This window comes from Klebsiella sp. CN_Kp066, from assembly GCF_040065135.1.
GTDB classification, from domain to species: domain Bacteria; phylum Pseudomonadota; class Gammaproteobacteria; order Enterobacterales; family Enterobacteriaceae; genus Klebsiella; species Klebsiella oxytoca.
Genome location: NZ_JBEAIU010000038.1, coordinates 1 through 57671, shown reverse-complemented (window position 1 = coordinate 57671; position 57671 = coordinate 1). Strand labels below are relative to the sequence as shown.

Here is a 57671-nt window from a genome sequence, read left to right as displayed (position 1 = left end):
GTCAGGGCCGCGGCGGGCGCACCCATCTGGTTAGCCCGGCCATGGCAGCCGCGGCGGCCGTTACCGGTCATTTCGCCGATATCCGTAGCTTGAAATAAGGAAACCCTCATGGCAGAGAAATTTATCCAACATACCGGCCTGGTGGTTCCGCTGGATGCCGCGAACGTCGATACTGATGCAATCATTCCAAAACAGTTTCTGCAGAAAGTCACGCGTACCGGTTTTGGCGCCCATCTGTTTAACGACTGGCGCTTCCTGGACGATAAAGGCGAACAGCCTAACCCGGAATTCGTGCTGAACTTTCCGGAGTATAAAGGCGCCTCTATCCTGCTGGCGCGAGAAAACTTCGGCTGCGGCTCCTCCCGCGAGCATGCGCCGTGGGCGCTGACCGATTACGGTTTTAAAGTCGTCATCGCGCCCAGCTTCGCCGATATCTTCTATGGCAACAGCTTTAACAATCAGCTGCTGCCGGTCACGCTGAGCGAAGAACAGGTTGATGAGCTCTTTAAGCTGGTCCAGTCTCAGCCCGGCATTAAGTTTGAAGTCGATCTGCAAGCCGAGGTCGTGAAAGCTGGCGATAAATCCTGGAGCTTTAAAATTGACGCTTTCCGCCGCCACTGCATGCTTAACGGCCTGGACAGCATCGGTCTGACCCTGCAGCACGAAGAGGCCATCTCGGCCTATGAGAAAAAACTGCCGGCTTTTATGAATTAAGGCGAACCGCCATTGCTATCTCAGCCCGGACGAACATCCGGGCTTTTTTCTGCCGATGAAAATGAGATCTAGCGCACATATATAATATCCAGACTGATTTGATAGATAGAAAAATTTGCCGATAAAAAAATAAATCATTATCAATTGGGCATCTATTCAATCATTCACCTACTTTTTTTGTGTCATTCCACAAGTACAAGTAAAAATTCGATTGAAATATTTAAGATAAAAACATGAATATGTGAATCGAATGTTAATCCCATAGAGTCCCCCTATAGCTCCACGCAAAAAAAAGCATTATTTTTCTATTGGACGCCTCGTTATCTTTCCCCACAGAGAAATATTAACTTTGGACCGGCCAGGATCGCCCAATAGCGGCCATCAGGCATCCAGTGGAGAGAGCATATGAGCCACTACCCCCATCTTTTTTCCCCGTTGACCATTAACGGGATGACAATAAAAAACCGCATCATTATGCCGCCAATGGGGACCAACCTGGCGAGCCTGAACGGTGAAGTCACTCAGGAACAGATTGACTACTATGAGCTACGCGCGCGGGGCGGCACAGGACTCATCACTATCGAGAATATTTGTATCGATTTTCCATTCGCTTCTAATGGCACAACCCAGCTGCGTATCGATAACGATCAGTATATTCCGCGCCTGTTCAAATTAACCGAAACCTTACATAAACACGGCGCCTGCGTCGGTATTCAATTAAACCACGCTGGCGCATCGGCCTATGCATATCGCCTGAACGGCGAAATGCCGCTTTCCTCTTCCAGCACGCCGTCCAAAAAGAACGGTAATATTCCCCGTCCGATGACGCACGACGAGATATATCATGCCGTCGATAAGTTTGGTGATGCTGCGGAGCGCGTTCGCCGCGCTGGTTTCGACTGTGTGGAAATTCACGCCGGCCACTCTTATTTAATTAGTCAGTTTTTATCACCGCTGTTTAATAAGCGTACCGATGAATTTGGCGGCAGCGTAGAGAATCGCGCCAGAATATTAACCTTAATCGTCGATAAGGTACGCGCCTGCGTTGGTCCGCGTTTCCCGGTCAGCCTGCGTATTAGCGCCGATGACTTCCTGGAGGGCGGGAATACGCTCGAAGATTCCTTGCGGATCCTCGAATTGTGCCAGGAGAAAGTCGATATTATCAACGTCTCCGCCGCGCAAAACGACAACCTGAATTTCCAGATTGACCAGATGTCTCTGGAAGATGGCTGGAAGCGCTATCTCTCCCGTGCGGTACGCGACAAATTCCACAAGCCAACGGTAATTGCCGGCAATATCCGTACCCCGAAAGTCGCTGAAGATATTATCGCCAGCGGCGATGCTGACCTGATAGCCATTGGCCGCGGACTGATCGCCGAGCCGGAGTGGGTACAAAAAGTGCAGAGCGGTAACGAGCGTTTGATGCGGAAATGCATCTCCTGCAACATCGGCTGCGCGGATCACCGCATCGCCCGCTCCCGCCCTCTGCGCTGCTCGATTAACCCGGATATTATCCACGGCGATGCCTATAAACAGCAGCGCGTTATCCGCGATACCAACGTCGTGGTTATCGGCGCGGGTACGGCGGGAATGGAAGCGGCCTGCACCGCGGCGGAAGTCGGCTGCCATACCTGGCTGCTGGAAGAGAAGCACAGCATCGGCGGACTGGCCAGCGAGATCTCCCTGCTGCCGGAGAAAAAGCGTATCGCCGATTTTCCGCAGTTTATGAAAAACCGTATCGCCTCGCTCGATAACCTGATGCTGCAGGTCGGCAAGCGCGCCACCGTGGCATCCGTTTCCGCTCTTCGCCCGGATTTAATCGTCAACGCAACCGGTTCAGTTCCTCTGCTGCCGCCAATTGAAGGACTGCGCGAGAACATCGATGTCGAAGGCGGAAACGTCTTCTCCATCACCAACATGATTCATCATCTGGACCAGTTTGCCGATGCTACAGGTAAACGCATCGCTGTCGTCGGCGCAGGCGCCGTAGGTCTGGATGTTATTGAATACTTCTCCGCGCGCGGCGCCAGCGCCGTGCTTATCGAGATGCAGGACGCGCCGGGACGCGACCTGGACATCATTACTAAAAATGCCATGTTGACCATGCTCGATGAACATCACGTGGAACAGCACATGCGTACGCAGCTGGTTGCCGTCACCCCAACGCATTTCACCGTTAAAAATGCGGATGGCACCTTTGACATTCCTTTTGATTACGGCTTCGTCTGCCTGGGAATGCGCGCCAATACCGCCGGTCTCACTGAGATTGAACAATGGGCCAGAGCCAATAACGTAAAAATAATGAACATCGGCGACAGCCTGATGGCCCGGCGAATCATTGATGGCGTGCGCGAAGGGCGCAACGTGCTGGACACCCTCGAAGATATGGGCGCTCTCGGCAACCGCGAATCGACAAAAATTCCATTTCTAACATATTGAGGACTTTATCATGGCAGAACGTATTACTGGACACACCGAGCTGATTGGCCTGATTGCGACCCCGATTCGTCACAGCATGTCGCCGACTATGCATAACGAAGCCTTTGCCCATCTGGGACTGGACTACGTTTATCTGGCGTTCGAAGTAGGTAATGAAGAGCTGAAAGATGTCGTACAGGGTTTTCGTGCATTAAAACTGCGCGGCTGTAACGTCTCCATGCCGAACAAAACGGAGATTTGCCAGTATCTGGACAAACTCTCGCCGGCGGCAGAACTGGTTGGCGCGGTGAATACCGTGGTGAACGACAATGGCGTCCTGACCGGCCATATCACCGATGGCACCGGATATATGCGCGCGCTCAAAGAAGAAGGCATTGATATCATCGGCAAAAAGATGACCGTTCTGGGCGCTGGCGGTGCGGCAACCGCGCTCTGCGTTCAGGCCGCGCTTGATGGCGTCAAAGCGATCTCCATCTTCAACCGCAAAGATAAATTCTTCGCCAACGCAGAACAGACCGTTGCCAAAATCCGTAATAACACCAACTGCGAGATCCACCTGTTCGATCTGGACGATCATGACAAACTGCGCGCGGAAATCGACAGCAGCGTCATTCTGACCAACGCCACCGGCGTGGGGATGAAACCGTTTGAAGGCCAGATGCTGCTGCCTGACGACAGCTTCCTGCGCCCGGACCTGATCGTTTCTGACGTGGTCTACAACCCGCGCAAAACTTATCTGCTGGAAGTGGCTGAGAAAAAAGGCTGCCGCACCATCAACGGTCTGGGGATGATGCTCTGGCAAGGCGCGCGCGCTTTTGAAATCTGGACAGGCAAAGAAATGCCGGTTGAACACGTCAAAAATATCCTGTTCTAAGGATGGGCGCGATGAAAAATCAATATGTCCCAACGGCAGCTGGGCTATATCTTAACTATCTGATCCACGGTATGGGGGTTTTGTTAATTACCCTCAATATGGCGAATCTGCAGGAACAATGGGGAACCGACGCTGCCGGCGTCTCCATCGTTATCTCGTCGCTCGGGATCGGTAAGCTCGCCACGATCGTGACAGGATTCCTGTCCGACCGTTTTGGTCGTAAACCCTTTATCTATCTCGGCATAGCCAGTTATGTGGTGTTCTTCCTCGGTATTCTGCTGACGAAAAACATCTATCTGGCCTACTGCTGCGGCATTATGGCGGGCCTGGCGAACAGCTTCCTCGACTCCGGTACCTATCCGGCGCTGATGGAGTCTTTCCCTAACTCCGCCAGCCGGGCTAATGTGTTGATCAAAGCCTTTGTCTCTGCCGGGCAGTTCCTGCTGCCGTTCATTATCGGTGCGCTGATATGGGCGAATATGTGGTACGGGTGGTCGTTTATCATCGCTGCAGCATTAATGATCCTGAGCGCGGTCTACCTGATAAAAATGCCTTTCCCGGATCATCGGGCGAAAAAGGAAACCGCAGAGAAATCAGTGACTGCCGCCGCCGCTCCGCAGGCGGACGCCGGCAAACTGGATATGGTCATCTTTACCCTGTACGGTTATATCGGTATGGCGACTTTTTATCTGGTAAGCCAGTGGTTAGCGCAGTACGGCGAGTTCGTTGCAGGCATACCTCACGAGTCGGCTATTAAACTCTTGAGCGTCTATACTGCCGGTTCACTGACCTGCGTATTTGTCACTGCGGCATTTGTTAAAGAGGTATTCAGCTCAGCCGTCGCTATGATCATCTACACTTTCCTGTCGATGATTTCACTGCTGATCGTTTGCCTGTTCCCGACGCCAATGATTGTGACCGGCTTTGCCTTTATCATCGGCTTTGCCGCCGCAGGCGGCGTGCTGCAGATAGGCGCGACCATCATGGCCATGAGCTTTCCGAACGGGAAAGGCAAAGCCACCGGGATCTTTTATACCGCAGGAAGTCTGGCCAGCTTTACGATCCCGCTAATTACGGCAAAACTGTCGAAGATTGGTATCGCCAGCATTATGTGGTTCGATCTTCTGATCGCTATCGTCGGCTTTGTGATCGCCCTGTACATCGGTTATCGTCAGCTTCAGGTTCGCGCCGCTGCAAAAACATCCCGCGTTGCAGCAACCGCCTGATGGTCAATGACAAAAAGAATAATGGATACCAACATGACTAAAGCAGTAACAGTAAAAAACATCACCTTCCAGGAAGGGGAAACCTTAATCTGCGTACCGCTGATCGGCAAAACGCTTGCCGAGCTGCAGACTAACGCACGCGCGCTGGCTACCGCCGGAGCCGATATTATCGAATGGCGCGTCGATCACTTCACCCAGGTCAGAGAAACTGAGCAGGTTCTGCTGGCGCTGGGCGAAATTCGCCAGCTGCTGAAAGAGATTCCTCTGCTGTTTACCTTCCGCAGCAAAAAAGAGGGTGGCGAAACGGAAATCAGCGACGAAGCCTATTTTGAGCTGAATCGCCAGGCGGCCGTTAGCGGTCTGACCGACGTGATTGATATCGAGCTGTTCAACGACGAAGCGCAAATTCGCTCGCTGGTGAGCGATGCCCACGCTGCGGGCGTTAAAGTTATCATGAGCAATCACGATTTTCATAAAACGCCAGCTCAGGAAGATATCATCTACCGTCTGCGTCGCATGCAGGATCTTGGTGCTGACCTGCCGAAGATCGCGGTTATGCCACAGTCGCCGCAAGATGTTCTGACCCTGCTTTCGGCAACGCTGACGATGAAAGAGAAGTATGCCACTCGCCCATTAATCACGATGTCGATGGGTAAATCCGGCGGCGTGAGCCGGGTAACCGGCCGTTTGTTCGGTTCAGCAATGACCTTTGGCACCGTCGGTCAGGCTTCTGCGCCAGGGCAAATCGCCATTACCCAGCTGCGTGAGCTGATGGATATTCTTTCCTGATGAAACCATCGCCCGGAGGTCACCCTCCGGGCATCTTGTTATCTGATTTTTTGGCTGTCATTAATAATGACATCTTTAAATGACTGAATGGCCGGGGAAAGTACCCGCTCCTTCATGGTCGCCAGATAGATATAACGCGGAGGAATGGCATTTTTGATCGTCAGGATATGCACGTTGTAATACGACAGCGCGGAAATTCTCGGCATAATCGCAATACCGTAATCAATACTAACCAGCCCCGCCATCGCCGTATCCTCATCAACGTAGCAGGCAATATCCGGAACTAGTTTTTGCTGCATAAACACGTTATCAATAAAAGGTCGCAGACCGCTATTTTCTGAAAAATAGATATAGGGGTAGTGGATCGTCTCCACCAGGTCGACTTCATTTTCATAAAGCCTGGCCAGAGGATGATCTTTTGCCGTCACTACGACCAGTTCTTGTTGAATAATAGGAATAAAGTCAATATCCGGTTCATCCGCAATATAGGAACAAATAGCCAGATCGCTTTTTCCGGCTTTCAGTTCCTGGAGAAGGGTTAACGAGGTTCCCTGAGTAAAAGAAAATGTCACATTGTGACGAGATGGTGACAGCGAATATTTGTTAATTAACTGCGGAACAACATATTCGCCCATGGTATAAATAAATGCAATGCGAATATTTTCTTTGTTCTCAGCGCTATTTTTTTGCAACGTCATACGGCCATTTTCTAACGAGGCCAGCGCATCTTCCACGTAGGGCAGAAAGCGCCTACCATTCTGCGTAATCTTGACATTGCGCCCTTTCCTGGCAAATAGCGCCACTCCCAGCTCTTTCTCCAGTTCAGATATGGCATGGCTGAGGGACGGTTGGGTGATAAAAAGGCTGGAGGCAGCTTCAGTGTAATGCTCAGTTTCTGCCAGTCGCTTAAAATAATAAAGTTGCTTTAGGTTCATTATTTTTGCTCGTATAATATAAAAATAAAACTAATGCGCTTAATATACCATACAAGCTATCTATGATGAGCCGGAAAGGAGAAATATCGGAGTCATATCAAATATTGTTTTACCATTTCGTTCCAGGGGTAACAAGGCATGACCAATCATCGATAGAGTCAATACTTAAGCAGAGTATTTCTGCATGCATAAATACATGCAAAAATATTTTAAACTTTAAAGGAACTCTCTATGAGGACACTCAATGCTCAGGAACGGCCGATTTTGCCGTCGGCCACGCAAAAGCGAACTAAAACACGAATTGTAATTTTAATGTTACTATCGATCGGGACGATGATAAATTATCTCGATCGTACTATTTTAGGTATTGTTGCACCTAAGTTAACGAGCGAAATCCATATCGACCCGGCGATGATGGGTATCGTTTTTTCCGCTTTCGCCTGGACCTACGCGCTGGCGCAAATTCCCGGGGGAATGTTTTTAGATCGCTTCGGTAATAAATTAACTTACGCGCTTTCTATATTCTTCTGGTCAACCTTTACCCTATTACAAAGCTTTTCCGTAGGCTTAAAATCATTGCTGCTGCTGCGATTAGGTTTAGGCATCAGTGAAGCCCCCTGCTTTCCGGTGAATAGTCGGGTCGTGAGTAAATGGTTTCCCCAGCATGAACGCGCTCGGGCAACGGCGACTTACACCGTCGGTGAATATATTGGACTTGCCGCATTCTCTCCGCTACTTTTTTTAATTCTGGAGCATCATGGCTGGAGAACGCTATTTTTCCTGACCGGCGGCCTGGGCATTGCATTCACTTTTGTGTGGTGGAAATTTTATCATGAACCGCATCAGTCAAAGACTGCAAATAAAGCAGAGCTGGAATATATCGGCGTAGAAAATACGGCTAGCGCCGATGAAAATATCCCGTTTAACTGGCCCGATGCCAAACGCCTGCTGTGCTGCCGACAGATTATCGGCGCCAGCCTGGGGCAGTTTGCCGGTAACACCACGCTGGTTTTCTTCCTGACCTGGTTTCCCACTTATCTGGCTAACGAACGCCATTTACCGTGGCTTCACGTGGGTTTCTTCGCCTCCTGGCCGTTCCTGGCCGCGGCTATCGGTATCTTTTTCGGCGGTTGGGTATCCGATAAAATCTTAAAGAAAACCCGTTCCGTAAATATTAGCAGAAAGCTACCCATTATTTCCGGGCTGCTGCTTTCGAGCTGCATCATCATTGCTAACTGGGTCGAGAGTAACACCGCTGTTATTATTATTATGTCGATCGCTTTTTTTGGTCAGGGCATGGTTGGACTCGGCTGGACGCTTATTTCAGACATAGCGCCTAAAAACATGGGCGGACTCACCGGGGGGATCTTCAACTTCTGTGCAAATATGGCGTCAATTATTACCCCGTTAATTATCGGGGTCATCATATCCATGACCGGTAATTTTTTCTACGCGTTGATTTATATCGGATTAACCGCGCTGATTGGCGTTATCGCTTATATTTTTATTATCGGCGATATAAAAAGGATCGTGTTGAAATAACCCGCCGGGACGCTGCCCCGGTAGCCAGCCGGGGCGGTAACGACAATCAGATATCTTTCACCCGGCTGGTCATAAATAGCGTCACCAGCGAGATAGCGGCAATTGTCCAGTAGACGCTGGCGTGCCCATAGCTTTGCGACAGTGCGCCCTGAATCACCCCGGCCAGAATCACCCCGGTAGAGATACTGTTGGTAAACAGCGTCGTCGCGGCGCCCGCCCGTCCGGGCATCAAATCCTGAAACCACAGCATGCCAATGCCGGCAACAATGCCGATAAACACGGCATTAAACAGCTGTAACACCAGCAGCGCCACGCGGTCGTGAAACAGAATCAGACCGATATAAAACAGCACGCCCGCCGCCACCGCAGTCACCATCATCTTGCGTTTCCCCCAGCGCTTAACGTAATAGCCCGCCAGGATCATCGCCGGGATCTCCAGCCCGGCGGCGGTGCCCATCAGAATCCCCGCGAGGCTATCGGGAAGGCCAAGATCGCTACTGATCCACAAAGGCATATCAATGATATACATGGTGTTGCAGGTCCACATCAGCGTCGAGGCAATAAACAGCATGCGTACGTTTTTATCGTGCCATCCTCCGGCCTGTACCAGAACTTCAGCGCCTTCCGAGGGTTGTTCAACGCGGGCGACCGAGGGCAGCTTGAAGGCAATCAGCGCCAGGCTAATAACAAAGATCCCGGCAGCAATCGAAAACATGGTGGTGAAGCCGTAGTTCAGCGCCAGCATAAAGGCCAGCGGCGGGCCAATAACCCATGCCAGCGAGAGCTGCGCACGCATTATCGAACTGAACATCACCACTTCACGCGCCGAGCTATCAGCATATTCCCGCGCGAGGGCAAAAAGCTGCGGCATCGCGGCATTCGCCACGGAGGCCAGCATAACCCCGCAGGTAATCAGCGTCAGATAGTGGCGATTAAAAGCAAACAGCAGCGCGTTTCCCACCGCCATCAGGCAGCAAAACATAATCAGCCGTCGGCGATCGCCCCGACTATCGGAGCGCTTAGCCAGCGCCAGGCTGACCAGTATGCCGGCAATGGCGTTAACCGTATAGAATAGCCCTACCCAGAAAGGCTGCGCGCCCACTTCGCGGCTGAGAAATAAGCTGAGCGTCGGCGCCTGCAGCGCGCCTGCGATTCCCATCATGAAAGCGACAAGCATAAAAGCGGCGTAAACGCCGTTAAGACGTCGACCCATCGTCATTAACCACAGCATGAAATATCCTTAAGCACGCGAAGAAAACGAAAAAAGCCAGCAGAAGTTTTCTGCTGGCGGGTGATTCTATACTCTATGGATTTCGAGTTGCGGGCAGGCGGCCAGAACGTAAGTCCCTGGGAACATAGATAACTATGTGACCTGGGCGAGCGGGCGCAGCCAACGCACCTGCAGCTTGAAAGACGACGAGTATAACACCAATACTCAGTCACACATGATGTCTGCAAGTCAATGATCAGAGGCCTGCGACGTAACTCCCCACTGCATCAGTTCGCCGAGAATTTCCTGCTGTCTTCCTGCCATCAGGCGGGCCAGCCAGGACGCATCCTGCGTCGCAGAAAAGTAGCGTTGGTAGAACTGTTTAATGGTTGACCCCATCATATTCACCTCCTCGCTTCATCGGCGTTGATTATTGACTTAATATAGGAAGTAATAAATTGCTGAGTTTTTATCAGGAGTTCCCCTTTTATGTCTTCCGGTCGTTTACAACAGCAGTTCATCCGCCTGTGGCAGTGCTGCGACGGCAAGTCGCAGGAGACAACGCTGAATGAACTGGCAGAGATGCTAAGCTGCTCGCGTCGTCATATGCGTACCTTACTCAACATGATGGAGGCGCGCGGCTGGCTGACCTGGGAGGCGGAGGCCGGACGCGGCAAGCGTTCCCGGCTCGCTTTTCTCTATACCGGTCTCGCGCTGCAGCAGCAGAGGGCGGAAGATCTGCTGGAGCAGGACAGAATCGATCAGCTGGTGCAGCTGGTTGGCGATAAAGCCGCCGTCCGCCAAATGCTGGTTTCCCATTTAGGCCGCAGCTTTCGCCAGGGTCGGCATATCCTGCGCGTGCTCTACTACCGGCCGATGAAAAATCTGCTGCCCGGCAGCGCGCTGCGCCGCTCGGAAACCCATATTGCCCGGCAGATTTTTAGCGCCCTGACGCGAGTAAATGAGGAAAATGGGGAACTGGAAGCCGATATTGCTCACCATTGGCAGCAGATCGCGCCGACCCACTGGCGTTTTTTTCTGCGTCCAGGCATTCATTTTCACCATGGGCGTGAGCTGGAGATGGAGGATGTCATCACCTCCCTGCAGCGCAGTAACACGCTGCCGCTCTTCTCTCACATCGAGCGTATCGACTCCCCCACCGCCTGGACTCTCGACATTCATCTCAGCCAACCCGACCGCTGGCTACCGTGGTTGTTAAGCCAGGTACCGGCCATGATCCTTCCGCATGAGTGGCGAACGATGGAGAATTTCTCCAGCATCCCCGTGGGGACAGGGCCTTACTCGGTTGTGCGTAATAATCAGAACCAGCTCAAAATTCACGCCTTCGATGACTATTTCGGCTACCGGGCGCTGATCGATGAAGTGAACGTCTGGGTTCTGCCGGAAATCAGCGAAGAGCCCAACGGTGGGTTAACGTTACAGGGCACCACGCAAAGCGAAAAGGCGGTGGAAAGCCGTCTGGAAGAGGGGTGTTATTACCTGCTGTTCGATGCCCGTAGCCCGCTCGGCGCGAACAGCGCGGTACGCCAGTGGCTAAGCTATGTATTCCAGCCCGCTAATCTGCTCTATCACGCGGGTGAGCACTATCAGGGCAACTGGTTCCCGGCGTATGGCCTGCTGCCCCGCTGGCATCATGCGCGCAGCCACGCCTGTGAAAAACCGCCCGGTCTTGAAACGGTCAGGCTGACCTACTACCAGGACCACGTCGAGCATCGCGTGATGGGCGGGATCATGGCGACGCTGCTGGCCGAGCATCAGGTTAAGCTGGAGATCCAGGAACTGGAGTATCAGGAGTGGCACCGCGGTGAGGTGGTCAGCGACGTATGGCTCAACAGCGCCAACTTTACGCTGCCGATCGATTTCTCCCTGTTTGCCTGGCTGTATGAAGTTCCCCTGATTCGCAATTGTATCCCCATCGACTGGGAGCAGGACGCCGCTCGCTGGCGCGCGGGTGAGCTGAATCCGGCGACCTGGAGCCAGCAGCTGTTGGCCAATCAAACCGTGGTGCCGCTCATTCACCACTGGCTGATGATCCAGGGGCAGCGCAGTATGCGCGGCGTACGCATGAACACGCTCGGCTGGTTTGACTTTAAATCCGCGTGGTTCGCGCCGCCGGAGCCGTAATGCTTTCAGTCCGCTGACAAAATCATTACACTAACTGCCGTTCTCAACGGGGTGCTAATAAACATACGCAATCTCATTCAAGTTGCTTCAACGCGCGGTTAGCGCGGAAGCAACCCGAAGATAAAGCGTATGGGCTGAGAAAATACCCGTCGAACCTGATCCGGATAACGCCGGCGAAGGGATTTGAGGCCCTCTCAAAATCCTTTGCCCCCCCTTTTTCTGAGGTGCAAAGTGTTGAAAAAATTACTCCCCCTGCTGGCGCTGGCCGCCGCGCCCGCTTTTGCCAAACCGCTGCTCACCGTTTATACCTACGACTCATTCTCCGCCGACTGGGGCCCTGGCCCGGCGGTTAAAAAAGCCTTTGAAGCCGACTGCGGCTGCGAGCTGAAGTTCGTGGCGCTGGAAGATGGCGTCTCGCTGCTCAATCGTCTGCGGATGGAAGGCAAAAACAGCAAAGCCGACGTAGTGCTGGGGCTGGATAACAACCTGCTGGAAGCGGCTTCGCAAAGTAAGCTGTTCGCCAAAAGCGGCGTCCCTGCCAGCGCGGTGAACGTACCCGGCGGCTGGAACAACGACACCTTCGTCCCGTTCGATTACGGCTATTTCGCCTTTGTTTACGATAAAAACAAGCTGAAAAATCCGCCCAGGAGCCTGAAAGAGCTGGTTGAGGGCGAGCAAAAATGGCGGGTGATTTATGAAGATCCGCGTACCAGCACGCCGGGTCTGGGCCTGCTGCTGTGGATGCAAAAAGTCTACGGCGATAAAGCGCCGGAAGCCTGGCAGAAGCTGGCGGCGAAAACCGTCACCGTCACCAAAGGCTGGAGCGAAGCCTACGGCCTGTTCCTGAAAGGCGAAAGCGATCTGGTGCTGAGCTACACCACCTCCCCGGCTTACCACATTATCGAAGAGAAGAAGGATAACTACGCCGCGGCAAACTTCGCTGAAGGACACTATTTGCAGGTCGAAGTCGCCGCCCGCACCGCGGCCAGCAAGCAGCCGGAACTGGCGGAAAAATTCCTCAAATTTATGGTATCGCCGGGCTTCCAGAATGCGATCCCCACCGGCAACTGGATGTATCCGGTCACTCAGGTTGCGCTTCCGCCAGGCTTTGACGCGCTGATGAAACCGCAGACGACCCTCGAATTTACACCGCAACAGGTGGCCGCCGAACGTCAGAACTGGATTAGCGCATGGCAACGCGCCGTCAGCCGCTAGCTTTCGGCTGGCTCCTGCCGGGACTCACGGCGGCCATCGTTCTGGTCGTCGTGGCGCTGGCCGCCTTTCTGGCGCTATGGTTCAGCGCCCCGGAGACCACCTGGAAAGCGCTTATCAGCGACGGCTATCTCTGGCACGTGGTGCGTTTCTCCTTCTGGCAGGCCTTCCTTTCCGCGCTTTTTTCGGTGCTACCGGCGATATTCCTCGCCCGCGCTCTGTACCGGCGACGTTTCCCCGGGCGCACGCTGCTGCTGCGCCTTTGCGCGATGACCTTAATCCTGCCGGTACTGGTGGCGGTCTTCGGTATTCTGAGCGTCTACGGTCGTCAGGGATGGCTGGCTGAATTATGCAACGCGTTCGGCTGGCAGTGGGAATTCTCGCCCTACGGGCTACAGGGGATCCTGCTGGCGCACGTGTTCTTTAATATGCCGATGGCTACGCGCCTGCTGCTGCAGACGCTGGAAAATATCCCCGGCGAGCAGCGGCAAATCGCCGCCCAGCTCGGCATGCGCGGCTACGTCTTTTTCCGGCTGGTTGAATGGCCGTGGCTGCGTCGGCAAATCCCGCCGGTTGCGGCGCTGATCTTTATGCTCTGTTTCGCCAGCTTTGCGACCGTGCTGTCGCTGGGCGGAGGCCCGCGGGCCACGACGATCGAGCTGGCGATTTACCAGGCTCTCAATTTCGACTACGACCCGGCGCGCGCGGCGATGCTGGCGCTTATCCAGATGATCTGCTGTCTCGGGCTGGTGTTGCTTAGCCAGCGCCTGAGTAGAGCGCTCGCCATCGGGGCCAGCCATATCCGCGGCTGGCGCGATCCCGACGACCGGCTATATAGCCGGCTGTGCGACACGGCGCTGATCGGCGCTGCGCTTTTACTGCTGCTACCGCCGCTGCTGGCGGTGATAGGCGACGGGCTGAACAGCAATCTGTTTAGCGTGCTGCAGCAGCCCGCGCTTTGGCAGGCGCTGTGGACATCGCTGCGTATCGCCCTTGCCGCCGGACTCTTAAGCGTCATCCTGACCATGATGCTGCTGTGGAGCAGCCGTGAGCTCCGCGCCCGCCGTCGCCCTCTCGCCGGTCAGGCGCTTGAGCTGAGCGGCATGCTGATCCTCGCCATGCCGGGCATCGTGCTGGCCACCGGTTTCTTCCTGCTGCTCAATAATAGCGTGGGCCTGCCGGAATCCGCCGACGCCATCGTCATTTTCACCAATGCGCTGATGGCGATCCCCTACGCGCTTAAGGTGCTGGAAAACCCGATGCGCGATATCGCCGCCCGCTACGGTACCCTCTGCGAGTCGCTGGGGATGCACGGCTTTACCCGCCTCCGGGTGGTCGAGCTTCGCGCTTTAAAACGGCCGCTGGCCCAGGCGCTGGCCTTCGCCTGCGTGCTGTCGATTGGCGATTTCGGCGTCGTAGCGCTGTTCGGCAACGAAGATTTTCGTACTCTGCCCTTTTATCTGTATCAGCAAATTGGCTCTTATCGCAGCCAGGACGGCGCCGTCACCGCCCTCCTGCTTCTGCTGCTGTGCTTTTTACTCTTTAGCGTGATTGAAAAACTTCCGGGACGCGATGCTAAAACTGAATGATGTGACCTGGCTTTATCAGCATCTGCCGATGCGTTTCACGCTTGCCGTCGAACGCGGTGAGCGCATTGCGGTTCTTGGCCCCAGCGGCGCCGGGAAAAGTACGCTGCTGAACCTGATTGCCGGTTTTCTGCCGCCTGCCAGCGGCAGTATCGAGATCGATGGTCAGCCCCATACCTACACGCCGCCCGCGCATCGCCCGGTATCGATGCTGTTTCAGGAAAATAATCTGTTTAACCATCTCACCATCCGCCAGAACATTGCTCTGGGAATGCATCCGGGGCTCAAGCTGAACGCGACGCAGATCGCCCGCCTGCAGGCCATTGCCGGGCAGATGGGAATCGACGCCTTGTTAGAGCGGCTGCCGGGCGAGCTTTCCGGCGGCCAGCGTCAGCGTGCGGCGCTGGCGCGCTGTCTGGTACGCCAGCAGCCGGTACTGCTGCTGGATGAGCCCTTCTCCGCGCTCGATCCCGCGCTGCGTCAGGAGATGCTGACCCTGGTTGCCGACATCTGCCGGCAACAGCAGCTGACGCTGTTAATGGTCTCGCACAGCGTGGAAGATGCTGCGCGTATCGCGCCGCGGTCGGTGGTCGTGGCTGAGGGACGGATTGCCTGGGATGGCGAGACCGCCGCGCTGCTCAACGGCAGCAGCAGCGCCTCGGCGCTACTGGGAATTAGCGCAAAATAACCTTATGCAGGATGTCGAGATAGACCGGCATCAGCGGATGACGGAAGGCGAGCACCAGGGCCGCGACGGCGGCGCATACCATCAGCGGCGCGATCCACAGCAGGCGCGAACGCGGCAGAAAGCGGGTGAGACGATCGCCGGCGCTTTTGGCGCTGCGCCACAATCGCCAGCACAGCCACGCCGCCAGCCACGCCAGCAGCGCCGCCCCCAGCAGCAGCCACTTAAAGCTGGCGCTATTCTCATCGGCCGGAATATCAATGGCCGCCCCGGCTAGTATCCCCGGTAAGAAGTAGAGCGGCGGCCATAGCAGGCAGCCAATGATATTCGGCGGAATGAATTTCGCGACCGGCAGATCCAGCATCCCGGCGACCATCGGCACCAGCGGGCGCGTTGGCCCGACAAAGCGGCCAATCAAAATGGTAAACATGCTGTGCTGATGCAACGCATGTTCGGTTTTATCCAGCAGCGCTTTGTTTTTCTTTAAAAAAGACCAGCGATGCAGTGGCTTTTTAAACCGCCAGCCAAGCCAGAATGAGATCCAGTCGCCGAGCAAACAGCCGATAATCCCCGCCAGCCAAGCCTGCCAGAAGTTAACCTCTCCGCTGCCGATCAGCGCCCCCAATCCGGCCATCATCACCGTTCCCGGTAAGATAAGCCCCACCAGCGCCAGCGACTCGAGGAAGGCGACCAGCAGAACGGCTATCAGGGAATAGACCGTCGATTGAGTAATAAAGTGTTCCAGCAATGCTTGCATAATGTACCCGGTTTAAAAACGAAGCACGGATTCTCCGGAGGCGTTCATACTTCGTCAAGCCATCATTTGTTTGTATAGTTTACTGGCTGTGTTAAAAATCCGGGCCATCATTTCACTTTCTTTACTTTTTATTCACACCCAGCGCGAAACTCGCTCGGGCTGGCGCCGGTGCATTTCTTAAACACGCGCGAAAAGTAGAGCTGGTCCTCAAAACCGACGTTACGGCCAACGGTAGCGATCGGCATCCGCGTCGTGCTCAGCAGCAGCTTGGCCTGGCTAATGCGCTGATCCTCCCGCCACCCCAGTACGCTGATCCCTAACTGCTGGCGGAACAGATGCGACAGGCGCGACGGCGACAGGCACACGTGCTGGGCGACGCTGGCAATGTCGAAATGGCTGTCCGCCAGATGATCGCTGATGTACTGGCAGGCATCGCGCACCCGGTTATCCAGCGGCGGATGCAGCGATTCATTGATGGCCTCCATACGGCGCAGCAGCAGTTGCTCCATAAGATTGATCGCCAGCAGCTCGGAATAACGCCCCGCGCCCTGCCCGGCCTCCACAATCTGCCCGAACAGCTCGCCAAAGCGCGCCTGCCACTGCTCATCCGGGCGGAAAAAGCCGGTCTGGGCAAAAATCGTTGGCCAGTTAAGCCATTCATGCCAGTAGGCGCGCGGCCGGAAATAGACCCACTGGTGATACCACTCGCGGGCATCGGGATGGCGGCCGTAGTGGTGTATCTCTCCCGGCGGAAACAGCAGCATATCGCCGGGGCGGCAGATAAACTGCTCCCCGTGGTTATTGATCACCCCTTCGCCGCGGATCGTCAGATTAAGGATATAGCCCTTCATGCCCAGCGGACGGTCAATAAAGAAATCCAGATAGCCGTCGGCCTCAATCGGCGTCAGGCCCGTCACCAGATGGGCATTAAAAGAGTAACCCGGCAACAAAGGATCGTTTTGCGTTTCAGCCATAAACTCTGCTCTCCCGGAGACATTAAGGACACCAATTGTCCATACCTTGTATTTTATCCTCAGGCTGAAGACCCGTACTGCGATGCGCGTTAGAAATCGGATTAAAACCCGCCTCATCTCGGCAAAAACTGAGCACGGCGCACAATTCAGGCGCTTTGAGCGCATAACTGAAGTGTCTATAAAGACGGCAGGAAAGTCCACATTGAATATTTGCACGGCGTCACACTTTGCAGCTTCACAGCAATATAGTCCATAAGATTAGCGAATACGGCCTGACGGTTTTCAGCCCAGATATCTACTGTTGCACCATGAATGATTTTTAGCATGGAGTAACAGTATGGCAATTGCGATTGGCCTCGATTTTGGCAGTGATTCAGTACGTGCCCTGGCGGTAGAGTGCGCGACCGGCGAAGAGCTCGCCGCAAGCGTCGAGTGGTATCCGCGCTGGCAGGAGGGGCTATTCTGCGATGGCCCGAACAACCAGTTCCGCCATCATCCACGCGACTATATCGAATCAATGGAAGCCGCGCTGAAAAGCGTCCTCGCCGCCCTTAGCGCCGAACAGCGCGCTGCCGTCGTAGGTATCGGCGTTGATAGCACCGGCTCAACGCCCGCGCCCATCGACGCTGACGGCAACGTGCTGGCGCTGCGCGAAGAGTTCGCCAACAACCCCAACGCCATGTTCGTGCTGTGGAAAGACCATACTTCGGTGGAGGAGGCGGAGGAAATTACCCGCCTGTGCCACCAGCCCGGCAAAGAAGATTACTCCCGCTATATCGGCGGTATCTACTCCAGCGAATGGTTCTGGGCCAAGATCCTCCACGTGACTCGCCAGGACCGCGCCGTCGCCGAGGCCGCCGCGTCGTGGATTGAGCTGTGCGACTGGGTGCCGGCCCTGCTTTCCGGGACGACGCGCCCGCAGGATATTCGCCGCGGCCGCTGCAGCGCCGGGCATAAATCCCTTTGGCATGAAAGCTGGGGCGGCCTGCCGCCAGCCGGGTTCTTCGATGAACTTGACCCGATAATTAACCGGAACCTGGCCTACCCGATGTTCAGCGAGACCTGGACTGCGGATCTGCCGGTCGGCACGCTGACCACCGAATGGGCCGCGCGTCTGGGCCTGCCGCAAACCGTCGCCATCTCCGGCGGCGCATTCGACTGCCATATGGGCGCCGTCGGCGCCGGAGCGCAGCCAAATGCGCTGGTTAAAGTTATCGGCACCTCCACCTGCGACATTCTGATCGCCGATAAACAGAGCGTTGGCGAGCGCACGGTAAAGGGCATTTGCGGCCAGGTTGATGGTAGCGTCGTGCCTGACTTTATCGGTATGGAAGCGGGGCAATCCGCCTTTGGCGACATCTACGCCTGGTTTGGCCGCATTCTCGGCTGGCCGCTGGAGCAGCTGGCGCAGGCCCACCCGGAACTTAAAGAACAGATCAAAGCCAGCCAGAAACAGCTGCTGCCCGCGCTGACCGACGCATGGGCGAAAAATCCGTCTCTCGACCACCTGCCGGTAGTGCTGGACTGGTTTAACGGGCGCCGTACGCCGAATGCCAACCAGCGTCTGAAAGGGGTCATTACCGATCTGAACCTCGCCACCGACGCCCCGGCGCTGTTCGGCGGGCTGATTGCCGCCACCGCCTTCGGCGCCCGCGCCATTATGGAGTGCTTCACCGAACAGGGGATCCCGGTCAATAACGTGATGGCGCTCGGCGGCATCGCGCGCAAAAACCCGGTGATCATGCAGGCCTGCTGCGATGTGCTGAATCGCCCGCTGCAAATCGTCGCGTCCGATCAGTGCTGCGCGCTGGGCGCGGCTATCTTCGCCGCCGTTGCTGCCGGCGTCTACCACGATATTCCTGCCGCGCAGGAGCAAATGGCCAGCCGGGTGGAAAGCACCCTGCAGCCTCGCCCGGCGCAGGCGCAACGTTTTGAACAACTCTATCAGCGCTACCAGCAGTGGTCGCTCAGCGCGGAACAACGTTACCTCCCTTCGACTGCAAAAGCGGAATCCGCGCCGCAATCTCAGGCAGCCTTCACCCATTAAGGACATGAAAATGACAATTTTTGATAATTATGAAGTGTGGTTCGTCATCGGTAGCCAGCATCTGTATGGCCCTGAAGCGCTACGCCAGGTGACAAAGCACGCAGAACATGTGGTGAACAGCCTGAATGCGGAAGCCAAACTGCCGTGCAAACTGGTGCTTAAGCCGCTGGGTACCACGCCGGATGAGATCACCCATATCTGTCGCGACGCAAACTACGATGATAAGTGCGCCGGGATGGTGGTGTGGCTGCATACCTTCTCACCGGCGAAAATGTGGATCAACGGCCTCACGATCCTGAATAAACCGCTGATGCAGTTCCATACCCAGTTCAACGCGGCGCTGCCGTGGGACAGCATCGATATGGACTTTATGAACCTGAACCAGACCGCCCACGGCGGCCGCGAATTTGGCTTCATCGGCGCGCGGATGCGTCAGCAACACAGCGTGGTAACCGGCCACTGGCAGGATAAAGAAGCCCATCAGCGCATCGGCGCATGGATGCGTCAGGCGGTTTCGAAACAGGATACCCGCCACCTGAAAGTGTGCCGTTTCGGCGATAACATGCGTGAAGTGGCGGTCACCGACGGGGATAAAGTCGCCGCGCAGATTAAGTTTGGTTTCTCGGTTAACACCTGGGCGGTGGGCGACCTGGTACAGGTCGTCAATGCGGTCACCGATGGCGAAATCAGCGCCCTGGTCGATGAGTATGAAAGCAGCTATCGCCTGACGCCAGCGGTGCAAATCCACGGTGATAAGCGGCAGAACATTCTTGATGCCGCGCGCATTGAGCTGGGGATGAAGCGCTTCCTGGAACAGGGCGGCTTCCACGCCTTTACTACCACCTTTGAAGATTTGCACGGCCTGAAACAGCTTCCGGGTCTCGCCGTACAGCGTCTGATGCAGCAGGGCTACGGCTTTGCGGGCGAAGGCGACTGGAAAACCGCCGCCCTGCTTCGCATCATGAAGGTGATGGCAACCGGTCTGCAGGGCGGCACCTCCTTTATGGAGGATTACACCTACCACTTCGAGAAAGGCAACGATCTGGCGCTGGGCTCGCATATGCTGGAAGTCTGCCCGACCATCGCTACCGCGGAGAAACCGATTCTCGACGTGCAGCCGCTGGGCATCGGCGGTAAAGCCGATCCGGCGCGCATCATCTTCAACACCCAGACCGGCCCGGCGATCGTCGCCAGCCTGATCGATCTCGGCGATCGCTATCGTCTGCTGGTGAACACCATTGAGACGGTGAAAACGCCGCACGAGCTGCCGAAGCTACCGGTGGCCAATGCGCTGTGGAAAGCCCATCCGGATCTGCGCACCGCGTCCGAGGCCTGGATCATTGCTGGCGGCGCGCACCATACCGTCTTCAGCCATGCGCTGACCCTTGATGATATGCGCCAGTTCGCAGAGCTACAGGATATCGAACTGACCGTGATTGACAATGAGACCCGCCTGCCCTCCTTCAAGGATGCGCTGCGCTGGAACGAAGTGTATTACGGTTCAAAACGCTAAGAGATCGTCCCCTCACCCTTACCCTCTCCCATAAGGAGAGGGTACCGCTCGGGCGCGGAACTGCTTTTCTCCCCTACCCTTGAACCGGGAAGAAAAGTTCGGGCACGGGACGGCTTCCTCCCTGGCCCTCCGGGAGAGGGTTGGGGTGAGGAGAAGCTGACTCGCCAGCTATTCGGAGCACATTATGTTAGAAGATCTTAAACGCCAGGTTCTCGAAGCCAACCTGGCCCTGCCAAAGCACAATCTGGTCACTCTCACCTGGGGCAACGTCAGCGCCGTCGACCGTGAACGGGGCGTGCTGGTGATTAAACCCTCCGGCGTCGACTACAGCGTCATGACCGCCGAAGATATGGTGGTGGTCAGCCTGGAGACCGGCGAAGTGGTTGAAGGTCAGAAAAAGCCCTCGTCTGATACCCCGACCCACCGTCTGCTGTATCAGGCATTCCCGACGCTGGGCGGTATTGTCCACACTCATTCGCGTCACGCCACCATCTGGGCGCAGGCCGGTCAGCCCATTCCCGCTACCGGCACGACCCACGCCGACTATTTCTACGGCGCGGTTCCCTGCACCCGCCTGATGACCGATGACGAGATCAACGGCGAGTACGAGTGGCAAACCGGCGAAGTGATCGTCGAAACCTTTCGTGAAAAAGGCATCGATCCGGCGCAAATGCCCGGCGTGCTGGTGCACTCTCACGGGCCGTTTGCCTGGGGTAAAAACGCCGAAGACGCAGTGCATAACGCCATTGTGCTGGAAGAGATCGCCTATATGGGCATCTTCTGCCGCCAGCTGGCGCCGCAGCTGCCGGAGATGCAGCAGACGCTGCTGGATAAACACTATCTGCGCAAGCACGGCGCGAAAGCCTATTACGGGCAATAAACCCGCGCTCTCCCCGGCTCGCGCTGCGCTTAGTCGGGCTACAGGTTCACAGCCGTCTGCGGACCTGGTAGCCCGGACAAGGCGCGTCAAGCGCCGCCTCCGGGAAATAGCGCGCGGCACTGCCTTTGAAAACAGACAACCGCGCCACACCTGTATAAAATCCCAGCATTACTCGGTGAACCAGGCTATAATCAGGCCTGGTTTTTACTGATGAGAGCACGGCGTGACGCAGCCACGAGAAGGTTTTTTACTGACCCGTCACTGGCGGGATACCCCGCAGGGCACCGAACTGACTTTCTGGCTGGCGACCGATGACGGCCCGCTTGAGGTCACGCTGCCGCCCCAGGAGTCCGTGGCGTTTATCCCTGAATCCCAGCGCGCGCAGGTTGAACGCCTGCTGCAGGGGGAAAACGGCCATCGCCTTGCCCCGCTCAGCCTGAAAGATTTTCATCGCCAGCCGGTTTTTGGCCTTTACTGCCGCGCTCACCGCCAGCTGATGCGGCTGGAAAAAAAGCTGCGCGAAAACGGCGTCACGGTTTATGAAGGCGACGTTCGCCCGCCGGAGCGCTATCTGATGGAGCGCTTTATCACCGCCCCGGTGTGGGTTGAAGGCGAGTCGCGCGGCCAGCAGCTGGTCAACGCCCGGATGAAGCCCAATCCCCACTACCGCCCGCCGCTAAAATGGGTTTCGCTGGATATTGAAACCAGCCGCCACGGCGAGCTCTACTGCATCGGTCTTGAAGGCTGCGGCCAGCGGGTTGTCTATATGCTCGGGCCGGAGCCCGCCTCGCCCCCTGCCGTCAACTTCCAGCTAGAGTACGTCGCCAGCCGCCCGCTGCTGCTGGAAAAGCTTAACGCCTGGTTTGCCGCTCACGACCCGGACGTGCTGATCGGCTGGAACGTGGTGCAGTTCGATTTACGCGTCCTGCAAAAGCACGCCGAGCGCTATCGCATCCCGCTGCTGCTCGGGCGCGGCAACAGCGACCTGGAGTGGCGCGAACACGGTTTTAAGAATGGCGTCTTCTTTGCTCAGGCCAACGGCCGCCTGATTATCGACGGCATTGAGGCGCTGAAATCCGCGTTCTGGAACTTCTCCTCTTTTGCGCTGGAATCGGTCGCCCGCGAGCTGCTCGGCGAGGGCAAAGCCATTGATAATCCCTGGGATCGGATGGATGAAATCGACCGCCGTTTTCACCAGGATAAACCGGCGCTGGCCACCTACAACCTGCAAGACTGCGAGCTGGTCACCCGCATCTTCCATAAAACCGAGATCATGCCGTTTTTGCTGGAGCGCGCGACGGTCAACGGCCTGCCTGCGGATCGCCACGGTGGTTCGGTCGCCGCCTTCAGCCACCTCTATTTTCCACGCATGCACCGGCTCGGCTACGTCGCGCCGAACTTCGGAGAAGTGCCGCCGCAGGCCAGCCCTGGCGGCTACGTAATGGATTCACGCCCCGGTCTGTACGACTCTGTGCTGGTGCTGGACTACAAAAGCCTGTACCCGTCGATTATCCGCACCTTCCTGATCGACCCGGTGGGGCTGGTTGAAGGTCTGGCGCAGCCCGATGACGCTCACAGCACCGAAGGCTTTCTCGGCGCGCGCTTCTCGCGAGATAAGCACTGCCTGCCGGTGATTGTCGGGCAGATCTGGCACGGGCGCGACGAAGCCAAGCTGCATAAAAACAAACCGCTGTCGCAGGCGCTGAAGATCATTATGAACGCCTTCTACGGCGTGCTCGGCACCAGCGCCTGCCGCTTTTTCGATCCGCGCCTGGCCTCTTCCATTACCATGCGCGGTCACGCGATTATGCGCCAGACCAAAGCGCTGATTGAATCCCAGGGCTATGACGTTATCTACGGCGATACCGACTCCACCTTCGTGTGGCTCAAGCGGGCCCACTGCGAAGAGGAAGCTGGCGCTATCGGTCGGTCGCTGGTGGCCTTCGTCAACGAATGGTGGGCGACGGAGCTGGGCAAAGAGGGGCTCGCCAGCACCCTGGAGCTGGAGTTTGAAACCCACTTCTGCCGCTTTCTCATGCCTACCATTCGCGGCGCGGATACCGGCAGTAAAAAGCGCTACGCCGGGATGATTCAGGAAGGCAGCGAGCAGCGCATGGTGTTTAAAGGCCTGGAGACGGTACGCACCGACTGGACGCCGCTGGCCCAGCAGTTTCAGCAGGAGCTTTATCTGCGCATTTTCCGCCATCAGCCCTATCGCGATTATGTGCGCGAAACCATTGATAAGCTGATGAACGGCGAGCTTGACGATCGACTGGTCTATCGCAAACGCCTGCGCCGTCCGCTGGCGGAGTATCAGCGCAACGTGCCGCCGCACGTGCGCGCGGCGCGGCTGGCTGATGAGCACAACGTTCGGCTGGGTAGACCGCAGCAGTATCAGCAGCGCGGCAGCATTAAATACGTCTGGACTACCGGCGGGCCGGAACCAGTGGATTATCAGCAGTCGCCGCTGGATTATGAGCACTATCTCTCTAAGCAATTAGAGCCTGTCGCCGAAGGAATACTTCCCTTTGTCGACGACGATTTTGCTACAATAGTGACGGGGCAACTGGGGCTATTTTGATTTTTTCTCACTCGTTCCGTCAGCACAAAAGCCGCAAAATGAAGGGTGAGGAGGACGTGACGAACGTTCCGCCATCCAGTAATATAGCGCCCTTTCCATTCCTGGACCCAATTTTGACGCATCTCCGATTCTCCATGGAGATGATCAACTATTGCCTGCAATTAAAGAACTAAAGAGCCGAACATATATGCCTTTTACACTTGGTCAACGCTGGATTAGCGACACAGAGAGCGAACTGGGATTAGGGACGGTCGTTGCGCTGGACGCGCGCATGGTGACCCTGCTTTTCCCCGCCATCGGCGAAAACCGTCTGTACGCACGCAACGACTCCCCGATCACCCGCGTGATGTTTAACCCGGGCGACACCATCACCAGCCATGAAGGCTGGCAACTCCAGGTTGACGAAGTTAATGAAGAGAACGGCCTGCTGGCCTACACCGGCACCCGACTCGACACCCAGGAAGCCAACGTTACCCTGCGTGAAGTGCTGCTCGACAGCAAGCTGGTTTTCAGCAAACCGCAGGACCGTCTGTTCGCCGGACAGATTGACCGTATGGATCGTTTTGCCCTGCGCTATCGCGCGCGCAAATTCCAGAGCGAACAGTACCGCATGCCGTGGAGCGGCCTGCGCGGTCAGCGCACCAGCCTGATCCCGCATCAGCTGAATATCGCTCATGACGTTGGCCGCCGCCATGCGCCGCGCGTCCTGCTGGCGGACGAAGTGGGTCTGGGTAAAACCATCGAAGCCGGGATGATCCTGCATCAGCAGCTGCTCTCCGGCGCCGCCGAACGCGTACTGATTGTCGTTCCGGAAACCCTGCAGCACCAGTGGCTGGTGGAAATGCTGCGCCGCTTTAACCTGCGCTTCTCGCTGTTTGACGATGAGCGCTATGCCGAAGCGCAGCACGATGCAATTAACCCGTTTGAAACCGAACAGCTGGTGATCTGTTCGCTGGATTTCGTACGCCGCAGCAAGCAGCGTCTGGAACACCTGTGCGAAGCGGAGTGGGATCTGATGGTCGTTGATGAAGCGCACCACCTGGTCTGGAGCGAAGACGCCCCGAGCCGGGAATATCAGGCGATTGAACAGCTGGCCGAATGCGTGCCGGGCATTCTGCTGCTCACCGCGACGCCGGAGCAGCTGGGAATGGAGAGCCATTTCGCCCGTCTGCGCCTGCTCGACCCCAACCGTTTCCACGACTTCGCCCAGTTTGTTGAAGAGCAGCAGAACTACCGTCCGGTTGCCGACGCCGTCGCCCTGCTGCTGGCCGGCAATAAGCTGAACGACGCCGAGCTGAACGCGCTGAGCGATCTGATCGGCGAACAGGATATCGAGCCGTTATTGCAGGCCGCCAACAGCGATCGCGATGATGCCCAGGCCGCTCGTCAGGAGCTGGTGTCAATGCTGATGGACCGCCACGGTACCAGCCGCGTGCTGTTCCGCAATACCCGTAACGGCGTCAAAGGCTTTCCGAAACGCGAGCTGCATACGATTCGTCTGCCGCTGCCGACCCAGTACCAGACGGCCATCAAGGTTTCCGGCATTATGGGTGCCCGCAAAACGGCCGAAGAGCGCGCCCGCGACATGCTCTATCCGGAGCAGATTTATCAGGAATTTGAAGGCGATACCGGTACCTGGTGGAACTTTGACCCGCGCGTTGAATGGCTGATGGGCCATCTCACCAGCCACCGCTCGCAGAAAGTGCTGGTGATCTGCGCTAAAGCGGCCACCGCGCTGCAGCTGGAGCAGGTTCTGCGCGAGCGCGAAGGCATCCGTGCAGCGGTGTTCCACGAAGGGATGTCAATTATCGAACGCGACCGCGCCGCCGCCTGGTTCGCCGAGGAAGATACCGGCGCTCAGGTGCTGCTGTGTTCTGAAATCGGCTCGGAAGGCCGCAACTTCCAGTTCGCCAGCAACCTGGTGATGTTCGACCTGCCGTTCAACCCGGATCTGCTGGAGCAGCGTATCGGTCGTCTTGACCGTATCGGCCAGGCCCACGATATTCAGATCCACGTTCCGTATCTGGAAAGAACCGCCCAGTCGGTGCTGGTGCGCTGGTATCACGAAGGTCTGGACGCGTTCGAGCACACCTGCCCGACCGGCCGTACCGTTTACGACAGCGTGCATAATGAACTGATTAACTATCTCGCCGCGCCGGAAAATACCGACGGCTTCGACGACCTGATCAAAGCCTGCCGCCAGCAGCATGAAGCGCTGAAAGCGCAGCTGGAACAGGGCCGCGATCGTCTGCTGGAGATCCACTCTAACGGCGGAGAAAAAGCCCAGCAGCTTGCGGAAAGCATTGAAGAACAGGATGACGACACCAGCCTGATCGCTTTCTCCATGAACCTGTTCGATATTGTCGGCATCAACCAGGACGACCGTGGTGAAAACCTGATTGTCCTGACCCCCTCCGACCATATGCTGGTACCGGACTTCCCTGGCCTGCCGGAAGATGGCTGCACCATTACCTTTGAGCGTGACGTCGCCCTGTCCCGCGAAGACGCGCAGTTCATCACCTGGGAGCATCCGCTGATTATCAACGGTCTGGATCTGATCCTCTCCGGCGATACCGGCAGCAGCACCATCTCGCTGCTGAAGAACAAAGCGCTGCCGGTAGGTACCCTGCTGCTGGAGCTGATTTACGTCGTTGAGGCCCAGGCGCCGAAGCATCTGCAGCTCAACCGCTTCCTGCCGCCGACGCCGGTGCGCATGCTGCTCGACAAAAACGGCAACAACCTTGCCGGTCAGGTGGAGTTCGAAAGCTTTAACCGTCAGCTGAGCGCGGTAAACCGCCACACCGGCAGCAAGCTGGTCAACGCCGTCCAGCAGGACGTCCACGCCATTTTGCAGCAGGGCGAAGGCCAGGTGGCCAAAGCGGCCCAGGCCCTGATCGACGCCGCGCGTCAAGAAGCCGACGATAAGCTGTCGGCCGAACTGTCGCGCCTTGAAGCGCTGCGCGCCGTTAACCCGAACATCCGCGATGATGAACTGGCGGCTATCGAGAGCAACCGTCAGCAGGTCATGGACGCGCTGGCGCAGGCGGGCTGGCGCCTGGATGCGCTGCGCTTAATCGTGGTCACCCACCAGTAACGGAACGCGAATATGGCGATGGAAAACTACAATCCGCCGCAGGATCCCTGGCTGGTTATCCTCTACCAGGATGAGCACATTATGGTGGTCAACAAGCCAAGCGGCCTGTTGTCCGTACCGGGCCGGCTTGCTGAGCACAAGGACAGCGTGATGACGCGCATTCAGCGCGATTTCCCGCAGGCCGAGTCGGTGCACCGGCTGGATATGGCGACCAGCGGCGTGATTGTGGTAGCCCTGACCAAAGCGGCAGAGCGCGAGCTTAAGCGGCAGTTCCGCGAACGCGAGCCGAAAAAGCAGTACGTCGCACGCGTCTGGGGGCATCCGGAAAAAGCCGAGGGTCTGGTGGATTTACCGCTGATTTGCGACTGGCCGAACCGGCCAAAGCAGAAGGTGTGTTACGAAACCGGCAAAGCGGCGCAAACCGAGTATGAAGTGCTGGAGTTCGCGACGGACAACACCGCCCGCGTGCGCCTGAAGCCGATTACCGGGCGTTCGCATCAGCTGCGCGTGCATATGCTGGCGCTGGGCCATCCGATTCTTGGCGACCGCTTTTATGCGTCGCCGGAAGCGCTGGCCATGGCGCCGCGTCTGCTGCTGCACGCTGAAACCCTGACCATCACCCATCCGTCATTCGGTAATACGATGACGTTCCGCGCGCCGATCGACTTCTGATCGTTCAAATCTGTCCCGGGTCTTGCCGCCAGCGGCATACCCGGGCAATTCTTCGCTCATCATCGCAGCGGAACACCGGCGTTAGTCGCGGGCAAACCACGCATCAATCATCTGCTCAACGCGGGCGACAACCTCCCCGGTGTCATGACGACGGCTGCGCGCGCAGGCGTGCGCAGGTTCATCGCACAGCAGGCAGCGGCGCTGGTTTTCCCCCATTGACTCACGGCCAACCAGGCCATCTTTCGGGCAAATAACGTCGATATCCCACAGGCGGCCCAGCGGATGGGTATGCTCAAGATCGGTACAGAAGGCTTTGATTTCACTGGCGGCGTGATCGACGCACCACAGCGCTTCCGGACCGGTCGGCAGCCACAGCACCTGGCGATCCAGCGTCTGCCAGCGGTGTTTCCACAGCATCTGATCGCAGGCCTGCAGCGCTACGCCCATCATATTACGGTAGCGAATGCTGTCTTTCACCGCGCCCGGGGTCACCAGGGTCAGCGAAATCACCGGCCGCTGATAATGGGCTAACCAGTCGGCCTGACGCGCGGCGCGCTGCTCTTTCGCCGCCAGCAGCGCTTCCATGCTTACGCCCTCACGGGCGAGAGTATCCACTGACATTTGTTTCTCTCCTCACTCAATTACAGGCAGCGGACAGGCTGCCGTCGCAGTCGCGAATAATGGCGCTGATTGTATCGCTAAACGATCCCTGTTTTGGAGACGGGGCGCAGATATTTTCTGCGCCATTTAGCACGAAAAAGCAGACTTAGCGGTTATAAAAAAGTTAAATCAGGCCAGAAAGTGACTGAGGAACAGCAGACCCAGCGAAACATTAATCGCGCCGCCGATCCTGGTTGCGATCTGCGCGAACGGCATCAGGTTCATGCGGTTGCCGGAGGTCAGTATCGCCACGTCGCCGGTACCGCCCTGACCGCTCTGGCAGCAGGAGACAATCGCCACGTCAATCGGGTACATGCCAATCTTTTTGCCGACCAGGAAACCGGTCGCCACCAGCGCCGTTACGGTGCTGATAATCACCAGCAAATTGGTTACGGTAAACGCGTTGACCAGCTCCTGCCACGGGGTGATCGCCACGCCGACGGCAAACAGAATCGGATAGGTAACCGCCGTGCGGAAGAACTTATACACCATCTGCGATCCCTCCTGCAGGCGCGGAGAGACGCCGTTCACCAGCTTCAGCAGCACCGCGAGGAACAGCATGCCCACCGGCGCGGGCAGGCCGATGGTCTTCTGCCCCAGCATGCCCAGCATATAGAGCAGCACCGCCAGCAGCGCGCCGGAGGCCAGCGTCGTTACGTCCATTTTGCCCTCGACGGGCGTTTCGCGATGCGTCTCGTTGCGGCGGTTCGGCATCAGCTGTCCCTCACCGGTCAAATGCGGAAAACGCTTGCCCAGCTGATTTAAACAGCCGGAGATAACAATCGCCGTCAGGCTGCCCAGCATCACCATCGGCAGAACGCGCCCAAGCGCCACGCCCTGATCCATATGCATCAGCGCGGCGTAGCCAATCGACAGCGGGATCGCTCCCTCGCCGACGCCGCCGGCCATGATCGGCAGGACGATAAAGAAGAACACCTGGAACGGCTCCAGCCCTAGCGCGGTACCGACGCCGACGCCAACGACCATGCCGACGATTTCTCCGCACAGCATCGGGAAGAAAATCCGCAGAAAGCCCTGAATCAGCGTGGTGCGGTTCATGCTCATAATGCTGCCGACGATAATGCAGCAGATATAAAGATAAAGAATGTTGGTCGACTTATAGAATTTGGTGGTCGATTCCACCACCACCTCCGGCAGCAGGCCGTAATGAACCAGCGCAGAAGGAATAAAAGTCGCGCAGATGGCCGCTGCGCCAAGCTTACCCAGAACCGGCAGGCGTTTGCCGAATTCACCGCAGGCAAAGCCGAAAAAGGCCAGCGTCGCCACCATCACGACGATATCGCTCGGCAGCTTGCCGCCTAAACAGTCCAGGGCAATCAGGCCGCCGGCCAGCAGAAAGAGCGGCAGCGGGATAATACCGACTTTCCAGTTATCGAGGATATGCCACCAGCGCTGCTTAAGCGGCGCTTTCGGGGTATTGATAGGGTCGATGGTTGCAGAGAATGCATTGTCTGTGGTGCTCATAATTAAGCCCTCTGGTTATTATTATTTTTCAGGTTAGAGGGCCATCCGCAGAGTTAATGTGAGGATCGACAGATTAAAAAAGAAGTTTTAATGGTCACTATGGTTTTTATGGTTTCTATTATTATTGTGAAACCGCTCTGATTTATGGTCGTGGTTTTTAAGGTTTTTAAATCCAGCGCCTGATTAACCTTGATAAATTCCGCGCCAGCAGATAATTGTGGTTTCCGGACGCCTGCGAAGGGGGTCACCGTTTTCCCTCAGCCACGATGTCGGTATGGCCAAAGATGATACAGTGCCGCATCCCTGATACGGTGCAATAGAATTATGAAGGTTTCATTTCAATTTAAGCTGTTCATTTCACTGGTCGCTTTTTTCTCAGTGCTTTTCGCGCTGCTGGGCGTGTATTACTATTTTGACGCCAGCCGTCAGCTTTATCAGGAAATGAGCGCCCGCGCGAAAATACAGGCGCAAGAAATTGCCCTGATGCCGGATTTACGCCAACAGGTCGCGCGTGAAGACGCGCTGGCGATAAAACCTTTTATGCAAAATATCGCCGCCCACAGCGACGCCAGCTTTATTGTCATTGGCGACAGGCGAGGCGTGCATCTGTTTCATTCGGTCCACCCGGAATGGGTCGGCACGCGGCTGGTTGGCGGCGATAACCAGCCGGTGCTGGAGGGGAAAAGCGCCACCACCATCCGCAAAGGGGGACTGGGGATTTCCCTGCGCAGCAAAGCGCCGATTTTCGACGATGCGGGCCGGGTCATCGGTATTGTTTCCGTCGGCTACCTTACCAGCTATCTCGACAGCATCACGCTGGAAAAAGTCATCAATATCTTTGTCGCCGCAGTGCTGCTGTTGATTGCGCTGTTTATCTTCTCCTGGTACTTCACCCGCAGCATTAAGAAGCAAATTTTCTCGCTGGAGCCGCGGGAAATCGGCCTGCTGGTGCGCCAGCAAAAGGCGATGATGGAGTCGATATACGAAGGGGTGATCGTAATTGACCATCACCGGCGTATCGAAGTGATAAATCATGCCGCCCGCAGCCTGCTCGGACTGAGCCAGCCGGCGCATCAGCTGCGCGGTAAGTCTATCGATAGCGTCATTACGCCGCAGCCGTTTTTCGCCAGCGGGGAGATGCTCGAAAACGATACCCACGACGAGCTGTGCCGCTTTAATCAGCTGACCGTTCTCGCCAGCCGGGTGCGTATCCTGCTGGAGAGTGAACTGCAGGGCTGGGTGATCACTTTCCGCGACCGCGACGAAATCAACTCGCTGAGCGCCCAGCTTAGCCAGGTGAAGCGCTACGTTGATAATCTGCGCATCATGCGCCATGAACAGCTGAACCGTATGACCACCCTTTCCGGCCTGCTGCATATGGGCCACTATGATGAGGCGATTCGCTACATTCAGGCGCAGTCGGAGCATGCCCAGGAGCTGCTGGACTTTATCTCATCACACTTTAATTCGCCGACGCTGTGCGGTCTGCTGCTGGGCAAAGCCGCCCGCGCGCGGGAAAAAGGGGTTGAACTGAGCTTTGACCCGGCCTGCCGCATTGACCGTCCGCTGCCGTCATTGATGGAGTCCGAGCTTATCTCTATCATCGGTAATCTGCTGGATAACGCTATTGAGGCTACCCAGCGCGCCGAACTGCCGCACGAACCGGTCGAGATTCTGATTCAGCTCAACGCCCGGGAATTAATGATTGAAGTCGCCGACCGCGGCGTCGGTATTCGTCCGGAGATCCGCGAGCATATTTTTGAGCGCGGCGTCACCACCAAAACCCGCGGCGATCACGGTATTGGCCTGTATCTTATTGAGCGCTACGTAACCCAGGCCGGCGGCACAATTGAAGTGGCCGACAACGCCCCGCGCGGCGCGATTTTTACGCTGTTTATCCCCGCCAGCGGGCCAGCCCATCCGCAAGAAGAGACGCACTATGCATCATGACCTGGTCGATGTTCTGATCATCGAAGATGAAAGCGAACTGGCGCGGCTGCACGCCGAGCTTATTCAAAAACACCCGCGCATGCGGCTGGCAGGCACGGCGGCCTCCCTCGCCCAGGCGCGGCAGAGACTCAACGCCAGGCCGCCCCAGCTGGTGTTGCTGGATAATTATCTGCCGGACGGCAAAGGGGTCACGCTGATGAACGACCCGATCATGGCCCAGGCTAACTGCTCGGTGATCTTTATCACCGCCGCCAGCGATATGGAAACTTGTAGTCTGGCAATCCGCAACGGCGCCTTCGACTACATTCTTAAGCCGGTGTCATGGAAGCGCCTGAGCCAGTCCCTTGAACGGTTTGTGCAGTTCTACGATCAGCAGCGCGAGTGGAAGATTGTCGACCAGCAGAACGTGGATTCGCTGTATCAGCTACAGGCCAAAAACTATCGTGCCGATAGCGGCAGTAAAGGGATTGAAGAAAAAACGCTGGCGCTGGTGCAAAATCTGTTTACCGGCGATCAAGAACGCTGCTTTTCGGTCGATGACGTGGTGAGCGAGGCTGGATTGAGCAAAACCACTGCTCGTCGCTATCTGGAGCACTGCGTGGAAATCGGCTTTCTGGAGGTGGAAATGCTGTACGGCAAGATTGGCCATCCGCGGCGTATGTACCGCCGCGCCGCCAGCCCATCGTGACGCCTCCCCCGCCCGGGAGAGGCCGGTCGTTCAGAAGCCGCGCTGTTCTTTGATCAGCTCCCAGGCTTTCTGGATCTCCTGCGCTTTCTGCTTAGCCATCTCCATCATTTCCGGCGGTAGCCCTTTCGCCACCAGCTTATCCGGATGGTGCTCGCTCATCAGCTTACGATAGGCGCGCTTGACGGTGGCGGCATCATCAGTCGGTTTTACCCCCAGCACATTGCAGGCATCTTCCAGAGTGGGCCCGCGCTGCGCCTGCTGCCAGCCGGCGTTGCCGCCGCGCTGGCCGTAAGATTGCTGCTGCGACCCGCCGCCGAACTGCGCCCCGCCCTGCATCATGCGCAGGAACTGCTCAAACTGAGCGCGGGAGATGCCCAGCTCATCGGCAATCACAAACAGCACTTCACGTTCGTTGGGATGCAGATCGCCATCGGCAAAAGCCGCCTGCAGCTGAATTTCCAGAAACATCCGAATTAAATCAAAGCGGCCAAAACAGACGCTGCGCAGCTGGCGCATTTTCTCACGCAGCGGATAGTCATCTGATTTCCCTACCCGAAACGCGTGCTGTGCCGCCGTCCGCGCTTCGCCATGAAGATTCATGCGATCCATCAGCAAATTGGCGACGTGGATATCGGCTTCGGTGACGCGCCCTTTTGATTTGGTCAGGTGCCCCATCACTTCAAACGTCGTCGAGAAGAACAGCGACTGGCGCTCCTGCTGGTTGGCAAAGACGTTCAGCCGGCGGCTGCGCGCGCGGTCAAACATATGCCCGATTAAAAAGCCCAGTACCACGCCCCAAAAGCCGCCGCCCATCATCAACGCAACCGCAACGCCAATTATTTTACCCAAATACTGCATAGACTCCCCAATCTCTCTGCCGCCAGTTAAGCTATATCTGACCGCACGTTACAAAGCGTTTACGCCTCGGTCAATTGTGGGACATAGCCTATAATTTGCTTTATCATACTCGTCATTCTACACGGTGCCTAACGCTCGGGCTCGAAACGGGCAGGATTAACACTAGCGCGATTTAGACGAGTAAGTTAGGCTCTGACCGTTTGCAAGCCGCTGCCACACGATGACGGAACAACAAATACAACGTATGAAAAAACGTATTCCCAGCCTCCTGGCCACCATGATCGCCAGCGCCTTGTATAGCCAACAGGGCCTCGCTGCCGATCTCGCCACGCAGTGTATGCTTGGCGTCCCAAGCTACAATCGTCCTTTGGTCGAAGGGAAACCCAACGACCTGCCGGTGACGATCGATGCCGATCATGCGAAAGGCAACTACCCTGATAACGCCGTATTTACCGGCAACGTCGATATTAATCAGGGAAACAGCCGGCTGCAGGCCGATGAGGTCCAGCTCCACCAGCAGCAGGCGGAAGGCCAGCCGCAGCCGGTGCGGACGGTTGATGCCCTCGGCAACGTGCACTATGACGATAATCAGGTGATCCTCAAAGGGCCGAAGGCCTGGTCGAATCTCAACACCAAAGATACCAACGTCTGGCAGGGCGATTACCAAATGGTAGGCCGTCAGGGGCACGGTACCGCTGACCTGATGAAGCAGCGCGGCGAAAACCGCTACACCATTCTGGAAAACGGCAGCTTTACCTCCTGTCTGCCGGGCTCTGACACCTGGAGCGTGGTCGGCAGCGAAGTTATCCACGACCGCGAAGAGCAGGTGGCTGAGATCTGGAACGCGCGCTTTAAGCTCGGTTCGGTGCCGATTTTTTATAGTCCCTACCTGCAGCTGCCGGTGGGCGATAAGCGCCGTTCAGGTTTCCTGATCCCCAACGCTAAATACAGCACCAAAAACGGCGCGGAGTTCTATCTCCCTTACTACTGGAATATCGCGCCTAACTTTGACGCCACCCTGACCCCGCACTATATGAGCAAGCGCGGCGGCGTGATGTGGGAAAACGAATTCCGCTATCTGACCAAAGCAGGGACCGGTTTATTTGAGTTCGACTACCTGCCGTCGGATAAAATTTATCATGACGATCATTCGAACGACAGCAACAGCCGCCGCTGGCTGTTCTACTGGAACCATTCAGGCGTCGTAGACCAGGTGTGGCGTTTCAACGCCGACTACACCAAAGTCAGCGACCCGGACTACTTTAACGATTTCAGCTCCAAATACGGTTCCAGTACCGATGGCTATGCCACGCAGAAACTCAGCGCCGGCTACGCGAATCAGAATTTCGATGCCACCGTATCGACCAAGCAGTTCCAGGTCTTTGACCGCGACTCAAGCAATGCCTATTCCGCCGAGCCGCAGCTGGACGTGAACTACTACCAGAACGACGTCGGCCCGTTTGATACGCATCTTTATGGCCAGGCGGTGCATTTTGTTAACTCGAACAGCAAAATGCCGGAAGCAACGCGTCTTCACCTTGAGCCAACCATCAACCTGCCGCTGTCTAACGGCTGGGGAAGCATCAATACTGAGGCAAAACTGCTGGCCACCCATTACCAGCAAAGCAACCTTGATAGCTACAACGCGGCCAACGGCACTGACTATAAAGACTCCGTTAACCGCGTCATGCCGCAGTTTAAAGTCGACGGCAAAATGGTTTTCGAGCGCGATATGCAAGAGAACTATACCCAGACGCTTGAACCGCGCATGCAGTATCTGTATATCCCGTATCGTGACCAGAGCAAGATCGGCAGCTACGACTCAACGCTGTTGCAATCAGACTACAGCGGCCTGTTCCGCGACCGCACCTACAGCGGTCTGGACCGTATTGCGTCCGCCAACCAGGTCTCCACCGGCATCACATCTCGCGTTTATGATGCCGCCGCAGTTGAACGTTTTAATATTTCCGTTGGTCAAATCTACTATTTCACCGAAGCACGTACCGGTGACGACAACATCAACTGGGAGAACAACGACACGCGAGGTTCACTGGTATGGGCCGGGGATACCTACTGGCGCATTACCGACGACTGGGGTTTACGCGGGGGAATTCAGTACGATACGCGTCTGGATAACGTCGCGACCAGCAGCGGAACCGTGGAATACCGTCGCGACGAAAACCGTTTAGTACAACTTAACTATCGTTATGCAAGTCCGGAATACATTCAGGCGACTCTGCCTTCGTATTCCACCGCTAAGCAGTATAAAGATGGTATTTCGCAGGTGGGAATGACCGCCAGCTGGCCAATCGTCGATCGTTGGGCAGTCGTCGGCGCGTATTACTACGATACGAATACCAGAAAGTCAGCGAACCAGATGTTAGGGGTGCAGTATAGCTCCTGCTGCTACGCTATCCGCGTTGGCTATGAACGTAAGATCAACGGCTGGGATAACAGCAGCAGCGAAAGCAAATACGACAATACCTTCGGCTTTAACATTGAGCTGCGCGGCCTGAGCTCCAATTACGGTCTCGGCACCCAGCAGATGCTGCGTTCGAACATTTTACCGTACCAGAGCTCCCTGTGATGTGGCTGGTTTAAACGTAATCCGCAATTGCGGTTAATTGAAATGGAAAAAGTATGAAGAACTGGAAAACGCTGCTTCTCGGTATCGCCATGATCGCGAATACCAGTTTCGCTGCCCCACAGGTTGTCGATAAAGTAGCGGCTGTCGTCAATAATGGCGTTGTTCTGGAAAGCGACGTCGATGGCTTGATGCAATCGGTAAAACTTAACGCCGGCCAGGCCGGGCAGCAGCTGCCGGATGACGCCACCCTGCGTCATCAGATCCTTGAGCGTCTGATCATGGACCAGATTGTCCTGCAGATGGGTCAGAAAATGGGCGTGAAGATCTCTGACGATCAGCTGGACCAGGCTATCGCCAACATCGCCAAACAGAACAACATGACCATGGATCAGATGCGCAGCCGTCTGGCCTATGACGGTATTAACTACAACACCTATCGTAATCAGATCCGCAAAGAGATGCTGATTTCGGAAGTGCGTAACAACGAAGTACGTCGCCGTATTACCGTTCTGCCGCAGGAAGTTGAAACCCTGGCGAAGCAGATTGGCGATCAGAACGACGCCAGCACCGAACTCAACCTCAGCCACATTCTGATCCCGCTGCCGGAAAACCCCACTTCCGAGCAGGTGGCAGAAGCTCAGGACCAGGCCAACTCGGTGGTTCAGCAGGCGCGCAGCGGCGCGGATTTCGGCAAACTGGCGATCACCTACTCAGCCGACCAGCAGGCGCTGAAAGGCGGCCAGATGGGCTGGGGTCGTATTCAGGAACTGCCGGGCATCTTCGCCCAGGCGCTGAGCACGGCTAAGAAAGGCGATATCGTTGGTCCGGTACGTTCCGGCGTTGGCTTCCATATCCTGAAAATCAACGATATGCGCGGCGGCAGCCAGAATATCTCCGTGACTGAAGTTCACGCCCGCCACATCCTGCTGAAACCGTCGCCGATCATGAATGACAATCAGGCCCGGGCAAAGCTGGAGCAAATTGCGGCTGACATTAAGAGCGGCAAAACCACGTTTGCTAAAGCGGCAAAAGAGTTCTCTGAAGATCCGGGTTCGGCAAACCAGGGCGGTGATTTAGGCTGGGCAACGCCGGATATCTTCGATCCGGCCTTCCGCGACGCTATTCTGCGCCTCAATAAAGGCCAGACCAGCGCACCGGTTCACTCATCCTTCGGCTGGCACCTGATTGAGCTGCTGGATACCCGCAACGTCGACAGAACCGACGCCGCGCAGAAAGATCGCGCTTACCGCATGCTGATGAACCGTAAATTCTCTGAAGAAGCGGCTACCTGGATGCAGGAACAGCGCGCCAGCGCCTACGTTAAGGTACTGAGCAACTAATCGCATTAGCCTCATACACAACATCACTCAGGGTGTATCGAGGCGGCTCGGCGAATCGCCCTGGTCTCTGACTGGGGCGACGAAGCGCAGCCAGTAAGAGAACGCCTGAAGGATGAAGTGTATGAATCGAGTTGTTATCACTCCCGGCGAACCTGCCGGGATTGGCCCCGACCTCGTTGTGCAGCTTGCACAGCGCGACTGGCCGGTCGAGCTGGTGATTTGCGCCGATGGCGCTCTGTTATCCGACCGGGCAAGCCTGCTCGGTCTTCCTTTATCGCTTCTGCCTTATGACCCTACCGTTCCCGCTACGCCGCAGCGCGCAGGCACCCTGACGCTTCTTCCCGTCGCTCTCAATGCGCCGGTTGAGCCAGGCGTGCTCAACGTCAGCAACGGCAGCTATGTGGTGGAAACGCTGGCCCGCGCCTGTGATGGCTGTCTGAACGGCGAATTCGCCGCGCTGATTACCGGGCCGGTGCACAAGGGCATTATCAACGATGCGGGGATCGCCTTCACCGGTCATACCGAGTTCTTTGAAGAGCGCTCGCAGGCCAGTAAAGTGGTGATGATGCTGGCGACCGAAGCGCTGCGCGTGGCGCTGGTGACCACTCACCTGCCGCTTAAAGCAATAAGCGATGCGATTACCCCCGAGCTGCTGCGGGAAATCATCACCATTCTGCATCACGATCTGCGCACCAAATTTGGTATCAATAACCCGCACGTGCTGGTTTGCGGCCTGAACCCGCACGCGGGCGAAGGCGGCCATATGGGCACGGAAGAGATTGATACCATTATTCCGGTGCTGGAAGAGATGCGCGCGAAGGGGATGAATCTCAGCGGCCCGCTGCCGGCAGATACCCTGTTTCAGCCGAAATATCTCGACCATGCCGATGCGGTACTCGCGATGTATCACGATCAGGGCCTGCCCGTGCTAAAATACCAGGGCTTTGGCCGCGGCGTGAATATTACGCTCGGTTTACCATTTATTCGCACTTCCGTTGACCACGGCACCGCGCTTGAACTTGCGGGCCAGGGGAAAGCGGAAGTCGGCAGTTTTATCACGGCGCTTAATCTCGCCATTAAAATGATTGTTAATACTCAATGAATAATCGAGTCCATCAGGGCCACTTAGCCCGTAAACGCTTCGGGCAAAACTTTCTCAACGATCGGTTTGTGATCGACAGCATTGTCTCGGCCATCAATCCACAGAAAGGCCAGGCGATTGTTGAAATCGGCCCCGGCCTCGCCGCGCTGACCGAACCGGTCGGTGAACGCCTCGACCAGCTCACCGTTATCGAGCTGGACCGCGACCTGGCCGCTCGTCTGCAAACGCATCCGTTCCTCGGACCAAAGCTGACGATTTATCAGCAGGATGCGATGACCATGAACTTCGGCGAGCTGTCGCAGAACATGGGCCAACCGCTGCGCGTATTCGGCAACCTGCCGTACAACATCTCGACCCCGCTGATGTTCCATCTGTTCAGCTATACTGATGCCATTGCCGATATGCACTTTATGCTGCAAAAAGAGGTGGTCAATCGTCTGGTTGCCGGGCCGAACAGTAAGGCGTATGGTCGACTAAGCGTCATGGCGCAGTACTACTGCCAGATTATCCCGGTGCTTGAAGTTCCGCCGAGCGCCTTTACGCCGCCGCCTAAAGTTGATTCCGCCGTGGTGCGCCTGGTGCCTTACCGCACGCTGCCGCATCCCGTTAAAGATGTGCGCGTGCTGAGCCGCATCACGACAGAAGCCTTTAACCAGCGTCGGAAAACGATCCGCAACAGTCTGGGCAATCTGTTCAGCGTTGAAGTTCTGACCGAGCTGGGCATCGACCCGGCGAAGCGCGCAGAGAATATTTCCGTGGCGCAGTACTGTCAGCTAGCTAACTGGTTATCTGAGAACGCGCCCACCAAGGAGAGCTAACCATGATTAATTCGCCCCGAGTTTGTGTACAGGTGCAAAGCGTCTATATCGAATCGCAATCTTCTCCGCAAGAAGAGCGCTACGTCTTCGCTTATACCGTCACCATTCGCAATCTGGGGCGGACTCAGGTTCAGCTTCTTGGCCGCTACTGGCTTATCACCAATGGGCACGGTCGTGAGACCGAAGTCCAGGGGGAAGGCGTTGTCGGCGAGCAGCCGCATATTCCGGCCGGCGGTGAATACCAATATACCAGCGGCGCGGTCATTGAAACGCCGCTGGGCACCATGCAGGGACATTATGAGATGATCGATGTGAACGGCGCGCCGTTCACCATTGAAATCCCTGTTTTCCGTCTCGCAGTACCCACTCTCATCCATTAAAACAATGTCTACATACCTTATTGGCGACGTTCACGGTTGCTACGATGAACTGATCGCACTATTAGAGCAGGTGGAGTTTAACCCTGAGACTGATACGCTGTGGCTGACGGGCGACCTGGTCGCGCGCGGCCCCGGTTCGCTCGAAGTACTGCGTTTCGTGAAACAGCTTGGCGACAGCGTACGCATCGTGCTGGGCAATCATGACCTGCACCTGCTGGCGGTCTTTGCGGGCATTAGCCGCAATAAACCCAAAGATCGGCTGAAATCGCTGCTTGAGGCGCCGGACGCCGACGATCTGCTCAACTGGCTGCGTCGTCAGCCGATGATGCAAATCGATGAAGAGAAAAAGCTGGTTATGGCCCACGCCGGGATCACGCCGCAGTGGGATCTGGAAACCGCTAAACAGTGCGCTCGCGACGTGGAAGCCGTGCTTGCCAGCGACTCCTATCCGTTCTTCCTCGATGCGATGTACGGCGACATGCCGAACAACTGGAGCAACGAACTGAGCGGACTGGCGCGCCTGCGCTTTATCTCTAACGCTTTTACCCGCATGCGCTACTGCTTTCCGAACGGCCAGCTGGATATGTATGCCAAAGAGGCGCCGGAAAACGCGCCCGCGCCGCTCAAGCCGTGGTTTGCTATTCCCGGGCCGGTGGCCAGCGAGTACAGTATTGCCTTCGGTCATTGGGCTTCGCTGGAAGGGAAAGGCACGCCGGAAGGGATTTACGCGCTGGATACCGGCTGCTGCTGGGGCGGCGATCTGACCTGCCTGCGCTGGGAAGATAAGACGTACTTCACGCAGCCGTCAAACCGGCAGCCAAATCTTGATGAAGGCGAGGCGATCGCCTCCTGAAGAGAGTCACCCCGGTGAGCGAACGCCACCGGGGAAAACCTTAGCGACGCTCCAGAATCTCGAAGCAGTAACTATGGGAATTCTGCGCATCAGCATCGTGGAACTCGCTGAATACCGACTCCCACTCGTCCGGATCGTAATCCGGGAAATGAGTATCGCCTTCCACTTCCGCATCAATATGGGTCAGATAAAGCTTTTGCGCTTTTGGCAGGAACTGCTCATAAACGCGTCCGCCGCCGATCACCATCATCTCTTCTACGTCGCCGCAAGCGGCGATGGCTTCATCGACCGACTTCACCCACTGCACGCGATCGTCGGTGCCGGGCTGGCTGCTAATAACGATATTTTTACGCCCCGGTAACGGGCGACCGATAGATTCCCAGGTGAGACGCCCCATCACTACCGGTTTGTTTAAGGTATTGCGCTTAAACCAGGCGAGATCGGCAGGCAGATTCCACGGCATGGCATTTTCCATACCAATGACGCGATCTACCGCTAACGCCGCAATCAGACTGATCATTGAATAATTCCCGAATGCAAAAAATTGCCGCCACTATACGGAAAGCGTAATACTTCGTCGACTGGGCGGAGAGTAAAGAATCAGAAAATTTTAAGATTTGCTGGCGAGCCCACGTAAGCCCCGTGAGCCGCCAGACAGGATTTAAATTGAAAACAAAATGTTACTTGTAAAGCTAACGTAACACCCTGAATTCCCTCTTATGCCGGGGGTTTATTTTCCGGCTCATCAGCGATATCACCGGTATGCCTCCCCTCTTCCGTTCCTTGCCAGCCATGACGCTGAACCAGCGATAAATGATTGCGGTCTTCGTTGATTATTCCGGTCAGCATATCGCTGGTGCGCTTGAATACCGCCACCCGCGAGGCCGCATCGTTTTCCGCCATGGCCACCATCTCTTCGACCATTTGCAGGTTGAAACGGCGGAACAGATCGGCGCGCTCGCGGGCCTCGTAGGCTCCCAGGCCCAGCGCCTCAAGCGTCATACGCCCGGACTTCAGCGCCGCTTCAAAGGTTTCACGCTCCGGCGCCTCAACGCCTGCCTGGCGCAGCTTAATGTAATGATCGACATCGCGGGCGCGGGAGATGATCTGCAGATGCGGAAAATGCTCTTTTGCCAGCTCCGCCAGCTGCAGGTTTGTCTGCGGATCGTCGATGGCGTTAATCAGCACTTCCGCTTTTTCCGCCCCCGCCGACTCCAGCAGGTCAACCCGCGTCGCATCGCCGTAGAACACCTTCATATCAAACTTACGCAGGGTATCGACGTGGTCAGGATCGTGATCGAGAATCACCATCTTCACGCCGCTGGAGAGCAGCACGCGGCCGGCAATCTGCCCGTAGCGGCCAAAGCCGGCAATAATTACCCGCGGCTGCTCTTCGTCAATTTCATCCGCCTCGCGCTCCTGACCGCTGGTGGATTTCTCCAGACGGGTCAGCAACACCAGCAGGATTGGCGTGGCAGCCATCGATAGCGCCACCGCCAGGGTCAGCGCCTTCGCCCATTCGCCGTCCAGGACATCGGCCATCTGCGCCGCGCCGAAGACCACAAAGGCAAATTCACTCCCCTGCCCCAGCAGCACCGCAAACCAACGGCGCTGCGCGCGAGGTACGCCTAACGGCCTGGCGATCAACCACAGCATCAGGGATTTAATCACCAGAAATCCCACCAGCAAAATCAGGATCCGCAACGGATGAGTCACCAGAGTACCGAAGTCGATAGACATCCCGACGCCGATAAAAAACAGCCCCAGCAGCAGCCCCTTAAACGGTTCAATATCGCTTTCGAGAGCGTGGCGGTACTCCGAGCTCGCCAGCAGCACCCCGGCCAGGAATGCCCCCATCGCCATCGACAGCCCAACCTCTTCCAGCAGCAGCCCGAAGCCAAACACCAGGAACAGAGCCACGGCGCTGAAGACTTCACGCAGGCCGGAGCGCGCAACAAAACGCAGCATCGGCCGGGTCAGATAGCGGCCAAGCACCACCACCAGCGCCAGCGCACCCGCCACTTTCAGGGCCGAGAGTGCAAACGCGCCCAGCGTCGTCGAGCCGCCGCTCGCCGCCAGCAGCGGGATCATCGCCACCAGAGGAATAGCCGCAATATCCTGGAACAGCAGCACCGCAAAGGCGCTCCGGCCCAACTGGGTGACCGTCAGGTTACGCTCGTTCATCGCCTGCATAGCGATCGCCGTTGAAGAGAGCGCCAGCGTCATGCCAATCAGCTCGGCAACCTGCCAGCGCAGACCAAGCGACATGCAGAACAGGCCGATCAGCACGCCGCAGACGACCATCTGCAGCGCCCCGCCACCGAACACCGAAGCGCGAAGTTTCCACAGGCGCTGGGGATCGAGCTCAAGACCGATAACGAAAAGCATCAGCACCACGCCGATTTCCGCGAAGTGCAGAATCGACTCGGCGTCGGTGACCAGCCGCAGCCCCCACGGGCCAATAATACAGCCGGCAATTAAGTAGCCGAGCACCGACCCTAAACCCAGACGTACGGCAATCGGCACGATCAGCGCGGCGGAGCCTAAATAGATGAGCGCCTGTATCAGCGTATGGCTATCCATGGTTGTGCGCCTCCTGCCATTCGATTAAGCGTTGCCGATAGCGGCGCGCCTGCGCCTGTAGGGTTTCGTCATCGCAGATAAAAGTGCAATGCATTGCAAACGGCGGTAGCCATGTCATGCCGCAGTAGAGGGCTGTCGCCTGCAGCGGCTGCGCCAGGACGTCGAAACCGGGAAAGGAACCAATATCAAAGTGGCTTTCGCCGCCGCCGGTAGTAACCGCCCACATCAGCGATTTACCGCGCAGCGCGATACCGTTGTGACCGTATGCCCAGCCGTGCGCCAGCACTTTATCCATCCACAGCTTGAGCAGCGGCGGCACGCTGTACCACTGCATCGGATGCTGCCAGATAACCAGATCGGCACGAGCCAGCGCCGCCTGCTCGGCGGCGATATCAATATTAAAGTCAGGATAAAGCTGATAGAGGGAGCGTATCTCTACGCCATCAAGCGTCCCTGCCTGCTCAAGCATCCGCTTATTCGCATGCGAGTGCTGCGGATAAGGGTGCGCATAAATTATGAGGATCATTGATTAGCCTGCGTTAGCTCTTGTTGTAATCAGCAAGAGTGTAGACAGTTAATTGAATCGCTTACAATGATAAGTGTGATTTATCTCTCATTCAGGGCGAGGATCGCTCAGGCAGGGATGACCCCGCGATACGGGGCCATGAATAACGCTTAGTTATCCAGTTCATCCATCGATTTAACCTGATCGCGATTGATCTGCTCGGTACGACCGGTTTCCGCGTTTTTGTAGGACACCAGACCGGTGTCGTCATCCACCTGGGGTTTGCCATCGGTGACAATAGTTTTGCCATCGGTGGTTTTTAGCGACTGATTAGATGAACAGCCAGCCACGGTGAAAAGCGCAGCAGCGGCAAAAATAGCGGCGGTGAGGGGCTTGTTGTACATGGTGTTTCTCTCCCGTTATTCAGTCATATTCATTATCACCCTAACCACTTTAGGCTAGCTGACTGTCCGGGGAGAGAAAACCAGAACTCTCCGAAGTGGCCTGTTAGCGCCGATCCCTCTGTTTTTGTTCGAAGTTCACCGCCGCGCCGATCAGGTTAGCATCGTTGCGGTATTGGCAGAGCACCACCTGCGGTAAAAATTCTGCTAAATCTTTTTCATTCACCAGCTCGTTCAGGCGCTGCTTGATGCCGTTAAAAATCCTATCGCTGGCGGAGATACCGCCGCCGATAATCAGGCAGTCTGGGTCGTAGCACACCTGCAAATTCAGTAAGCCTGTCGCCATCCAGTGGTAAAACTGCGCCACTTCCTGCTGCGCGATATTGTCGCCCTCCTCGGCCAGGCGAAAGACATCCTCTCCGGAGACGGAGTCAGCCGCCAGCGACATGCGCCGGGCATAACGACGCGCCGTAGCGACGGCGGTTGCCAGTTCGCTAAAGGTTTGCCCCTCGTGCAGGGTCATCATGCCAAATTCCCCGGCGTAGCGATGGCTGCCGTGGCGCAGGACTTTATTGTCGACAATGGCGCCACCGATACCTGAACCGGCAATCACAAACAGTACGCTGTCATACTCGCGGCCCGCGCCCAATGCCGCCTCGGCGATACCCGCCGAGTTGGCGTCGTTCTCAATGCATACCGGCAGTGAAAACAGCCCGGAAAGCTCTTCGACGATGGGAAAGTGATGAATATAGGGAATGGCGCTCAGGCCGCTAATGACCCCGCTCTGAGGATCCACGCACCCAGGAGCACTAATTGAGATCCCATCAATGGCGTAGCGCGACTGAAACTGTTGATAAAGTTCCAATAGCCGATTTTTCATCTCTTCCCAGCTATCAGGCGTCTCAACCGATGCGGTGTCCTTCAGCTCCCCCTGCTGCCAGACGCCATATTTAATCGATGTGCCGCCCCAATCAAACAAAAGTATCGCCATGTCGTTATCCTTGCGTGCGTCATGAAATGGTTTTGTTCCATTAAGGATGAACCCTCTCCCCCTATTTCGCTTTATCGCAACGCAAAAAAAAGCGCCTCCGGCGTTGGCCACCGGAGGCGCTTTTACTGGCAGATGAGATTACTTTTTAATCTGCGCGTGCATTTCCTGCACCGAGGTCACTTTCTCTATCGCGTTGGCATTGAGGGCCATTGCGGTAGCGAAACCGCCGTTCAGCGTGGTGTCGTAGTGCACTTTGTACTGCAGGGCGCTGCGGCGAATCAGCTTGGAGTCTTCAATCGCCTGACGGCCTGCGGTGGTGTTGATGATGTAGGTGTATTCGCCATTCTTGATGCGGTCCTGAATGTGCGGGCGGCCTTCATGCACCTTGTTCACCAGACGCGGGTTGATGCCGGCTTCGCCCAGCACAATCGCAGTACCGTGGGTTGCATCCAGCTCGAAACCAAACTTCAGCAGTTTTGCCGCCAGATCCACCACGCGCTCTTTGTCGCCTTCGCGTACGGAGAGCAACGCGCGTCCCTGTTTCTTCATCGTCGAGTTGCTGCCTAACTGCGCCTTGGCGAACGCTTCCGCGAAGGTGCGGCCAACGCCCATGACTTCGCCGGTAGAGCGCATTTCTGGCCCTAACAGCGGGTCAACGCCCGGGAATTTGTTAAACGGCAGAACCACCTCTTTCACCGAATAGTACGGCGGGATGATCTCTTTAGTGACGCCCTGCTGAGCCAGCGTTTTGCCCGCCATCACGCGCGCCGCGACTTTCGCCAGCGGTACGCCGGTGGCTTTCGAGACAAACGGGACGGTACGCGCCGCGCGCGGGTTGACTTCAATCAGGTAGACTTCGTTGTTTTTGACCGCAAACTGCACGTTCATCAGACCGCGTACCTGCAGCTCAAAGGCCAGCTTCTGCACCTGCTCGCGCATCACATCCTGAATTTCCTGGCTCAGGGTGTAGGCCGGCAGCGAACACGCGGAGTCGCCGGAGTGTACGCCCGCCTGCTCGATATGCTCCATGATGCCGCCAATCAGCACCATTTCGCCGTCGCAGATGGCATCGACGTCAACTTCAACCGCATCGTCAAGGAAGCGGTCCAGCAGCACCGGCGCATCGTTAGAGACGCTGACGGCGGTCTGGAAGTAGCGACGCAGGTCGATTTCGTCGTAGACGATTTCCATCGCGCGGCCGCCGAGAACGTAGGACGGGCGCACCACCAGCGGGTAGCCAATCTCTTTCGCCTTCTCGACCGCCATTTCGATCGCGGTCACGGTGGCGTTCGCCGGCTGCTTCAGCTTCAGGCGGTCAACCGCGTGCTGGAAGCGCTCACGGTCTTCCGCACGGTCGATTGCATCCGGGCTGGTGCCGATAACCGGCACGCCTGCGGCTTCCAGCGCGCGCGCCAGCTTCAGCGGCGTCTGGCCGCCGTACTGCACGATAACGCCTTTCGGCTTCTCAATGCGCACGATTTCCAGCACGTCTTCCAGCGTCACCGGCTCAAAGTAGAGGCGGTCAGAGGTGTCGTAATCGGTAGAGACGGTTTCCGGGTTACAGTTGACCATAATGGTCTCGTAGCCGTCTTCGCGCAGCGCCAGGGAGGCATGGACGCAGCAGTAATCGAACTCGATGCCCTGGCCGATACGGTTCGGGCCGCCGCCGAGCACCATGATTTTATCGCGGTCAACGGACGGATTGGCTTCGCACTCATCTTCATAGGTGGAGTACATATAGGCGGTGTCGGTAGCGAATTCCGCCGCGCAGGTATCCACGCGCTTGTAGACCGGGTGCAGGTCATACTGGTCGCGCAGCTTGCGGATTTCCGCTTCGCGCACGCCAGCCAGCTTCGCCAGACGCGCATCGGCAAAGCCTTTACGCTTGAGCTGACGCAGGAAGTCGGCGTCGAGGCCGGTAATACCGACTTCAGCCACTTTCTCCTCCAGACGCACCAGCTCTTCAATCTGCACCAGGAACCAGCGGTCGATATTGGTCAGGTTGAACACGCCATCAACGGAGAGGCCCGCGCGGAAAGCGTCAGCGATGTACCAGATACGCTCAGCGCCAGCATCTTTCAGTTCGCGGCGGATTTTGGTCAGCGCTTCCGGATCGTCGAGGCTCACTTTCGGGTCGAAGCCGGTGGCGCCCACTTCCAGACCGCGCAGCGCTTTCTGCAGGGATTCCTGCTGGGTGCGGCCAATCGCCATCACTTCGCCCACCGATTTCATCTGGGTGGTCAGACGGTCGTTGGCGCCGACGAATTTTTCAAAGTTGAAGCGTGGGATTTTGGTCACAACGTAGTCGATGGACGGCTCAAACGACGCCGGGGTGCGGCCGCCGGTGATATCGTTCATCAGCTCATCAAGGGTGTAACCGACCGCCAGCTTCGCCGCCACTTTAGCGATCGGGAAGCCGGTGGCTTTCGAGGCCAGCGCCGAGGAGCGGGAGACGCGCGGGTTCATTTCGATAACGATCAGGCGGCCATCTTTCGGGTTCACCGAGAACTGAACGTTGGAACCGCCGGTCTCTACGCCGATTTCACGCAGTACCGCCATCGAGGCGTTACGCATGATTTGGTACTCTTTATCGGTCAGGGTCTGTGCCGGCGCGACGGTGATGGAGTCGCCGGTGTGGATGCCCATTGCGTCGAAGTTTTCAATAGAGCAGACGATGATGCAGTTGTCGTTTTTATCACGCACCACTTCCATCTCGTACTCTTTCCAGCCAATCAGCGACTCATCAATGAGCAGCTCATTCGTCGGCGAAAGATCCAGACCGCGTTCGCAGATTTCTTCGAACTCTTCGCGGTTGTAGGCGATACCGCCGCCGGTGCCGCCCATAGTAAAGGAAGGACGGATGATGCACGGGAAGCCAACTTCAGCGGCAACCGCCAGCGCTTCTTCCATGGTATGTGCGATCCCGGAACGCGCGGTGTCGAGGCCAATTTTCTTCATTGCCACGTCGAAACGGCGGCGGTCTTCCGCTTTATCAATCGCGTCGGCGGTCGCGCCAATCATGGTCACGCCGAACTCGGCCAGCACGCCCTGACGCTCCAGCTCCAGCGCGCAGTTCAGCGCCGTCTGGCCGCCCATGGTCGGCAGAACCGCATCCGGACGCTCTTTCTCAATGATCTTGCGCACCACTTCCCAGTGAATCGGCTCGATGTAGGTAGCATCGGCCATTTCCGGGTCGGTCATGATGGTGGCCGGGTTAGAGTTCACCAGAATGACACGGTAGCCCTCTTCGCGCAGCGCTTTACACGCCTGGGCGCCGGAGTAGTCAAACTCACACGCCTGACCGATAACAATCGGGCCCGCGCCCAGAATCAGGATGCTTTTTATATCTGTACGTTTTGGCATGGCTCTCTTAACTCCTGATTATTTCGCGGACTGACGGTACTGCTTAATTAACTCGATAAAATGGTCGAACAGCGGTGCGGCATCGTGCGGGCCGGGGCTCGCCTCCGGGTGTCCCTGGAAGCTGAACGCCGGTTTGTCGGTACGATGAATCCCCTGCAGGGTGCCGTCGAACAGCGACTTATGGGTGACGCGCAGGTTGGCCGGCATAGACGCTTCATCCACCGCGAAACCGTGGTTCTGCGCGGTGATCATCACCACGTTATTATCAATATCTTTTACCGGATGGTTGCCGCCGTGGTGGCCGAACTTCATCTTCACGGTCTTCGCGCCGCTCGCCAGCGCCAGCAGCTGATGGCCGAGGCAGATGCCGAATACAGGAACGCTGGTTTCCAGAAACTTCTCAATCGCGTCAATAGCGTAGTCGCAGGGCGCCGGGTCGCCGGGACCGTTGGACAGGAAGATACCGTCCGGATTCATCTTCAGCACCTCTTCAGCGGAGGTCTTTGCCGGCACCACCGTCAGACGGCAGCCGCGGTCTACCAGCATGCGCAAAATGTTGCGCTTGGCGCCGAAATCGTAGGCCACCACGTGGAACGGCAGCTCGCTTTCCGCTTTGGCTTCCGGCAGGTCGCCCGCAAGGGTCCAGCTTCCCTGCGTCCAGCTGTAGGTTTCTGCGGTGGTTACTTCCTTCGCCAGATCCATACCGTTAAGGCCCGGGAACGCTTTTGCCTTTTCCAGCGCCAGCTGCGCATCCGGGCTATCGCCGGCGATGATGCAGCCGTTCTGCGCGCCTTTTTCACGCAGCAGGCGGGTCAGCTTACGGGTGTCGATATCGGCAATCGCTACAATGTTATGGCGCTTCAGATAAGAAGAGAGGTCTTCGGTATTGCGGAAGTTGCTGGCAATCAGCGGCAGATCGCGAATGACCAGACCCTGCGCGTGTACCTGAGAAGATTCTTCATCGGCGGCATTGGTGCCGACATTGCCGATATGGGGATAAGTTAGAGTGACGATTTGGCGGGAATAGGAAGGATCAGTGAGGATTTCTTGATAACCGGTCATTGAAGTATTGAAAACGACTTCCCCAACCGCCGTGCCGGTAGCCCCAATGGCCCGACCGTGAAACTGGGTTCCGTCTTCCAGAACCAATAGCGCTGACTTAATCAAAACACCCTCCAGAGAATATCCACTCACTTTATTTGCATATTAATTCATAATGTAGATCTGAATCAATGCAAATCTGTTGCCCGCAGAATTTTGGCAAACGGCGGCATTCTGGAGAGATGGCGGGTAAAAGTCAACTTAAAGCGGATATTTTTAATCTTGTTTCAGGCGACTACTCTGTAATCTCTGCTTTAAGCGGCAAAAAGATCAACTAACTCGCCTGGGAAAACGCTTGCGGAGGCGGAAGAGTGTAAAAACTGCGCTCAAGGTGTAAAAAAGTGGACCAGATGGTCAAAATTTACAATAAAACAACAAAATCAGGGTGGATAATGTATTTTTTTGAAGAGTTCAGCCAATAAAAATCGCAAAAATCAAAAAATAAAGAAGGGCAATAAAGCATTGCCCCTTGCAATCAATTACTTATTGAAAGCAATAACCACATCACGATGGGTAATAATCGTTATAAAGAGTTCAGTTCAAGCACATCACGCATATCAAAAAGACCATTTTTCTTGCCTTTTAGCCATAATGCAGAGCGAACGGCACCATTTGCAAAAGTCATCCGGCTGGAAGCCTTATGGCTGATTTCAATACGTTCGCCGATATCCGCAAACATCGCCGTATGTTCGCCGACGATATCCCCGGCGCGCACGGTTGCAAAGCCGATGGTGCCGGGAACGCGCTCACCGGTATAGCCTTCGCGACTGTATACCGCACACTCCTTCAGATCTTTATCCAGCGCGCCGGCAATCGCCTCGCCCATCGCCAGCGCCGTACCTGATGGCGCGTCGACTTTATGGCGATGATGCGCTTCAATAATCTCAATATCGGTATAGTCGCCCATCACCTTCGCCGCTTTCTCCAGCAGCTTAAGCATAACGTTAACGCCAACGCTAAAGTTTGCGGCAAAGACGATGGCGATCTCCTGCGACGCCTCGCGAATGGCCTGCTTCCCGGCGTCGTCAAAACCGGTGGTGCCGATAACCATGCCTTTACCATGTTGACGGCAAAAAGCGAGATGGTTCAGCGTGCCTTCCGGACGGGTGAAATCGATGAAGACATCGAAATCGTCTTTTACCGCCTCAAGGCTGCTCTGCACCACCACCCCTGACTTGCCCGCGCCCGCCAGTTCGCCCGCATCGCTGCCGAGCAGCGAGGAACCTTCGCGCTCCAGCGCCGCGCCAAGCGCCGCGCCTTCCATCTGCTGTACCGCCTGAATTAACTGGCGTCCCATCCGGCCGCCCGCGCCCGCGATGGCCACGCGGATATGTGCATCATGCATAGCTATTCTCTTTTGTTAACACTACGTAAATTGTTTTCAGAGTAACCAGCCCAACGATGAGCCGCTACTCAAAAACACCGATAATTAGAAATTTATGACAAACTGCCGCCGATATCAGTAAAAACTATACGATTATGCCGGGAATCGGCCATTGGGCAGAGAGAAGGAATGAACAAATGGGGCTGGAACCCCGGTTCAGCCATGTGCAGGTCAATCCGGGGTCAGCTATCGATGAAAAACCGGGCAATTAATGCAGGAACATCTCCCCGGCAGGAAAACCAGACAGGAACCAGGTTACCGCCAGCAGGTCAGCGCTGCCGCCAGGGCTAAGATGGCGAACAATCAGTTCATCATCCAGCTGGCGCAGCGCTTCCAGCCCGCCATCGGCCAGCACTCCGCCTTCCCACAGCAGCTTTTGCGCCTGCTGCTGAACAAAATTCAGCCCTTCCAGCCCACCGCGCGATACCAGATTGGTATCGTCATTCCAGGCCATCAGATGCAGCAGGGTCTGCAATAACGCCAGATTGGCGTCGCCGGTATTCGCCATGACGCGATTGAATACCGGCATCGCCTGAGTGCGCACGGTGTGAAAGCCGCTTTCCGCTTCGCCTCTAGCACCGGAGAGCCCGTAGCGCAGGAAATGCCCTTCGCCTTTGCTCACCTTCTTTCCTTCAGAGGAGGAGAGCTCGCGCGCCACCAGGCCGCGACAGAATCGGGCCACCTGATCGCAAACCCGATGCTGTTCAACCGGCTCCCCTCTGGCAACCAGTCTTCCCGCCGCCGCGCAGAGCAGGCCAAAAGCGAAGATCGCGCCGCGATGGGTGTTCACCCCGCCGGTGGCTTCCAGCATATCCGTCTCGCAGGCCATGCCCACCGGACGCAGCATCGTCAACACCTGTTCCGGCGTGATATTGGCGGTGTCGTGTCCCATAATGAAAAACTTCTCCATCCACGGGGCGACAACCGCCGTACTGGCCTCAAAGGTGGCCAGATCCATATCCCGATGCGCGCCGGCATTACGAATATCCACCAGACCCGGCTTCGGCGTCAGGCGAACTTCAGTCAGTAGCGCCCGTCCCACGCGAGAAACCATCTCCTCAGCCGTCACCGTTTGACGGCTCAATGGCCGATGCTGGCTTATTATCACTTCGCTCATGCCTTTCTCCTCAGCGCGTTTAACCAGCGGTTTTAACCTGACGAATCACGTCGATCACCGAACCATCGCGATAGCGCACCACGGCCACGACCCGATCGGTGAATTCGATCGGATCAGGCTTGCCGGTCAACAGTTCGGCGCGCTGCTGTAGCTCTTCGATGGTCATGAGCTGGATGCCCGCGTTACGCAGGTTATCAATCAGGTCCTGACGCGCCGGGTTAACGGCAATACCGTGGTCGGTCACCAGCACATCCACGCTGGCCCCCGGCGTGACGCGAGTCAGGACTTTCTCCACCACGCACGGAATACGCCCACGCACCAGCGGCGCGGTGATAATGGTTAAATCCGCGCCTGCCGCCGTATCGCTATGGCCGCCGGACGCCCCGCGCAGTACACCGTTGGAGCCGGTCATCACGTTAACGTTAAACCCGGTGTCGATTTCCAGCGCGCTGAGCATCACCACATTCAGGCGTTCGCAGGAGATCCCTTTCGAACCGGGATTGGCGTACTGATTAGCGGAAATTTCGATATGATTAGGGTTGTTCGCCAGCGAACGGGCGGCATCGCCGTCGAAAGATTGGGTATCCAGCAGCGCTTTGATCAAGCCCTTTTCATGCAGATCGACCATCGTGCCGGTAATCCCGCCCAAACCAAAGCTGGCGGTGATATTGTTACGACGCATCTTATCTTCGAGGAAGCGAGTTACCGCCAGCGATGCGCCGCCGGTACCGGTTTGCAAAGAGAAGCCCTCTTTGAAGTAGCCCGAATGTTCGATGACTTTGGCCGCCTGGCGGGCGATCAGCAGCTCGCGTGGGTTGCTGGTCAGACGGATCGCGCCAGCGGTGATTTTCGCCGGATCGCCGACTTCATCAACCTGCACGATCAGATCCACCTGATCCTGGGCGATGCTGGCCGGATAGTTCGGATAATCCACCCACTCTTCAGTCAGCAGTACCACGCATCTGGCGGCATCGGCATCCACTTTGGCGTAACCCAGCGAGCCGCAGCGGGATTTACCGCTAAAGCCGTTGGCATTGCCATATTCATCGCAGCACGGCACGCCGAGGAACGCCACGTCAATGGTTAGCTCACCGGTTTGCACTAAATACGCCCGGCCGCCGTGGGAATGGATTTGTACCGGATTTTCCATCAGCCCGGCGGAGATCTCTTCCCCCAGCTTCCCGCGCAGACCGGAGGTGTAAATCTGCCGGATCACGCCGTTTTTTATGTGCTCGATCAGCGGCCAGTGGGCGTCGATCAGCGAGCTTGAGGCCAGCGTCAGATCGCGAAAGCCCATTTCAGCCAGCTTCGCCACCACCATATTGACCACCTTGTCACCGCCGCGAAACGCGTGATGGAAGGAGATGGTCATACCGTTTTGCAGCCCGGAGCGGCGAATCGCCTCCTCCAGCGAAGCGCAGACTTTACGCTGCCGCTTTTCGCTTTCACTGGCCAGCCACGGACTCTTCGCCGTTACCCCTGCGTAAGGTTCTAATCCTTCCGGCATGACGTACTGTTGATTAAGCATTGCCACGGTCTCTTTCATTATTTCCTCCTTAATCACGAATGCCGGAAGCCGACAGCGCCACGACTTTGCGCGCATGATCGATAATCGGTCCATCTATCATCTTGCCGTTTAGCGAGACCACGCCGAGTCCGCGTTCTTCCGCCTCTTCCGCCGCCGCGATGACGTCCCGCGCATGCTCAACTTCTTTCAGCGTTGGGGCATAAACCTGGTGCAGCAGCTCAATCTGGCGCGGGTTAACCAGCGATTTGCCGTTAAAGCCGAGATTTTTCGCCAGATTCGCTTCCGCGAGGAAACCCTCTTCATTGTTAATGTCCGACCACACGACGTCATAGGCCGCGATTCCGGCGACGCGGGCCGCGTGCAGCACCGCGCAGCGGGCGTAGAACAGCTCCGTGCCGTCGCCGCGGCAGGTCCCCATATCCATGACGTAGTCGAAGGCCGCCAGCGCAATGGCCGACAGACGCGGACTGGCGCGGGCGATTTCTACCGCGTTCACCACGCCCAGCGCCGACTCAATCGCCGCCATTAATTTGGTGCTGCCCACCTCCCGGCCGCACTCGCGCTCAATACGTTCGACGTGAGCCTCCAGCTCATGAATATCTTCTTTGCTATCGGTTTTCGGCAGACGCACCATGTCGACGCCAGCCCGCACCACCGCCTCAAGGTCGGCAAGGCCGAACGGCGTGCTGAGCGGGTTAATACGCACCACGGTTTCCACATCCCGGTAGAGCGGATGCTGGAGCGCATGATGCACCAGCAGGCGAGCGGTATCTTTTTCTCGTAGCGAGACGGCGTCTTCGAGGTCAAACATCACCGCGTCAGCGCCGTAGACAAAAGAGGTGCTTAACATCGCGGCGTTGGCGCCGGGGATAAACAGCATACTGCGACGAGGTTTCATAGCTGGCTCCATTGCGGTTGAGATTGTTGCGCCGCGCGCAGCGCTGCGGCCTGGACGCGAGCCTTCAGCACGCATTCGAGCGCGCCTTTATCATCGACGACGACGTTCGCCCGGGTAACGCCAAGCTGGGTCAGCGTCTCTCTGACGACGCGTTCAATCGCCGCGCCAAACTGCTGCTTCACAATGCTGTCGATTTCAAGCTGAATACCTGGCTCATTCGCAGGCCCAATCCTGACCATCACATCGCTGGACTCCAGCGTGCCGGCCAGGGCGTCAATCATCATTTCCATAGAGGCTGATCCTTAGTTATGGCGGTAAAATCAGGCGGTCTGGCGTTCGCTTTCCGCCAGATGCATCAGAAAAGCGAGCGTTCCCGGCGGTACCAGCGGCTCGATAGCCGACCACTGGCGCTGCTGATACAGCTTGCGCACCCGGGAAGCGGAAATCGGCGCGCCCTCTTTCTCAACCCGCGCCAGCTCAACCACTTCAATGGTCGGCGCGTCGCCGGGCACTTCCAGCAGCTGTCGCATACGCAGGTTGTAATTACGGGTTAATTCGCACAGCGGTTCGCTGCCGACAAAGCGGTGGGTGACCCCCAGCGCCGGAGCTAAATGTTCGCGAAACAGCTGCAGATCGATCTGGCAGTGGCAATCGTCAACCACGCCTTTGTCTTTCAGGAAGTAGCCGGGGAAAGTGGCGCGCGAGATCAGATAGGACGATCCCGGATGCAGGGTCACGTTATCGATCCCGGCGATCCCCTGCTCGATCAGCGCCACGCGATCCTGGTAGCTGAAAAATGAAGCATCTTCCTTCACCACGAAAAGATGCAGCCAGTCGCACTGGCGAGCGGCTTGCTCCACCAGCCAGCGATGCCCCAGCGTAAAGGGATTGGCGTTCATTACGATGGCGCCGATTTTTTCTCCGGGCTGGCGATACATCCTGAGCTGGCGGCAATAGCGGGCCAGGCGTTCGCGGCTGTTCTCCATCAAAACGGCCCTGTCGCCCGCACGGGCGATAGGCCAAAAACCGGCGCAGGAAAAGAGGGCCGCGTTATAAGGTTTAGTGAACAGAAACAGCTCGCTGCGGCCCAGCTCATACGCCAGGGTCATCAGTTCAGTCAGCAGCTTCAGGCTAAGCCCTTCTCCCTGCAGCGACGGGTCGACGGCAATGCACTTCAGCACGCATCCGGCAATCGCGCCGCAGCCAACAATGCGCCGCTGGTACTCGGCGACAATCACTATTTCGCAATCCGCCTCGAGCGAGAGCTGATGCTGATGAAGAAAGAGGTCAACGGCCTCTCGCCGCCGGGGATCTTTCTGTACCACGACGCGTTTTAATATCAGATTCATTTTTTTCGCGCTTCATTGACCAAAACGAGCTGTATTTCGCCACCGTTCCCGTAGCGGTTCTTTTATTTGAATCACACTTTTCCCCGTACCTTAATTTGCTTTATGGTTTTTATGTTGTTAATTAATTCAGAAGAATAAAAACAATTAAATTAATTAAAAACACGACTAATCAGTGAACGTAATCACATATCGCCGTAGCGCATCTTTATTATTATGCCGCCGTCCTATTATTGCTTTTTCTAACGGCATTATTCCTTTTTTTAACAGGGTGACGTCATATGACTAATATGAGCCAGGCTCCTTCGACGGAGAAAAATGGTGTAAGTGAACTGCTGAAGTTTAAAATCTTCGGCATGCCGCTTCCGCTATACGCGTTTGCGTTAATCACTTTACTACTTTCACATTTTTATAACGCGCTGCCGACCGACATTGTTGGCGGCTTCGCCATCATGTTTATTATCGGCGCCATCTTTGGCGAAATTGGCAAACGGCTGCCGATATTTAATAAATATATTGGCGGCGCGCCGGTGATGATCTTCCTCGTAGCCGCTTATTTCGTTTACGCAGGCATTTTTACCCAAAAAGAAATTGATGCAATCACTAATGTGATGGATAAAAGCAATTTCCTGAACTTATTCATCGCAGTTTTGATAACTGGCGCAATTCTCTCGGTTAACCGTAAACTGCTGTTGAAATCGCTGCTGGGTTATATTCCGACGATCCTTATGGGGATCCTCGGCGCATCTATCTTCGGGATTATCATCGGCCTGTGCTTCGGTATTTCCGTAGACCGCATCATGATGCTGTACGTTCTGCCGATTATGGGCGGCGGCAACGGCGCAGGCGCGGTTCCGCTGTCCGAAATTTATCACTCCGTCACCGGCCGCTCCCGTGAAGAGTACTACTCCACCGCGATTGCCATTCTGACCATCGCCAATATCTTCGCCATCGTTTTTGCCGCACTGCTCGATATTATCGGTAAAAAACACACCTGGCTGAGCGGGGAAGGCGAACTGGTACGTAAAGCCTCCTTTAAAGTCGATGATGATGAAAAAGCAGGCCAGATTACCCATCGCGAAACGGCGGTCGGCCTGGTGCTCGCCACCACCTGTTTCCTGCTGGCCTACGTCATTGCTAAGAAAATTTTGCCAAGCATTGGCGGTGTCTCAATCCACTATTTCGCCTGGATGGTGCTGATCGTCGCGGCGCTGAATGCTTCCGGCCTCTGCTCGCCGGAGATCAAAGCCGGGGCCAAACGCCTGTCTGACTTCTTCTCTAAGCAGCTGCTGTGGGTACTGATGGTCGGCGTCGGCGTGTGCTACACCGACCTGCAGGAAATTATCGACGCGATTACCTTCGCGAACGTCATCATCGCTGCGGTAATCGTCGTAGGTGCTGTCGTCGGGGCGGCCGTCGGCGGCTGGATGATTGGCTTCTTCCCGATCGAATCCGCCATCACCGCAGGCCTGTGCATGGCTAACCGCGGCGGCTCAGGCGACCTGGAAGTGCTCTCTGCCTGTAACCGTATGAATCTTATCTCTTATGCGCAAATCTCCTCCCGTCTGGGCGGCGGTATTGTGCTGGTCATCGCCAGCATTGTGTTCGGCATGATGATGTAACCAACACGCACGATGGCGATGTTTGAGCGTCAACCACAGCGATGCCAATTAGGGGCCAGAGCCGGGGGCGGCTTCGGGAAATCCACCCTACTCCTTAGCCGGAAGTATCGTTTGGTTAGCCTTCAAACACGCCGTCGTGCCCTTACTTTAGGGTCTTTCAATGACTGAAGCTGTACTGCTGGGTGAAGGCTTCACCCTGATGTTCCTCGGCATGGGGTTCGTGCTGGCGTTTCTGT

At 56.5% G+C, this 57671-nt stretch carries 47 protein-coding genes, 1 pseudogene and 1 riboswitch (1 of these 49 running past the window's edge); of the genes and pseudogenes, 27 read left to right on the top strand and 21 right to left on the bottom strand.

Annotated features, from left to right (window positions below):
* The 6 genes from leuC to aroD form a co-directional block, all read left to right on the top strand.
* Positions 1–98: the 3' portion of a 3-isopropylmalate dehydratase large subunit gene (gene leuC / locus ABLV75_RS14950; RefSeq protein WP_004108147.1), read on the top strand. It extends 1303 nt beyond the left edge of the window; only the last 98 of its 1401 coding nucleotides appear in the window; the start codon falls outside the window, past its left edge; the stop codon is at positions 96–98.
* Between the two features lie 10 nt (positions 99–108).
* Positions 109–714: a 3-isopropylmalate dehydratase small subunit gene (gene leuD / locus ABLV75_RS14945; RefSeq protein WP_004108149.1), complete on the top strand. Its 606-nt coding sequence runs from the start codon at positions 109–111 to the stop codon at positions 712–714.
* Positions 715–1119: 405 nt separating this feature from the next.
* Positions 1120–3153 carry an FAD-dependent oxidoreductase gene (locus ABLV75_RS14940; protein WP_004108151.1) on the top strand — a complete coding sequence of 678 codons (2034 nt, stop codon included), beginning with the start codon at positions 1120–1122 and terminating at the stop codon, positions 3151–3153.
* A gap of 10 nt (positions 3154–3163) precedes the next feature.
* Entirely contained in the window at positions 3164–4027 is an 864-nt protein-coding gene (locus ABLV75_RS14935; protein ID WP_004108154.1) for a shikimate dehydrogenase, read from the top strand.
* Positions 4028–4038: 11 nt separating this feature from the next.
* Complete coding sequence (locus ABLV75_RS14930) at positions 4039–5253, top strand: MFS transporter (protein ID WP_004108157.1); 1215 nt, start codon at positions 4039–4041, stop codon at positions 5251–5253.
* A 33-nt stretch (positions 5254–5286) separates the two neighbouring features.
* A complete protein-coding gene (gene aroD / locus ABLV75_RS14925) occupies positions 5287–6042 on the top strand; it encodes a type I 3-dehydroquinate dehydratase (protein ID WP_004108159.1) in 756 nt (251 codons plus the stop codon).
* A 38-nt stretch (positions 6043–6080) separates the two neighbouring features.
* Here aroD and ABLV75_RS14920 read toward each other — a convergent pair whose 3' ends face one another.
* A complete protein-coding gene (locus ABLV75_RS14920) occupies positions 6081–6977 on the bottom strand; it encodes a LysR family transcriptional regulator (RefSeq protein WP_004108162.1) in 897 nt (298 codons plus the stop codon).
* A 231-nt stretch (positions 6978–7208) separates the two neighbouring features.
* Between ABLV75_RS14920 and ABLV75_RS14915 the strand changes: the two genes are divergently transcribed.
* Positions 7209–8519: an MFS transporter gene (locus tag ABLV75_RS14915; RefSeq protein WP_004108165.1), complete on the top strand. Its 1311-nt coding sequence runs from the start codon at positions 7209–7211 to the stop codon at positions 8517–8519.
* Between the two features lie 46 nt (positions 8520–8565).
* Here the strand turns inward: ABLV75_RS14915 and ABLV75_RS14910 are convergent, their stop codons facing one another.
* Together ABLV75_RS14910 and sgrT are read right to left on the bottom strand one after the other, a co-directional pair.
* Positions 8566–9750, bottom strand: a complete 1185-nt coding sequence (locus tag ABLV75_RS14910; RefSeq protein WP_004108168.1) for a sugar efflux transporter — start codon at positions 9748–9750, stop codon at positions 8566–8568.
* Between the two features lie 228 nt (positions 9751–9978).
* Positions 9979–10131 (bottom strand): glucose uptake inhibitor SgrT, encoded by a 153-nt coding sequence (gene sgrT / locus ABLV75_RS14905; RefSeq protein ID WP_004108171.1) that lies wholly within the window; start codon positions 10129–10131, stop codon positions 9979–9981.
* 87 nt (positions 10132–10218) lie between these two features.
* On the opposite strand from sgrT, the gene sgrR reads away from it, so the two are divergent.
* From sgrR to thiQ, 4 genes are all read left to right on the top strand, one after another.
* Positions 10219–11874 (top strand): HTH-type transcriptional regulator SgrR, encoded by a 1656-nt coding sequence (gene sgrR / locus ABLV75_RS14900; RefSeq protein WP_004108174.1) that lies wholly within the window; start codon positions 10219–10221, stop codon positions 11872–11874.
* Between the two features lie 37 nt (positions 11875–11911).
* A riboswitch (TPP riboswitch) is annotated at positions 11912–12074 on the top strand.
* 31 nt (positions 12075–12105) lie between these two features.
* Complete coding sequence (gene thiB, locus ABLV75_RS14895) at positions 12106–13089, top strand: thiamine ABC transporter substrate binding subunit (RefSeq protein ID WP_004108177.1); 984 nt, start codon at positions 12106–12108, stop codon at positions 13087–13089.
* Positions 13065–14675, top strand: a complete 1611-nt coding sequence (thiP, locus tag ABLV75_RS14890) for a thiamine/thiamine pyrophosphate ABC transporter permease ThiP (protein ID WP_004108180.1) — start codon at positions 13065–13067, stop codon at positions 14673–14675. Before thiB ends, thiP begins: the two co-directional genes overlap by 25 nt.
* Positions 14659–15360: a thiamine ABC transporter ATP-binding protein ThiQ gene (gene thiQ, locus ABLV75_RS14885; RefSeq protein WP_004108183.1), complete on the top strand. Its 702-nt coding sequence runs from the start codon at positions 14659–14661 to the stop codon at positions 15358–15360. The genes thiP and thiQ overlap by 17 nt, the downstream gene beginning before the upstream one ends.
* Here the strand turns inward: thiQ and ABLV75_RS14880 are convergent.
* Positions 15347–16114, bottom strand: a complete 768-nt coding sequence (locus ABLV75_RS14880; protein WP_004108185.1) for a DedA family protein — start codon at positions 16112–16114, stop codon at positions 15347–15349. The genes thiQ and ABLV75_RS14880 overlap by 14 nt on opposite strands.
* A gap of 128 nt (positions 16115–16242) precedes the next feature.
* On the bottom strand, positions 16243–17088 hold the full coding sequence (araC, locus tag ABLV75_RS14875; RefSeq protein ID WP_004098545.1) for an arabinose operon transcriptional regulator AraC: 846 nt from the start codon (positions 17086–17088) through the stop codon (positions 16243–16245).
* A gap of 337 nt (positions 17089–17425) precedes the next feature.
* On the opposite strand from araC, the gene araB reads away from it, so the two are divergent.
* The 6 genes from araB to rluA all read left to right on the top strand — a co-directional run bounded on the left by araB (position 17426) and on the right by rluA (position 27875).
* Positions 17426–19135, top strand: a complete 1710-nt coding sequence (gene araB / locus ABLV75_RS14870) for a ribulokinase (RefSeq protein ID WP_004108188.1) — start codon at positions 17426–17428, stop codon at positions 19133–19135.
* Positions 19136–19145: 10 nt separating this feature from the next.
* Positions 19146–20648, top strand: a complete 1503-nt coding sequence (araA, locus tag ABLV75_RS14865) for an L-arabinose isomerase (RefSeq protein WP_004108191.1) — start codon at positions 19146–19148, stop codon at positions 20646–20648.
* 184 nt (positions 20649–20832) lie between these two features.
* The gene (araD, locus tag ABLV75_RS14860) at positions 20833–21528 is read left to right on the top strand and encodes an L-ribulose-5-phosphate 4-epimerase (protein WP_004108192.1); all 696 of its coding nucleotides are present in this window, start codon (positions 20833–20835) and stop codon (positions 21526–21528) included.
* A gap of 223 nt (positions 21529–21751) precedes the next feature.
* Positions 21752–24109, top strand: a complete 2358-nt coding sequence (gene polB / locus ABLV75_RS14855; RefSeq protein WP_004108194.1) for a DNA polymerase II — start codon at positions 21752–21754, stop codon at positions 24107–24109.
* 187 nt (positions 24110–24296) lie between these two features.
* Positions 24297–27203 (top strand): RNA polymerase-associated protein RapA, encoded by a 2907-nt coding sequence (rapA, locus tag ABLV75_RS14850; protein ID WP_004108196.1) that lies wholly within the window; start codon positions 24297–24299, stop codon positions 27201–27203.
* 12 nt (positions 27204–27215) lie between these two features.
* Positions 27216–27875, top strand: coding sequence for a bifunctional tRNA pseudouridine(32) synthase/23S rRNA pseudouridine(746) synthase RluA (rluA, locus tag ABLV75_RS14845; RefSeq protein WP_004108199.1), 660 nt, complete (start codon positions 27216–27218; stop codon positions 27873–27875).
* Between the two features lie 81 nt (positions 27876–27956).
* On the opposite strand, the gene citX is transcribed toward rluA, so the two are convergent.
* Together citX and ABLV75_RS14835 are read right to left on the bottom strand one after the other, a co-directional pair.
* A complete protein-coding gene (gene citX / locus ABLV75_RS14840; RefSeq protein ID WP_004108201.1) occupies positions 27957–28496 on the bottom strand; it encodes a citrate lyase holo-[acyl-carrier protein] synthase in 540 nt (179 codons plus the stop codon).
* 168 nt (positions 28497–28664) lie between these two features.
* Complete coding sequence (locus ABLV75_RS14835) at positions 28665–30020, bottom strand: 2-hydroxycarboxylate transporter family protein (RefSeq protein ID WP_004108203.1); 1356 nt, start codon at positions 30018–30020, stop codon at positions 28665–28667.
* A 324-nt stretch (positions 30021–30344) separates the two neighbouring features.
* On the opposite strand from ABLV75_RS14835, the gene ABLV75_RS14830 reads away from it, so the two are divergent.
* Both ABLV75_RS14830 and ABLV75_RS14825 read left to right on the top strand, forming a co-directional pair.
* Positions 30345–31970: a sensor histidine kinase gene (locus ABLV75_RS14830; RefSeq protein WP_004108206.1), complete on the top strand. Its 1626-nt coding sequence runs from the start codon at positions 30345–30347 to the stop codon at positions 31968–31970.
* Positions 31960–32658 carry a response regulator gene (locus tag ABLV75_RS14825; protein WP_004108208.1) on the top strand — a complete coding sequence of 233 codons (699 nt, stop codon included), beginning with the start codon at positions 31960–31962 and terminating at the stop codon, positions 32656–32658. The genes ABLV75_RS14830 and ABLV75_RS14825 overlap by 11 nt, the downstream gene beginning before the upstream one ends.
* Before the next feature lie 30 nt (positions 32659–32688).
* On the opposite strand, the gene djlA is transcribed toward ABLV75_RS14825, so the two are convergent.
* Positions 32689–33516, bottom strand: a complete 828-nt coding sequence (gene djlA / locus ABLV75_RS14820; protein ID WP_004108210.1) for a co-chaperone DjlA — start codon at positions 33514–33516, stop codon at positions 32689–32691.
* 244 nt (positions 33517–33760) lie between these two features.
* Here djlA and lptD point away from each other — a divergent pair, with 244 nt between their 5' ends.
* The 6 genes from lptD to apaH all read left to right on the top strand — a co-directional run bounded on the left by lptD (position 33761) and on the right by apaH (position 40596).
* A complete protein-coding gene (lptD, locus tag ABLV75_RS14815) occupies positions 33761–36103 on the top strand; it encodes an LPS assembly protein LptD (protein ID WP_032704964.1) in 2343 nt (780 codons plus the stop codon).
* Positions 36104–36156: 53 nt separating this feature from the next.
* A complete protein-coding gene (gene surA / locus ABLV75_RS14810) occupies positions 36157–37443 on the top strand; it encodes a peptidylprolyl isomerase SurA (protein ID WP_004108221.1) in 1287 nt (428 codons plus the stop codon).
* 112 nt (positions 37444–37555) lie between these two features.
* A complete protein-coding gene (gene pdxA, locus ABLV75_RS14805) occupies positions 37556–38545 on the top strand; it encodes a 4-hydroxythreonine-4-phosphate dehydrogenase PdxA (protein WP_024273721.1) in 990 nt (329 codons plus the stop codon).
* Positions 38542–39363: a 16S rRNA (adenine(1518)-N(6)/adenine(1519)-N(6))-dimethyltransferase RsmA gene (gene rsmA, locus ABLV75_RS14800; protein WP_004108225.1), complete on the top strand. Its 822-nt coding sequence runs from the start codon at positions 38542–38544 to the stop codon at positions 39361–39363. The genes pdxA and rsmA overlap by 4 nt, the downstream gene beginning before the upstream one ends.
* Before the next feature lie 2 nt (positions 39364–39365).
* Positions 39366–39743, top strand: coding sequence for a Co2+/Mg2+ efflux protein ApaG (gene apaG / locus ABLV75_RS14795; RefSeq protein ID WP_004108227.1), 378 nt, complete (start codon positions 39366–39368; stop codon positions 39741–39743).
* 4 nt (positions 39744–39747) lie between these two features.
* Positions 39748–40596, top strand: a complete 849-nt coding sequence (gene apaH, locus ABLV75_RS14790; protein ID WP_004108229.1) for a bis(5'-nucleosyl)-tetraphosphatase (symmetrical) ApaH — start codon at positions 39748–39750, stop codon at positions 40594–40596.
* 40 nt (positions 40597–40636) lie between these two features.
* Here apaH and folA read toward each other — a convergent pair whose 3' ends face one another.
* The 13 genes from folA to citC all read right to left on the bottom strand — a co-directional run bounded on the left by folA (position 40637) and on the right by citC (position 55816).
* Positions 40637–41116: a type 3 dihydrofolate reductase gene (folA, locus tag ABLV75_RS14785; protein WP_004108231.1), complete on the bottom strand. Its 480-nt coding sequence runs from the start codon at positions 41114–41116 to the stop codon at positions 40637–40639.
* Positions 41117–41313: 197 nt separating this feature from the next.
* Complete coding sequence (gene kefC, locus ABLV75_RS14780) at positions 41314–43179, bottom strand: glutathione-regulated potassium-efflux system protein KefC (RefSeq protein ID WP_004108233.1); 1866 nt, start codon at positions 43177–43179, stop codon at positions 41314–41316.
* Positions 43172–43705 (bottom strand): glutathione-regulated potassium-efflux system oxidoreductase KefF, encoded by a 534-nt coding sequence (kefF, locus tag ABLV75_RS14775; protein ID WP_004108234.1) that lies wholly within the window; start codon positions 43703–43705, stop codon positions 43172–43174. Before kefF ends, kefC begins: the two co-directional genes overlap by 8 nt.
* Before the next feature lie 149 nt (positions 43706–43854).
* Positions 43855–44088, bottom strand: coding sequence for a YgdI/YgdR family lipoprotein (locus ABLV75_RS14770; protein WP_004108236.1), 234 nt, complete (start codon positions 44086–44088; stop codon positions 43855–43857).
* A 103-nt stretch (positions 44089–44191) separates the two neighbouring features.
* Complete coding sequence (locus ABLV75_RS14765) at positions 44192–45076, bottom strand: ROK family protein (protein WP_004108238.1); 885 nt, start codon at positions 45074–45076, stop codon at positions 44192–44194.
* Positions 45077–45214: 138 nt separating this feature from the next.
* Positions 45215–48439: a carbamoyl-phosphate synthase large subunit gene (gene carB, locus ABLV75_RS14760; RefSeq protein ID WP_004108241.1), complete on the bottom strand. Its 3225-nt coding sequence runs from the start codon at positions 48437–48439 to the stop codon at positions 45215–45217.
* Between the two features lie 18 nt (positions 48440–48457).
* Positions 48458–49606, bottom strand: coding sequence for a glutamine-hydrolyzing carbamoyl-phosphate synthase small subunit (carA, locus tag ABLV75_RS14755; RefSeq protein ID WP_004108252.1), 1149 nt, complete (start codon positions 49604–49606; stop codon positions 48458–48460).
* Positions 49607–50063: 457 nt separating this feature from the next.
* Positions 50064–50885 (bottom strand): 4-hydroxy-tetrahydrodipicolinate reductase, encoded by an 822-nt coding sequence (dapB, locus tag ABLV75_RS14750; protein WP_004108255.1) that lies wholly within the window; start codon positions 50883–50885, stop codon positions 50064–50066.
* A gap of 247 nt (positions 50886–51132) precedes the next feature.
* On the bottom strand, positions 51133–52041 hold the full coding sequence (gene citG, locus ABLV75_RS14745) for a triphosphoribosyl-dephospho-CoA synthase CitG (protein ID WP_004108261.1): 909 nt from the start codon (positions 52039–52041) through the stop codon (positions 51133–51135).
* A gap of 19 nt (positions 52042–52060) precedes the next feature.
* On the bottom strand, positions 52061–53587 hold the full coding sequence (gene citF, locus ABLV75_RS14740) for a citrate lyase subunit alpha (RefSeq protein ID WP_004108265.1): 1527 nt from the start codon (positions 53585–53587) through the stop codon (positions 52061–52063).
* Positions 53588–53597: 10 nt separating this feature from the next.
* A complete protein-coding gene (gene citE / locus ABLV75_RS14735) occupies positions 53598–54467 on the bottom strand; it encodes a citrate (pro-3S)-lyase subunit beta (RefSeq protein ID WP_004108268.1) in 870 nt (289 codons plus the stop codon).
* The gene (gene citD / locus ABLV75_RS14730; protein WP_004108271.1) at positions 54464–54757 is read right to left on the bottom strand and encodes a citrate lyase acyl carrier protein; all 294 of its coding nucleotides are present in this window, start codon (positions 54755–54757) and stop codon (positions 54464–54466) included. The genes citE and citD overlap by 4 nt, the downstream gene beginning before the upstream one ends.
* Positions 54758–54787: 30 nt before the next feature.
* Positions 54788–55816, bottom strand: a complete 1029-nt coding sequence (gene citC, locus ABLV75_RS14725) for a [citrate (pro-3S)-lyase] ligase (protein ID WP_004108274.1) — start codon at positions 55814–55816, stop codon at positions 54788–54790.
* Between the two features lie 278 nt (positions 55817–56094).
* Between citC and citS the strand changes: the two genes are divergently transcribed.
* Positions 56095–57435, top strand: coding sequence for a citrate/sodium symporter CitS (citS, locus tag ABLV75_RS14720; RefSeq protein WP_004108277.1), 1341 nt, complete (start codon positions 56095–56097; stop codon positions 57433–57435).
* Between the two features lie 160 nt (positions 57436–57595).
* A pseudogene (locus ABLV75_RS14715) lies at positions 57596–57671 on the top strand (oxaloacetate decarboxylase gamma chain); the annotation flags it as partial.

Bases quoted from the DNA above. Each gene is read 5' to 3' on its own strand.
- leuD (WP_004108149.1), top strand. From the start codon at position 109: ATGGCAGAGAAATTTATCCAACATACCGGCCTGGTGGTTCCGCTGGAT.
- ABLV75_RS14940 (WP_004108151.1), top strand. From the start codon at position 1,120: ATGAGCCACTACCCCCATCTTTTTTCCCCGTTGACCATTAACGGGATG.
- ABLV75_RS14935 (WP_004108154.1), top strand. From the start codon at position 3,164: ATGGCAGAACGTATTACTGGACACACCGAGCTGATTGGCCTGATTGCG.
- ABLV75_RS14930 (WP_004108157.1), top strand. From the start codon at position 4,039: ATGAAAAATCAATATGTCCCAACGGCAGCTGGGCTATATCTTAACTAT.
- aroD (WP_004108159.1), top strand. From the start codon at position 5,287: ATGACTAAAGCAGTAACAGTAAAAAACATCACCTTCCAGGAAGGGGAA.
- ABLV75_RS14920 (WP_004108162.1), bottom strand. From the start codon at position 6,977: ATGAACCTAAAGCAACTTTATTATTTTAAGCGACTGGCAGAAACTGAG.
- ABLV75_RS14915 (WP_004108165.1), top strand. From the start codon at position 7,209: ATGAGGACACTCAATGCTCAGGAACGGCCGATTTTGCCGTCGGCCACG.
- ABLV75_RS14910 (WP_004108168.1), bottom strand. From the start codon at position 9,750: ATGCTGTGGTTAATGACGATGGGTCGACGTCTTAACGGCGTTTACGCC.
- sgrT (WP_004108171.1), bottom strand. From the start codon at position 10,131: ATGATGGGGTCAACCATTAAACAGTTCTACCAACGCTACTTTTCTGCG.
- sgrR (WP_004108174.1), top strand. From the start codon at position 10,219: ATGTCTTCCGGTCGTTTACAACAGCAGTTCATCCGCCTGTGGCAGTGC.
- thiP (WP_004108180.1), top strand. From the start codon at position 13,065: ATGGCAACGCGCCGTCAGCCGCTAGCTTTCGGCTGGCTCCTGCCGGGA.
- thiQ (WP_004108183.1), top strand. From the start codon at position 14,659: ATGCTAAAACTGAATGATGTGACCTGGCTTTATCAGCATCTGCCGATG.
- ABLV75_RS14880 (WP_004108185.1), bottom strand. From the start codon at position 16,114: ATGCAAGCATTGCTGGAACACTTTATTACTCAATCGACGGTCTATTCC.
- araC (WP_004098545.1), bottom strand. From the start codon at position 17,088: ATGGCTGAAACGCAAAACGATCCTTTGTTGCCGGGTTACTCTTTTAAT.
- araB (WP_004108188.1), top strand. From the start codon at position 17,426: ATGGCAATTGCGATTGGCCTCGATTTTGGCAGTGATTCAGTACGTGCC.
- araA (WP_004108191.1), top strand. From the start codon at position 19,146: ATGACAATTTTTGATAATTATGAAGTGTGGTTCGTCATCGGTAGCCAG.
- araD (WP_004108192.1), top strand. From the start codon at position 20,833: ATGTTAGAAGATCTTAAACGCCAGGTTCTCGAAGCCAACCTGGCCCTG.
- rapA (WP_004108196.1), top strand. From the start codon at position 24,297: ATGCCTTTTACACTTGGTCAACGCTGGATTAGCGACACAGAGAGCGAA.
- rluA (WP_004108199.1), top strand. From the start codon at position 27,216: ATGGCGATGGAAAACTACAATCCGCCGCAGGATCCCTGGCTGGTTATC.
- citX (WP_004108201.1), bottom strand. From the start codon at position 28,496: ATGTCAGTGGATACTCTCGCCCGTGAGGGCGTAAGCATGGAAGCGCTG.
- ABLV75_RS14835 (WP_004108203.1), bottom strand. From the start codon at position 30,020: ATGAGCACCACAGACAATGCATTCTCTGCAACCATCGACCCTATCAAT.
- ABLV75_RS14830 (WP_004108206.1), top strand. From the start codon at position 30,345: ATGAAGGTTTCATTTCAATTTAAGCTGTTCATTTCACTGGTCGCTTTT.
- ABLV75_RS14825 (WP_004108208.1), top strand. From the start codon at position 31,960: ATGCATCATGACCTGGTCGATGTTCTGATCATCGAAGATGAAAGCGAA.
- djlA (WP_004108210.1), bottom strand. From the start codon at position 33,516: ATGCAGTATTTGGGTAAAATAATTGGCGTTGCGGTTGCGTTGATGATG.
- lptD (WP_032704964.1), top strand. From the start codon at position 33,761: ATGAAAAAACGTATTCCCAGCCTCCTGGCCACCATGATCGCCAGCGCC.
- surA (WP_004108221.1), top strand. From the start codon at position 36,157: ATGAAGAACTGGAAAACGCTGCTTCTCGGTATCGCCATGATCGCGAAT.
- pdxA (WP_024273721.1), top strand. From the start codon at position 37,556: ATGAAGTGTATGAATCGAGTTGTTATCACTCCCGGCGAACCTGCCGGG.
- rsmA (WP_004108225.1), top strand. From the start codon at position 38,542: ATGAATAATCGAGTCCATCAGGGCCACTTAGCCCGTAAACGCTTCGGG.
- apaG (WP_004108227.1), top strand. From the start codon at position 39,366: ATGATTAATTCGCCCCGAGTTTGTGTACAGGTGCAAAGCGTCTATATC.
- apaH (WP_004108229.1), top strand. From the start codon at position 39,748: ATGTCTACATACCTTATTGGCGACGTTCACGGTTGCTACGATGAACTG.
- folA (WP_004108231.1), bottom strand. From the start codon at position 41,116: ATGATCAGTCTGATTGCGGCGTTAGCGGTAGATCGCGTCATTGGTATG.
- kefC (WP_004108233.1), bottom strand. From the start codon at position 43,179: ATGGATAGCCATACGCTGATACAGGCGCTCATCTATTTAGGCTCCGCC.
- kefF (WP_004108234.1), bottom strand. From the start codon at position 43,705: ATGATCCTCATAATTTATGCGCACCCTTATCCGCAGCACTCGCATGCG.
- ABLV75_RS14770 (WP_004108236.1), bottom strand. From the start codon at position 44,088: ATGTACAACAAGCCCCTCACCGCCGCTATTTTTGCCGCTGCTGCGCTT.
- ABLV75_RS14765 (WP_004108238.1), bottom strand. From the start codon at position 45,076: ATGGCGATACTTTTGTTTGATTGGGGCGGCACATCGATTAAATATGGC.
- carB (WP_004108241.1), bottom strand. From the start codon at position 48,439: ATGCCAAAACGTACAGATATAAAAAGCATCCTGATTCTGGGCGCGGGC.
- dapB (WP_004108255.1), bottom strand. From the start codon at position 50,885: ATGCATGATGCACATATCCGCGTGGCCATCGCGGGCGCGGGCGGCCGG.
- citG (WP_004108261.1), bottom strand. From the start codon at position 52,041: ATGAGCGAAGTGATAATAAGCCAGCATCGGCCATTGAGCCGTCAAACG.
- citF (WP_004108265.1), bottom strand. From the start codon at position 53,587: ATGAAAGAGACCGTGGCAATGCTTAATCAACAGTACGTCATGCCGGAA.
- citE (WP_004108268.1), bottom strand. From the start codon at position 54,467: ATGAAACCTCGTCGCAGTATGCTGTTTATCCCCGGCGCCAACGCCGCG.
- citD (WP_004108271.1), bottom strand. From the start codon at position 54,757: ATGGAAATGATGATTGACGCCCTGGCCGGCACGCTGGAGTCCAGCGAT.
- citC (WP_004108274.1), bottom strand. From the start codon at position 55,816: ATGAATCTGATATTAAAACGCGTCGTGGTACAGAAAGATCCCCGGCGG.
- citS (WP_004108277.1), top strand. From the start codon at position 56,095: ATGACTAATATGAGCCAGGCTCCTTCGACGGAGAAAAATGGTGTAAGT.